Origin of the sequence: Novipirellula herctigrandis (assembly GCA_007859835.1) — a bacterium.
Lineage (GTDB): Bacteria > Planctomycetota > Planctomycetia > Pirellulales > Pirellulaceae > Novipirellula_A > Novipirellula_A herctigrandis.
In genome coordinates this window covers 4,799,762-4,857,432 of the sequence record SJPJ01000001.1, presented here as the reverse complement: position 1 = coordinate 4,857,432, position 57,671 = coordinate 4,799,762, and the positions used below count along the sequence as shown (strand labels likewise).

General features: G+C 52.8%; 31 protein-coding genes (1 of these 31 cut by a window edge). 9 read left to right on the top strand and 22 right to left on the bottom strand.

Going from position 1 to position 57,671, the window contains the following annotated elements:
* The 3 genes from CA13_RS17730 to CA13_RS17720 all read left to right on the top strand — a co-directional run.
* Nucleotides 1-14,832, top strand: partial view of a LamG-like jellyroll fold domain-containing protein gene (locus CA13_RS17730; RefSeq protein ID WP_146398839.1) — the 3' portion only. 11,592 nt of this gene lie to the left of the window's left edge; the window shows 14,832 of its 26,424 coding nt (coding positions 11,593-26,424); its start codon lies beyond the left edge, outside the window; it ends in the stop codon at nt 14,830-14,832.
* A gap of 66 nt (nt 14,833-14,898) precedes the next feature.
* Nucleotides 14,899-15,084, top strand: coding sequence for a hypothetical protein (locus CA13_RS17725; protein WP_146398837.1), 186 nt, complete (start codon nt 14,899-14,901; stop codon nt 15,082-15,084).
* Nucleotides 15,085-15,224: 140 nt separating this feature from the next.
* A complete protein-coding gene (locus CA13_RS17720; RefSeq protein WP_146398835.1) occupies nt 15,225-15,629 on the top strand; it encodes a ribonuclease E inhibitor RraB in 405 nt (134 codons plus the stop codon).
* A 93-nt stretch (nt 15,630-15,722) separates the two neighbouring features.
* On the opposite strand, the gene CA13_RS17715 is transcribed toward CA13_RS17720, so the two are convergent.
* The 6 genes from CA13_RS17715 to CA13_RS17690 form a co-directional block, all read right to left on the bottom strand.
* Nucleotides 15,723-16,718, bottom strand: coding sequence for an alpha/beta hydrolase (locus CA13_RS17715; RefSeq protein ID WP_419194509.1), 996 nt, complete (start codon nt 16,716-16,718; stop codon nt 15,723-15,725).
* A 51-nt stretch (nt 16,719-16,769) separates the two neighbouring features.
* Nucleotides 16,770-18,131, bottom strand: coding sequence for a hypothetical protein (locus CA13_RS17710; protein ID WP_146398833.1), 1,362 nt, complete (start codon nt 18,129-18,131; stop codon nt 16,770-16,772).
* Between the two features lie 131 nt (nt 18,132-18,262).
* Nucleotides 18,263-20,134 carry a sulfatase family protein gene (locus tag CA13_RS17705; protein ID WP_146398831.1) on the bottom strand — a complete coding sequence of 624 codons (1,872 nt, stop codon included), beginning with the start codon at nt 20,132-20,134 and terminating at the stop codon, nt 18,263-18,265.
* An 86-nt stretch (nt 20,135-20,220) separates the two neighbouring features.
* Nucleotides 20,221-21,177 (bottom strand): ThuA domain-containing protein, encoded by a 957-nt coding sequence (locus CA13_RS17700; RefSeq protein WP_146398829.1) that lies wholly within the window; start codon nt 21,175-21,177, stop codon nt 20,221-20,223.
* A 65-nt stretch (nt 21,178-21,242) separates the two neighbouring features.
* A complete protein-coding gene (locus tag CA13_RS17695; RefSeq protein ID WP_146398827.1) occupies nt 21,243-23,444 on the bottom strand; it encodes a glycoside hydrolase family 32 protein in 2,202 nt (733 codons plus the stop codon).
* A 58-nt stretch (nt 23,445-23,502) separates the two neighbouring features.
* Nucleotides 23,503-25,479 carry a right-handed parallel beta-helix repeat-containing protein gene (locus CA13_RS17690; protein ID WP_146398825.1) on the bottom strand — a complete coding sequence of 659 codons (1,977 nt, stop codon included), beginning with the start codon at nt 25,477-25,479 and terminating at the stop codon, nt 23,503-23,505.
* A 529-nt stretch (nt 25,480-26,008) separates the two neighbouring features.
* Between CA13_RS17690 and CA13_RS17685 the strand changes: the two genes are divergently transcribed.
* The 4 genes from CA13_RS17685 to CA13_RS17670 all read left to right on the top strand — a co-directional run bounded on the left by CA13_RS17685 (nt 26,009) and on the right by CA13_RS17670 (nt 31,971).
* Nucleotides 26,009-27,487: a sulfatase family protein gene (locus CA13_RS17685; protein ID WP_146398823.1), complete on the top strand. Its 1,479-nt coding sequence runs from the start codon at nt 26,009-26,011 to the stop codon at nt 27,485-27,487.
* 42 nt (nt 27,488-27,529) lie between these two features.
* Nucleotides 27,530-28,879: a sulfatase-like hydrolase/transferase gene (locus tag CA13_RS17680; RefSeq protein WP_419194508.1), complete on the top strand. Its 1,350-nt coding sequence runs from the start codon at nt 27,530-27,532 to the stop codon at nt 28,877-28,879.
* A 154-nt stretch (nt 28,880-29,033) separates the two neighbouring features.
* Nucleotides 29,034-30,635, top strand: coding sequence for a right-handed parallel beta-helix repeat-containing protein (locus tag CA13_RS17675; protein WP_146398821.1), 1,602 nt, complete (start codon nt 29,034-29,036; stop codon nt 30,633-30,635).
* 190 nt (nt 30,636-30,825) lie between these two features.
* Entirely contained in the window at nt 30,826-31,971 is a 1,146-nt protein-coding gene (locus CA13_RS17670) for an endo-1,4-beta-xylanase (protein WP_146398819.1), read from the top strand.
* Nucleotides 31,972-32,158: 187 nt separating this feature from the next.
* On the opposite strand, the gene CA13_RS35335 is transcribed toward CA13_RS17670, so the two are convergent.
* From CA13_RS35335 to CA13_RS17610, 13 genes are all read right to left on the bottom strand, one after another.
* Nucleotides 32,159-32,308, bottom strand: coding sequence for a hypothetical protein (locus CA13_RS35335; protein WP_419194507.1), 150 nt, complete (start codon nt 32,306-32,308; stop codon nt 32,159-32,161).
* Nucleotides 32,305-33,957 carry an arylsulfatase gene (locus tag CA13_RS17665; protein ID WP_419194506.1) on the bottom strand — a complete coding sequence of 551 codons (1,653 nt, stop codon included), beginning with the start codon at nt 33,955-33,957 and terminating at the stop codon, nt 32,305-32,307. Before CA13_RS17665 ends, CA13_RS35335 begins: the two co-directional genes overlap by 4 nt.
* Before the next feature lie 420 nt (nt 33,958-34,377).
* Entirely contained in the window at nt 34,378-34,818 is a 441-nt protein-coding gene (locus CA13_RS17660) for a hypothetical protein (RefSeq protein WP_146398817.1), read from the bottom strand.
* 285 nt (nt 34,819-35,103) lie between these two features.
* The gene (locus CA13_RS17655) at nt 35,104-36,483 is read right to left on the bottom strand and encodes a hemolysin family protein (RefSeq protein ID WP_146398816.1); all 1,380 of its coding nucleotides are present in this window, start codon (nt 36,481-36,483) and stop codon (nt 35,104-35,106) included.
* A 191-nt stretch (nt 36,484-36,674) separates the two neighbouring features.
* Nucleotides 36,675-37,790: a polysaccharide biosynthesis/export family protein gene (locus CA13_RS17650; protein ID WP_146398814.1), complete on the bottom strand. Its 1,116-nt coding sequence runs from the start codon at nt 37,788-37,790 to the stop codon at nt 36,675-36,677.
* Between the two features lie 139 nt (nt 37,791-37,929).
* Nucleotides 37,930-40,959, bottom strand: coding sequence for an AsmA-like C-terminal region-containing protein (locus CA13_RS17645; RefSeq protein ID WP_146398812.1), 3,030 nt, complete (start codon nt 40,957-40,959; stop codon nt 37,930-37,932).
* Nucleotides 40,960-41,171: 212 nt separating this feature from the next.
* The gene (locus CA13_RS17640) at nt 41,172-41,510 is read right to left on the bottom strand and encodes a hypothetical protein (protein ID WP_146398810.1); all 339 of its coding nucleotides are present in this window, start codon (nt 41,508-41,510) and stop codon (nt 41,172-41,174) included.
* A gap of 69 nt (nt 41,511-41,579) precedes the next feature.
* Nucleotides 41,580-42,029, bottom strand: coding sequence for a hypothetical protein (locus CA13_RS17635; RefSeq protein ID WP_146398808.1), 450 nt, complete (start codon nt 42,027-42,029; stop codon nt 41,580-41,582).
* A 185-nt stretch (nt 42,030-42,214) separates the two neighbouring features.
* Nucleotides 42,215-44,023: an arylsulfatase gene (locus tag CA13_RS17630; RefSeq protein WP_146398806.1), complete on the bottom strand. Its 1,809-nt coding sequence runs from the start codon at nt 44,021-44,023 to the stop codon at nt 42,215-42,217.
* Between the two features lie 228 nt (nt 44,024-44,251).
* Nucleotides 44,252-44,449: a hypothetical protein gene (locus CA13_RS17625; protein ID WP_146398804.1), complete on the bottom strand. Its 198-nt coding sequence runs from the start codon at nt 44,447-44,449 to the stop codon at nt 44,252-44,254.
* A complete protein-coding gene (locus tag CA13_RS17620) occupies nt 44,449-45,876 on the bottom strand; it encodes a purine-cytosine permease family protein (protein WP_146398802.1) in 1,428 nt (475 codons plus the stop codon). The genes CA13_RS17625 and CA13_RS17620 overlap by 1 nt, the downstream gene beginning before the upstream one ends.
* Before the next feature lie 92 nt (nt 45,877-45,968).
* On the bottom strand, nt 45,969-47,258 hold the full coding sequence (locus tag CA13_RS17615; RefSeq protein WP_146398800.1) for an L-rhamnose isomerase: 1,290 nt from the start codon (nt 47,256-47,258) through the stop codon (nt 45,969-45,971).
* A gap of 358 nt (nt 47,259-47,616) precedes the next feature.
* Entirely contained in the window at nt 47,617-52,518 is a 4,902-nt protein-coding gene (locus tag CA13_RS17610) for a vWA domain-containing protein (RefSeq protein WP_146398798.1), read from the bottom strand.
* A gap of 200 nt (nt 52,519-52,718) precedes the next feature.
* Here CA13_RS17610 and CA13_RS35330 point away from each other — a divergent pair, with 200 nt between their 5' ends.
* The gene (locus CA13_RS35330; protein WP_419195122.1) at nt 52,719-54,029 is read left to right on the top strand and encodes an FHA domain-containing protein; all 1,311 of its coding nucleotides are present in this window, start codon (nt 52,719-52,721) and stop codon (nt 54,027-54,029) included.
* A 40-nt stretch (nt 54,030-54,069) separates the two neighbouring features.
* On the opposite strand, the gene CA13_RS17590 is transcribed toward CA13_RS35330, so the two are convergent.
* Nucleotides 54,070-54,909, bottom strand: coding sequence for a hypothetical protein (locus CA13_RS17590; protein ID WP_146398792.1), 840 nt, complete (start codon nt 54,907-54,909; stop codon nt 54,070-54,072).
* A 148-nt stretch (nt 54,910-55,057) separates the two neighbouring features.
* On the opposite strand from CA13_RS17590, the gene CA13_RS17585 reads away from it, so the two are divergent.
* Nucleotides 55,058-55,588, top strand: coding sequence for a class I SAM-dependent methyltransferase (locus CA13_RS17585; protein WP_146398790.1), 531 nt, complete (start codon nt 55,058-55,060; stop codon nt 55,586-55,588).
* A gap of 31 nt (nt 55,589-55,619) precedes the next feature.
* On the opposite strand, the gene CA13_RS17580 is transcribed toward CA13_RS17585, so the two are convergent.
* Entirely contained in the window at nt 55,620-56,456 is an 837-nt protein-coding gene (locus CA13_RS17580) for a hypothetical protein (protein WP_146398788.1), read from the bottom strand.
* Nucleotides 56,457-56,866: 410 nt separating this feature from the next.
* A complete protein-coding gene (locus CA13_RS17575) occupies nt 56,867-57,352 on the bottom strand; it encodes an Hcp family type VI secretion system effector (protein WP_146398786.1) in 486 nt (161 codons plus the stop codon).
* Between the last annotated feature and the right edge of the window lie 319 nt (nt 57,353-57,671).

Below are 57,671 nucleotides of genomic sequence, written 5' to 3'. Positions count from 1 at the left end.
AAGGCGACGGGTCCAAGCATCACGATCAAGGCAACGAAGTCGAACATCGCCGGTGCGAATCAGCAGAAAGAATCGGTCACGATCGAAGACACCGCATCCTATTCGGTGCCCGATCGCTTCCGGGACGTCTCGATTGAAAACCGATCAACCAAGAATCTCGACATCAACGGAATCGACGTCCTGTTTCCGACTTTCACGGTGACCCCGGTCATCACGCCCGCGCCCAACCAAGCACTGAAAGATGACGGAGTTCGCGCGCTAAGCAGTGTCGAGGTTGAGATTCAAAACACGCACGCTACAGCGCTCACCGACGTCTTTTTGGATGGCGCGATCAATAATCCGACGGGACTGACCACGATTGTTGCAACCGAGGGTTCGATTTTGGATCGTGTCTCTGGAGCAACGACGCGGATCAATACAGCCACGTTGAACTTAAACGCAGGAAAAGACACCGGGAAATCGGGCAATGTTATTCAGGCAAATATCCTGCAAACGTCGGGGCTCGATCCGACGCCGACGCTGCAGAGCGAAGCGGGAGGCAATGTCGCGATCGCACTGACGACAAGCAACCAGTCGGTGGAGGTCCTGGGAATCGAAGCGGCCACCGGGGGCATCTCGCTTGATTTTGCTGGCAAGCCCGTGGTGATTGGCGGTCCGATTTCAGTGCTGGATTCGAGTCAAATCACCATAAGCAATGTCGCATCGATCAGCGACGGCAACGATAGGGGTTCTGATATTGTTGCTGGAAAGCTAGCGGTCAGCGGTAGCAATGGCGATCTTGGCGCTGCCGACAATGCGCTGGAAACTCACCTGAATAACGTTGAAATCGCAACGACTGGTGACATATCTATTAGCAATGACCGATCATTGACCATTGGCGGCGTCAATAGCCTCATCGGTTTGACAGCAGGCGGAGCAATCGATGTAACAGCGGTAACTTCGATGTCGATAGCAGAAGACGTTGAGGCGGTCGGTAATGTGCGTCTGGTTGTTCCGGACGAAATTGATCCGACCGCGAATCAAGTGTCACTTGCAGCGAACATCCGTGTTGAGAGCACTGGCGGTGATGTCGCATTATTGGGAGGTGACGTATTTCCTTTGCGACCTGGTCATGTTTTGCGTGCCAACGGTGGAACAGGTCAAGTCACGATCGGAATCGATTGGCTCAGTGCCGACACTGGCACAACCACCTTCACAGTCCCGACAAAGGCGGACGCGATCATATTAGCTGGCGAGTTGCGAGTCGTTGGCAATAGAGACACCGATGTTCTGATCGTTCCCGACCTATTCATGCCGGTCACCTTTGAAGCACAGGGTGGATCGGATTCTATCGATGCGAGGCTAAGCCGCGTTCCTACGGCGGTCACCACGTTGTCGACGATTGACGCTGAGAAAATTGATTTCAAACACAACTTGGCCAGTCCTACCGATTGGATCCTCGATACCAAAGCATCATCGCCCGAAGAAACGCTCTTTAGTGGCACCAAGTTTCAAGTTAGCGAATCGCATCTTAATTCCAACGGAAATCCGATCGTGCGGTTGATGCATTCGCAAGGGGATGCATTCAATGCGATGGATGTCGATTATCGCTTTGGAACCGGCAATACGAAACTGACCATCTTGGCGATGCGGCACGGAGCCCAATTGGACTTCCAGAACGGCGCCGATCAGGTAACCATCGGTGGTTTCCGTGGTACGACTGCGATTGATCCGGGCAAGATTGAACGGCCGATCGTGATCAACGCGGGTGGCGGAACCGATAAGTTTAAATTGGTCGAACCGCGATCGCGTGACAACATTGTCCCGATCGGACGCATCGGGCGCACCGCTGACGGCCTCGGTGGTCTGGTTCAAGATTACAGTGCGAGTTTGAAGGAAGGATCGCCACGACGAGTCGAGTTCTTCGGTTTTGAAACAGCCGATGTGAACTTGGGCTTGGGTGATGTTGCTTCAATCTTTACGGTACTCGATACCGTTATCCCCACGACGATCAATGCGGGGACGAAGAGCGACACGATCAACATTCGCAAACTGACAAAATCGACGACGGTGAATTTGGGATCGGGCGACGACACAGTCAATCTGCAAGGCGGGGGTGTGTCGACGTCGGGCCTACAACCGTTGTTGGTCATCAACGGTGGCGAGACAGGCGAAAAACCAGTCACCGAAGTCGATGGCGGCGATCGAGTGTTGTTAGGGTCGACGCGTACGTTCAATAGCAGCAATGTCAACGTGCTCGATGGAAAGAACGCCATCAAACTATTTGGTACGGGATGGGAACGTGGCGAGCAATTGCTATTTACCTCCGATGCAACGCCACCCACCGGGCTAACGTCGGGCAAGTTCTACTACGCCGTTCCCTTCGGTCGCGACATCATCCGCTTGGCACGAACCCGCCAAGAAGCACTCATTGCGAGTGACAGCGACGAGAATGATCCGAACATCATCATGTTCACCAGCAACGGCAGCGGCAACCATCAACTGACGCTTGCCGTCAATGGCAAACCGCAATGGCCAACCATGGTCGGCAGTCTGACCGGTAGCGATGCCAACCCGCTGCTAACCTACACACAGCCGGGTAACGAAACACTCGTCAACCGAGCTAGCTTCACCGGCATCGAGAAACTGAATGTGCTGCTTGGCCTGGGAGACGACACGTTCACGGTCGACAGCAGTATCAGCGACTTGAGCGTTGAACTGCGCGGCGGTCCCGGCAACGACGAGTTCCTGCTGCACGGGGTTCCCGGTGACAACACGGTCATCCTTGGTGAGAGTGGCACAGACGATTCCATTCGCGTCATCGTGGATGGCGAGCCAGTCCCCGATTCCTTTACCGCGTTGACGGTCAGTGCCGGAATCGAAACTCTGGTGATTGATAATCGTAACCATACCAAGTCGGTCGATTGGGTTGTCTCACAAGGAACGATGTACTTTGTCGATGGACGAGCGGGCGTGACCGTCGACACGGATGACGACGAAGTCACTTTCGCAGGCTTCACCGCGCCGCGGGCATTGCAAAACGGCGACCGTGTCCTGTTAACGGCAACGCTTGCCGATGGCTCGATCGGCACACTTCCCGAACAGCAGCGTAGCGGTTCTCCGGGACAACGGATCGATTTGGATCCGGGCCAGTTCTTCATTGTCCGCGAATTGGACGCAACCGTTGGCACGTTCAAACTTTCGCTACCTGGAGTCAATACCGCGCTCGACCTGACTTCGATCGGCAGTGGGACACTCTCGCTAAGACGGATATCGGCGTTGGTCAATCTGGAAGGTGCAGAGCGATCCGAGTTGATCGCGGCCGAGAATCAAGCGAATACGTTGTCGGTCGTCACTCCGCTGAATGCGACGGTGGATGTGGCGAACAATGCGCTTAGTATCATCGAAGGCGCACGTGTTTTGGATCATGAAAGTAACCTCGCTCGGGACGCTTTCCCCATCGGTCGCGTGGATGGATTGCAGGGTGTGCAGAGCGTCGTCACCAGCACTACCAATCCGTTCGTCTTCGCGGCGGGAACCGACGAGGACAAGATTGCCTTGTTCCTACGGGTCGCGGATCCCGGAATTTCTCAGGGTTCACGGTTGGTCTATGTTGACGCCATCGATGCGAACACTGGCCATGTTCCGAGTAAGCCGAGCAAGCTTGAACTCAGTCCTGATGGCAAGTTTCTCTATGTTTTGGGCGGGTTTTCTTCAGGAACCGGGAATTCCGTTCTGACGGTCTACGAGGTTGGTCAACAAACCAACGGCGATCCGAAGTTGACTTGGAAACAGGATCTCAGCGGCTCATTCTTCACTTCCGTACGTTCCAAGACCGTTGACAATCCCACGAACGTGGACTTGCCAGCTGCCGCAAATTTGTCGTTGAAATTTTTGGGACTCACCGACCTCGTGTTCAGTCCTAATGGCACTCGTGCCTTCGTGACCACAGCGGGAGACGAAGACGGGATCGCGATTTTTGAGCGTGACCCGGCGACAGGGTATCTGACCAAGGTGCTTCAGAAGTTGCGGAGGGAAAACAGTTTTGGGAAATCGATCGACGTCGGTAACGAACCGGTCGATCGGACAAACGCTGGACCGCTGGCGGATGGCAATCGGGTGATCCTGGACGATCCATTCACCCAGCCGATTACTGAAAACGGGACTTATCGCTTCTATGCACTGGGGGCGTCAACGATTACGCCAATTTTGTTCAAGCCGCTCAGCGAAGACGACCACTCGAATCCTGATAACTTGGATCGCTGGGAAATCGTTGCGACGGGTACTCGACGAGACATCCCCGGCGAAGGAGTGTACGAGTTCGAGTTTGGCTTGCAGACCGGGTCCGTTCCCAATACCGCGGGACTGTACTTTGGTTGGCTTGACGGTGGCGCTCAAGGCAACACGACCACCGTCGTGAAGCTGTCAACTGGAACCTCGTCCAATGCGTTCCAAATACGTAGTACTGATGTGTCAAACGTGAGCGGCAAAATCAGGAGTAGCTCGGCGCAATTCCGGCGTGGCGAAGCGTACTCGATGGACGCCAATTTCCAGGCTGCGGCAATCCAAGTTGGCATCGTACCGGCAAGCGGAACAAGCGGCACCAACTTGGCGAATGGTAACGTCATTGTCTTAGACGATCCGTTCACATTGCCGATCAATGATCGTGGAAACTATCGCTTCTACGCTCGCGGCGCATCGCAGATCACTCCCTTGTTGTTGCAACGCAGCGGTGCGAATGGCTGGGAGATTGTCGCCACAGGCACGCAGCGAACGATCACTCAGCCCGGTTTCAATCAATTTGATTTTGGCTGGATCGGCAATAATACGGTGTCGAATCATTCTGACCTCTACTTTGGCTGGTTGGATGGCGGTGCACCCAATGATTTTAATGCAGAGATATGGACGACCGTGAGTGTTAACCTTGCTCAAAGCAACGCGTATCGGTTCCAGAGCAATGATCTGAACAATGGGATTCAGCGCGGATCCACCATTGCATCGGCAGGCCGCATTGGCCTTGCTTTTTCGATGGAGGCCCATTTCACATCCGAAGCTCGCGGCCTCAATGATACCCAAACGATCGCAATCACCAGCGACGGAAAAACGCTTTATACCGGTGACGTTTCGGGCGATATCGCAACCTGGGACCAACAAACCGATGAATCGTTCCGATTGTCAACGAAGCAAGATTGGTTCCGCGAATCAGAGACTCCGGTAACTGGCGTCCGCTCCGTCGATCTCGGTTTCCTGGCCAATCGTGATGTGCGTGTTAGCTCGGCAGCGGATAAGAACGCCTCTATCGTCTCGATTGATACTCCATTCCCGCAAGACAACAACACGTTGTACCGCGTGAATGAAGCTGGCAATGGCATTGAATATCAAACCGAATTCGACAATTCCAATCAGTGGAAGCCTGTCTCGATTGGCCCCAGTTCGACGGGGCTTCCAGTTTTCACGCTCCCGGACATTTACGGCGGATACGACCTCGACGCGGGAATTTCCGCGCTAGCCACCAACGGCGACTTCCTGTTTGTGGGTCTACCGGCGGCAGACCACTTCAATCAGTTCACGACAGTCGATCCGCCAAACGGTGATGACGTTGGTGCAGTGCTGGTGTTGAAAAAAAGCCTCAGTATCGCCAGTTTCGATGCCCACCAAGTGATTACCGACCCCCAGGGACGCGCGGACGCGAGATTCGGTTCGTTCGTCGTCGTGGACGAAGGACGCGCCGCAATCACCCTGAACGATCCCGCAGTCAATCGTTCAAGCACATTGATGTGGAGGCATAACTCCGGCAACGATCTTTGGGAACTAACCGAAGATCGAGATTACTGGGGACCTGTCATCGACATTGACGGCGACACGGTGATTACCAGAGCTGACTTCGCCGCCGTGGGTGGAGGTATTGAAACCAATATCTATCGTACTGATTCAAATGGTAACTTCTCACGTCAAGCCAGCTTTTCAATCAATTCCATCGCCGTGACCGTCGATGGCAATACCGCCACAGCGACCGACACGAGTGGCAACATTCACTTCTTGCGAGAACAAGCGTCGGGCGAGTGGACCGAAATTTCAGCGGTCGACACGCTTGCTACGGAATCGACATTCGATGTGTTCGCGAACAACACAGCGCCTAGCCTGACGCAAGTAAGAGTCACTGGCTACAACGTTACCAACGGCAGCGACGACACGGCGGACGGCGATAACGAAGACCTCTATGTCAACCTGATTGGCCGCTCCTCCGAAAACGCACTTTATTCTTTCCCGCGCAACAACAATAGCAAACAGAACATCACGGATTTCCCTTGGCAGACGGTTTCTGGTACCGCTCCCTTGATCATGTATTTCCGAGAATCGGACGCCAACGGCGAAGATGACTTTGGAGCCATCGAATTCAATGCCTCTCCTGAACTCTACCCCGCGACAGGTTCTATTAAGGAACGTTGGTACAACATCGGTGGAGTCAGCACGAACAACCCCAGCTATGCCTGTAGTTTTGTGAGTGCTGACGTGTCCGAAATCAACAGTAGGGTCAGCACCTACCTGTGCACGATACGGTCCGATGAGGGATTCTCTTTCAACTATAACACAAACCAAGTTGACGTAACGGTCGAGGTCAAGGTTGACCGCGAGAACGACTCGATTGACGTCCACCGCGACCTCGCCGATTCACTGGGTGATCGCGTCGCGATCGGGATCACGAACCAAAACCTGGTCGAAGATTTTGCCGAGTCCGAACAACAAGCCGGTTGGTTCCACGGCGAGGGTGCGATCACCGGAATCGTCGTCAGTCCCGATGGCTCGACCGTCTACGCCACGGATGCCTCTGGGAAGGTGTTTGTATTGAGCGATCCGTCCTCGGTCGACGTGCGAAATATTGGTAAGCTCAAGCGAACGCAGCAGCAGGTTCTCTACACGCTACCAATCACCGATATTGTAGGCCCCGGTGATTCGAATGTTCAAAAACTGAGTGGTGCCAGTTCAATTTCGATAAGCCCCGATGGATCGCGCGTGTACGTGACCGCAGCCGATTCGGACGCCGTGACAACGTTTAAGGTTGACACGAATAAGTCGCTCGGAATAATCACTCCGTTTCCGGATTCGCCCGATGATCTCAACGGTGCCGCCGATTCCGCACTGGAAAAACTGGCGACCGATGGGAACCAGTTCATCGTTGTGGCCAGCGCCGATGCAAATGCTTTAACGACATTCCTGCTGACGAGCCCATCGGGTGGCGGGATCGAGGTCACAGCGGATCAGGGACCAAACCCCAATGGCTTGGGCGGTCTGGGTGATATGGATCCGCTGGACGGGCTGACCCGAGTCCAATCGCTAACGGCGAACTCGATCGCTAGCGCGGTGCCTGGTGTTAAGCAGGCATTCTATGCTGTCTCGCCCATCGACAACGTCCTGTACGTCCTCAACCAACACGCCGACGGAACGACTTCCGTTGTACAGCGATTGAAGGACGACAAGATCGGAGCGTTCGGTACGGCGGATCTATCCTTGTCGGGTGCCACCAACATTGCGGTCAGTGCCTCGGGTGAATACGTTTTCGTTTCATCCGTCAAGGAAACCGCCGCTAATGCGATCGCTGTCTATCAACGAACGACACTCAACGGAACCGCCGACGGATTAAAATTTGTCAGGGCAATTTCGACAGCTGTATTCAATTCAGTTGGCGACAATCCGATCACGGAATTGGCAATTGCTCCGAATGGCAATGTCTATGTCAGCGGTCCCAAGGGACTACAAGTTTTCACTGGCAATGCCGATACGGGATTGCTTGGACCCGCCTTGGCGGTGCAACCCTATACCGTTTCGGACATCAAGTTCTCGAACGACGGCACGACCGTTTATGCGGTGCAGCCATCGACGAATCAGTTGCTGATCTTTAATCGAACGGCAACTGCACTCAACAAGACCAACGAGATCGACACTGGTCTTGACGATCCACGTGGTGTCGAAGTCAGTCCGGCGCTAGCGGACGATGGCCAGGGCACAATTCCGGCGGGACGTTTTGTGTACGTTGCATCCGCTGGCAACAGTTCGATCTCCGTCTTTGACGAGTTCTTGGGCACGGATGACACGGTGATTGACGGCAGCCTGCATCACATCCAGATCATCCGCGAAGGCGTTAACGGCATCCGCGGTTTGGGCGGAGTTGGCGTGATCCAACTCAGCGATCCGGTAAACGATTCCGTCATTCCGTTCGAGAGTTTCAATCTAAACGAACTCACGCATACAATCACTTTCGATCAGCCACACGGGTTGCACACCGGGCAAGAAATTTGGTTCGACAACGCAGCCGAAGCGCCCCGCATTCAAGCCAGCGGTACAGCGCCGCCGTCTGATGGTGCCGTCCACTTCGATGGAGTGGACGATGTTATTGAGATCGCCGATTCGGCCCTGCTGCGCCCCGCTGCTCTCAGTGTCGAAGCATGGATCAAACCTGATCCGTCGATCGGTTCGTTTGACACTGTGTTGATGAAGACAGATAGTGACGCCTGGACCAATGGTTACGGGATGTACTATCAGGGCGGGAATCTATCCTTCTTTGTCAATCACTACTCCATTGCAAGGGTGTCCGCCGCGATACCGCTCGACCAATACTCACATGTCGTGGGCACTTATGACGGCCTCGTGATACGGCTTTACATTGACGGCATAGAGGTCGCCACAAAGAATTACACGACTCCGATCAATCATTCGACCCAGCCTCTGCTTGTCGGTCGAGGTGTTGATGCGAACTACACTTGGCAGGGGGCACTGGACGATGTTGCCCTCTATGGCACGGCATTATCGGCGGCGCAAGTGACAGCGCACTTTACCAGTGGAACCGACCAGGACTCCTATGCATCGGCCGTGCTGGCGGATGCTCCAAACGCCTATTACCAACTCAACGAAACGAGCGGCACAGTCGCCGTCGACGATTCAGGAAACGGACTCAATGGCACTTTCCAAGGTGATCCCGAGTTGGATGTGGTCTCGGCGTTTGAGACCGTGGTTGTTGATCCGATTCAAACTTACTATGTCCGTAAGATCGACGACAATCGCTTCCAATTATTTGCTGACTTGCATCTGACGATCGCGATGGACGAGGTGGATAACCTGACTCATACGATCAACACGGCCTCTCCACATGGTCTGAGTACCGGCCTTGGGGTCGTCTTCCTCGATCCACTGACGACACCGGGCGGCTTGAATGCCGATACCGAGTACTTCGTTCATGTGACCGATACCGATAGTTTTCAGCTGTTCCGCACGCTCGAAGCGGCTCAAGCAGGCGACAATGCGTTTCTGGTCCAGACCATCAAGGGTTCCGGTCCCTACGAGATGAGTGCAACCCTAACGGGTTCCGCGACGGCACTTTCGGGTGACGACGTTTTCTTTGCCAAGATCATCGAAAACCCAAATGTCATCGATAACTACAAACTGCATACCAAGATCCCTGCGGGTGCTTTCTTGTATGCGTTGGGCTATCAAGGAAATTCGATCGCTGTCTTGCAACGAGATCTCGACCCGTCTAGTCCGACAGTTGGACAGCTATCGTTCCTGCAAGTGCTTAATAACAACGTCGGTAACGCGACAGGCGGAGCAAACTTTGGTTTGTACCGGCCCGATTCGATCGTCACATTGGCTCACGATACATCAAGCGTGTTCGTTAGTTCGAGTTTCGATCCAGACATTTCGGGCAACCCCGGCGGTTTTATTACCTTGCACAATAATGCCGACGACAGCCCCATTCTGCCGCCGATCGAAACGCAACTGCAATTTTCCAACATTCGGTCGGTTCAAATTGCAACCGGTGCTGGCGAAGATTTCGTCACGATTGACGAGGCCCCTCGAGTTGACATTGATCTAGGAGTCTCGACGGGCGCCGGCGATGACTTGTTGACATTCAACGATGCCGCGACGGAAGGCACGACCAAGTGGAACACGGGTTCAGGCGACGATACGGTCAACTTCCGCACGGCCATGACGGTCGTTCCTGAGGGTATCGGGGGAGAACACACCGGTGGAGCCCATCTGGAAGGCACGACAGGCGATGGTGCGGACGTCGTTCGCATCACCCAAGTCGCAAATCAATCGGTCGTGATCATCTCAACCGAAGGACCGACGGACGATCCGAGTAACAACTGGGTCGATCAAATTTACGTTAGCGCAAAGAGTCTCGGCAGCGGCAGTGACGTGACGGTCGATGTTGGTAACGGTGGAAGCAACGGCGACCTCGTCAACTATGAGCTCGGTGGCGATGGATCCAACAGCGGCGGTTCGGTGCAGCAGATTCCTGGTTCTGGCGCCTTCACCATGATGGTCGATGGCGTGAAGGCACAGCCTTCGCGAACCCGTTTTCTCACTCCCAATGATTCTCCACTGGCCAAAACCGTGGGGACCATCTCGATCAATGAAGGCGAATCGTTGACATTGGACGCCCGCGGTAGCACACTGCCCGCCGACGGCGCCAATGAGCTCAGTCAAATTACCTATTCCTGGGATCTCAATGGTGACGGAAACTTTACGGAATTGGTCACCGGCCAAGACCTAGTCACTCTCTCGTGGCAAGATCTACGCGACTTTGGCTTTGACGCCGCTGACTTAACCGGCGGCAACGCCCAACGACGAGTCACGCTTCAAGTCGCACGTGTTGTCAACACCATGGATGCGATAGGCAATGTCACTTCGACAGAAACGCAACTCAGTGACGCCGAGTTGCTCATCAACATCAATGACGTTTTACCCGTCGTCAGCGTGACCGGCTTGTCGGTCTTCACGGCCAATTTCAACGATTCCCTCTACACGCTTGGGCTAACCGCCTCGGACGCGGGTGGCGACGAAGTGACACAGTGGCAAGTCGATTGGAAAGATGGAACCGCCGTTGAGACGATCGATGCGGAAATCGTGCCTACTCATTTTTATGAGCGTCCCGGCACCTATGCGATCGCGATCATTGGAATCGACCAGAACGGCGTGCAGACAACGCCGTCAAACAAGACCGTTGAAGTACAGTTTGATGCTTCCTCGTTGGTCACGGGTGGCCCCTACTCGATCGATGAAGGTCAGTCGTTAACACTCAATGCAGACGCCTTTGGATTGCCCAATGCCAATTCCTATCAATGGAGTTTTGGGAAAGCCAACGGCACACCGCAAACAGCGGCTTCAGGCGGATCGATCCAAACCATCGACTGGAATGGTCTGAAAGCACTCGGTGTCACAAATAACGGTGCATTCAACTTGACCTTGACTGTCACCTATGGCTCGACACCAGTCGTTGCGACGACAACGCTAACGGTTCGAAATGTAGCCCCAAACGCACGGATTGAGAACAACGGACCGATTAACCAGGGACAAGTGGCGACCGTCAGCTTTGTGGATGTTGCGGATCCTAATGATTTAGATTTGTTCCAGTTCCAATACAACTTCGGTGATGGATTTGTGACGGGTAGCGCCACACAAATCGTTCCAGCCTCGCTTGGTGCCGGAACGCACGTCATCCCGACGCGATTGAAAGATGGTACAGCAACCGTCGACTACTCGACCACCGTTGTTGTCAACGATTTGCCACCGGAATTGACGATCACTAGTCTCAGGTCCGGATTGATTGAAGTCGAAGAAGGTGAACTGGCAATCGTCACCGGCAGCTTCAGCAATCCCGGCGGTGGTTCCGTCACTTTTAACGCCTCGCTCGGTACCGTTTCGAAAGATGTCACGAACGGTACGTGGAGTTGGACGCATACTGCTGCCGACAATACCGACATCGCGCGACCGGTCACCATCACAGTGACGGACGCCGAGGGCTCAACATCCAACGTAAACTTCAGCTTCGTTGTATCGAACGTCGCACCGAAGGCTAATTTTGTCATTCCCAGTGGCGTTGAAGAGGGTGATACCGGTGTCAACGTTCGGTTCACACAGGTCGCGGACCCGTCATCTGTCGATACGACGTCGGGCTTCACCTATTCGTATGACTTTGGCGACGGCAATGGTTTTGTACCCGGTAGTGCAACACAAGCGGTACCCGCAGCGATCGTTGCCGACAGCGGCGAGTTTCTGATTCGCGGACGAGTGATGGACAAGGACGGCGACTTCAATGAATATTCGCGAGTGCTGGTCGTTGAGAACACGATCGCGCCAATTGATACCGTTGCGATGACTCCCCAGCAGATCGCTTCTGCTGCTCCGGTCACCTTGACGGGAACCTTTGGAGTGGATGCTGGCGTCAATGACACGCACACCGTCGAGATCAACTGGGGCGATGGCCACGTCGATCGTCTCTCTGCTTCGAACTTGCTTGGTATTACGACACGTGGCACTGGATATTCCGATGCTAATGCGGTTGGAGTTACGGGAGGTAGCGGAACAGGTATGGCGATCAATATCAGCACGATCAATGGCGGTATCGTCGACGCCACGATCGCCACTCCTGGCACGGGCTATCAAGCCGGTGACGTGCTGACCGTGAAGCGTGGTACCGCTGCTGGTGACGCAAGAATCACTTTGGGCGCCTTTGACGAAGTCACTCGATCATTCACCGCCGTCCATTCGTATGCCTATGGAAATGGCACGCTGGCGAACCCGATGATCGTCAAGGTCAGCGTGTCGGATGATAACGGCGGCCATTCCGAGCGAACACTTTCAGTGGACGTCGTGGGGGCGCCCACCATCACGAGTCCGTCCAAGATACTTGTGCCAGATCACCAGACCTCGGTGATCGATGTCCAAGCAACCGATCCGGGAACAGACACCGAAGGGAACGGTCTGACCTATCAATTGAGTGGAGGTGCTGACAAGGACCGTTTCGCGATTGTTGCAGCAACGGGCGTGTTGAGCTTTAAGGTTGCTCCCGACGCGAACGCTCTTGCCGACGTTGGCAGTGACAATGTCTATGATGTTCAGGTCAGTGTGACGAACAAAGCGGGTCTCACGGATGTCCTCGATATCGCAGTCACCGTCGTTCCAGCGGATGTAAATGATCCGCCTCTGATTACGAGCGACTTCGAAGTGAGCGTTGCAGAAAACGAAACGTTTGTGATTGACGTCGAGTCATTTGATTTGGATGGCGAGACCGAAGGCGCAGGTTTGACCTATAGCCTGACAGGCGGTACTGATCAGAATCGCTTCTCGATCGTTCCCGCAACGGGCGTACTGACGTTCTTGGATGCTCCCGACTTTGAGACTCCTCAGGATACCGGCACCGACAATGTCTACGATGTCCAAGTCACGGTAAGCAGTTCCGGTGGGCTGACGGATGTTCAGGACTTTGCGATTACCGTGACGAATGTCGTTGAATTACCAACTTTCGACTTTGGAGACGCTTTCGATTCGGCTGCTTCACCACGGTATCCAACCCTGCTAATTCACGATGGTGCTCGTCACACCGTTGGTTCCCTTTTCCTAGGTAGCGGGGTGGATTCGGAATTCGATGGTCAACCAAGGTTCGACGCGAGTGGCGACAACGATGACGGCGTGCTTGCGATCACCAGCTTGATTGGCAGCGACGTCGCCACCCGTTCGAGCGTCTTCTTCACGGCTTCCGAAGCTGGAAAACTGGATGCTTGGATCGATTTCAATGGTGATGGTGACTGGCTCGATGCAGGCGAACAAATTGCCATTAGCCAACCGGTCGAAGCGGGTTCGAACGTGCTTGGTTTCAGTGTTCCGGTCACTTCCGTCCCAGGTGCCACCGCAGCTCGTTTCCGTCTTAGCACCGAGGGCGGTCTGTTACCGACAGGCTCCGCAGTGGACGGGGAAGTCGAAGATTACATCGCGACTATTTTGGATGGTGATGCACCAACGAAAAACGATGTGGAATTCCATCCGTTGGTTTCGGATACCTTCGAAATCATCATCGGTGGCAGTGACGTCGTCGTCAAACTCGGTACGACCGAGTTGTTCCGCGCACCCGGCAACTCGTTGAAAGCGATCCGAATCGCTGGGACCGATGGCGATGACACACTGAGCGTCGCCAAACTTGACGCAGTCTTTGGCGGCCTGATCGGTGGAGACTTCGGTAACGGCAACGATACGTTGCGACTGACCGGCAGTGGTCAATCGCTTGATTTGACAACCATCGCGGATGACGTCATTCGTGATCTTGAATCGATCGATATTCGTGGGAATGGAAAAAATCGTCTGATATTGAAAACGAGCGATGTCCTCGCGTTAACCGGTACCAGCAACGAACTGAATCTGTTCATGGACGCGAAGGATACTCTCGACACGCAAAATGACGGATTCATCATCATCGGGACCGAAGTGGTTGATGGACAATTCCAAGTGATCGCTCAATCGGGCACTGCGAGGCTCCACATTCGTGGTGCGGGATGGACGAACCCGCTCGCTGCACTTGATGTGAATGGTTCACAGTCGATTACCGCGCTTGATGCCCTGAAAATTTTCAATCAACTGAGCCAGCCTCAGTTCGTAGTGGGAACAACATCCAAGTTGGTCGATCCGGCCACGCTGCCTGACTTCTCGACGAATTTCTTTGATGTGACCGGCGACGGAAACTTAACTGCCCTTGACGCACTCATCGTGATCAATGCGTTATCCAACAAACCGTCGGCCAACGCTCCTGCGGGTGAATCGATCGTGGTTCTTAGTTACCCGCAATCGTTCACACTTTCTTCCCAAGCGGAACCATTCCTCGAAGAGGAAAGGTCAACCATCCTGCTCGAATCCACCGATCGACTCGGAACGTCCGAAGTATGGGGAATGCAGAGCGTCGAGCGACAGGCAGCCGAGAGGGTCGAAATTGCCCAGGATGAGCTCGATACCGATGCAACCGCATTGGACACAAGTTTGATCGACCAAGTGTTTGAGGAACTAGCGATCCCTACCGACGGATGAATCCAAGAAACCATTCCACAGTGATCCGATGACCTGTTAATGCACAAACGGAATGGAATTTGATTGATGATGATCGAGTGTGACTCTCGCTTGGGTAAGTGTGATTCACTTGCCCATTATCGAGTGTTGCAGTTTGGCTTTTGGGGAGCGATGCCCCGTAGCGTCTTTCCAGTTGCTGGAACCTTGCAGCGGTCACGCTCGGAGGGCTACAATCGGCGACAAGTCGAGATGGTGGAAGTTATTGCTTCTTGAAAACGGGAGCGGAGCCGCGAAGACGGCAAAGTTCAATCCCGATCGATGAGGGGCCATCCGTGAACCCGAATAGTTCGCAATTTGTTTGCGATAGCATCAGACAAGAAAATGGCACGGCAATTGATCTTCAGGAGCAACACATGACAATTTACCCAGATGACGCTGACGGCAATGTACTGACTGATCTCGCAGGCCGAGGCGTTGACATGTCGCAACCCCTCGATTTCGAGTTTCCAGTTGTAGCGCCGGATCAAGAGGCGGCAAATGCAATCGCCAAAGCGCTCTTTGTGGCTGGATACGATACGCATATCGAGCATGACGAAGGAGAACCGAACGAGGAGGGCGAAATCGATCCCGATGACGAAGAGTTTGGCCCCTGTTGGGATGTTTTTGCGAATATTCGGATGGTTCCCGACTATGACGAGATTATGCGCATCCAAGAGGTTCTCAATAACATCGCCGATCCATTCGGCGGTAAGTCAGACGGTTGGGGAGTGATGCTCGATGCTGACCCCGAGCACGACCCCGAACAAGAAATCAAATAACCATGCCCATAAATAACCATGCCCATACAGGTGTGGACTGGACAGGAGGGTTTTGCGAGTACGCAGAAACCAACTGGTTGATATCTGCCTCCGCTAGTTCGATTCACCGCGTTCCTTGAGTTTCTCGATCAGGTAATCCGAGGGCGCTCGGTGCTTCACGTTAGGTGCACCGGGATAAACGAGTTTGCAGGTGACACCTGTGGCAGTGCAGTATTCCTGCAACTTCACGCCAAAGTTGGACGTGTGTGTCGGATCTCGTTGGTCTTTGCCTAATGCGGGTGGAGCCGAATAGATCAGATAGACCGGGGGATCATCGGGGGTGACCAAAGCGTAAGGCGAATACTCCTCGATCCATGGCAAGATGGTTTCACGCTCGGCAAGGAATTTTGGAAAACCTTGCAAACCAAATGCATGCGCACCGTATTTACTGTTGGGTGTCCAATCTTTCATCTGTTGGGGATCGAGAGTTGTTTGAGCACCGGTCACTGCCGCACACCAAAGGCGAGTCGATTCATGGGCAACCGGATCATCGCTTTTCGGGTCGGCCAAATCATCGTGAAAAGCCAACCACAAGCTCGAGCACGCGCCAGCGGAACCACCAGCGGCACCGATGCGATCCTTGTCGATATTCCACTGTGCAGCCTGACTTCGAACGAATTGCAGCGCTCGCGCGGCGTCATGTAGCGGAACCTTCACCGGTGGATCCACCTTTGCTTCATTGGCGTGTTTGATCAGGCGGTAATTGATTGCCACAACGGAGATACCCTCTTCCAAGAGTTGCTCGACATTAACAAACCGACTGACTAGCTCCTTTGTCCCACCCTGCCAACCACCGCCGTGAATGACGAAGACAAGTGGCGTTGGATTTGTCGATTCGGCTTTCCAGAAATCGAGGACGTGCCGTTCATGTTCACCATAACGCACCTCGGCAAAAGTAGGCGTCGGAACAGCGGGGGCTGCTGTCGCTTTCTTCTTTGCTCGTTGAGGTTGCTTTGGTTCGTCGGCCATTATCCTTGCACCGAAAATCAGGGACGCAATCAAGCCGATCAGAAAGTACTTTAGCATTGGATTGGGATTGAGCACGTTCATGCGGAGTTTCCTATCTTGTTAGATTCAAGGTAGTGAGAAATACAAATAGCTTTATTTAGATTCGATCCCGACTGTGTTCACAGCGATCACTCGATATTGATGTTCTTTGCCCGCTATTTGGTTTTTGTCGGTGAATCGCATCTCGACGAGTGGCTGCGTGGGTGTGTCACTGTATTGGAGGTTTTGAAAAATAGGACGACCGAAGGGGTTCCTACCCTGCTTGGGAACATTGGCAAGAAACTTCCCGTCACGTTGGATGATGAAACGGGCGAGCCCACTTTCGAGATCAGCCTCGGCTTCCCATGTCAGCTCATTTTCATGTACGCAAATGTTCGTGGGCGATGGCGGCGGCGTGTGATCCGACACGGCGGTGTCGGTGACATACTGAGCCCAAGCAGTGGCGATTGTCTCGCTCGGCAGCCATACGGATTCTGCGATGATGGCCTTTTCTGTGATGGTTGCCTTGTACTCTGGTGCAGGAACCGGTGCGACCACTTTGACAGCACCAATATTCAGTGGTGCGAGCCATCCGTTTTCTCTTGGAATTGTATTTAAAGAATCGCCATCTTGGCTAGGCAATCGAACCGATAGGCAGGCATCCAACCAAGGAATCGCGAGGTAGCGTTGATTACCACATTCATGTGCGGTTAACGGATCAACCGCTACGCCAATGAGTCCACCTTTGACGCGAACTTCTCGAAAGAAAGCTTCGTTCGCGGGCCAGACATTTGTGAACCGACCCGTTTTGACGGAAACGCCTTCCTTCGTACCCAGATTACACATCATCGGAACATTAAGTGCAGCGTCGGGCAATGTATGAGGCTTGATCGAGGGGCGATCGGGATTCGTTTCAAACAGAGGTACGCCCGAGCGAAGCCACGCCGCAGCGACCCGCTGTGGATGCAGCATCACCATTCCGCCGGCCCAGTGACCTCCGCCACTGTGTCCCCACAATGCCCAAGGCACGGTGGCTAATTCAGGATGCTTCGACTTCACGCCAAGATCAACTAGGCAATTTTGAAACGCTGCGCTAGAGCCATTTCGCGGATCACACCACATCTGGCAATCTGCCTGATCCGGTTGCTCATAGGACGGCGCTAACAGCGCGCAATCGTGCTTCTTGGCTAATGCCTGCCAATGCAGATCATAAGCGCCTGTCAGACCCGATTTGCACGAGCCCACACCACAGCCATGTTGGTGAACGATGACCCCACGCAACGTTTTTACATTGCTTGGAATCCAGACGGTGTAGTTGACCGGATAGGTCAGTTCACTCGGCTGTGTGGAAGCTTCATAACGCACCCGATAGTAAGGAGGCTCGGCCGGTGGGAAGACTTCATAGGGTTGCTGTGCCGACACGATCGTTGCAAAAGCGACGAGAACAACAGCAATGATCAACAGGAATTTTGACATGGACTGGATCACCGGCTTGGTATTTTATCGACGAAAACAGGTCTGCACTTCGCGTCACTCATTTAAAAAATTGTGGTGGGAGACTACAAAATTCTAGCGACAAACTACGGTTGCCCATCATTAGGGGAACCCTATTCCACAGTACGAATCCAATCGATGGTTACCGTCGTCCCTTTCTTTCCCACCAGATCAATTTTCAAATTGTTGATCACTCCCTTCCATGTGTCTCCTGCCAAGGGAAGCCGATACTCGGTAAACGAGTCACTTGCAGTGACGTCGATTGAGCCCAAACTTTTGCCGTTTGCTGAAACGAAAAGGGAAGTGTCATCTTTGCATCGCATACGGATCTGCATTGCACCTTGGTTCTTTGCCGTGTCTAGATTCAATCCATGGCGTAGCAGTGATGCTTTACTCGCCAGCAGCTCGAAATTCAGAAACCCCTGATCGCCGGCAATATTTGTCACGTCCCCGTTGGATTTCCAGCCCTCGGTTTGCCAACCGCCGCAATCAAAAGCAAACAACAGCTTGCCGTCTTGAGGGTCTCGATCGTTCTGTTCTTCCCATGTGTCGGAAAGACCATCGCCATCGCTGTCTGACCGAATGCGTTCATATTCTGCGTTGACACCGATGCCCCATTTCGTATTTTCACCATTCCTTCGTAGTTCTTCATCGGGTTCGTTACCCGCGCCCAGGTCACCAAGGGCAAGCCACTTATCGAGGATGCCACGGTGCTCTTTGAGTACATCTGCAAGGCTAGGGTCGTTCACTAAGTTATTGACTTGCGCGGGGTCCTCGATCACATCGTATAGTTCTTCTGCGGGTCGCTCGCCGAAGTAGATTTCAGCTAACTTCGGAGCAAGAGTGCCATCGGCGTAAGCCGCGCGCAACGATTTGAGATACGGTTTACTATCACGGTATTGTGGCTGAAGAAAAACTCGATCTAGAAAGTAGTTGCGTGTGTATCGATAGCGATCGGTGCGAATCGTCCGAACACGGTCGATGGTGTGGTCGAGTCGATCTTTGGCGCCAGCCACAAAGGTGCGAGATTGGAAGTCATTCGCAAACAGATCACGACCTTCTAACCATGATGGCAGATCGATGCCGGCCCAAGCTAATGATGTGGCGGTTAGGTCAATCATGTTGACAAGATCATCACGAACGATACCACGTTGAGGCACCCAGGGCTCTGGTCCTTGAATGATGAACGGCACATGCAAGCCACCTTCGGTAGGCATCTGCTTGTGACGCACAAGGTTATTGGCACCATGGTCTGAGAAGTAGACAACGATCGTCGATTGAAGCATTCCGTCTGCTTTGAGGCGTTCAAGAATCCCGCCGATGACTTCGTCCTCTGAACGGATGGTGTCATAGTGCTGTGCAACCACTTCGCGGTAAAGCTCATTCTGAGGATAATCCGCAGGCACGGTCACGGCGGCTGGGTCTGTCTTTTTCGCTTGCGGGAATTTTGTCGTATTGGACTTCCCACCTTTCAGTTGGATTTGGCCAAAGAACGCTTGCCCGTCGGGACAATCACGCCACGGTGTTTTTACGTTCGCTTTTGAAATGGGTGAGTAGATGCCGTCGCCCGCTTCTGCAAAGTTGTAGTCGGTCTTGCCAACGTTGAAGGTGAAGTAGTTTGCTTCACGCATTAGTTCAGCAATGGTCTTTAGTCCTTCCGGCAAGTAAGTCTTCTGTGGACCTCGGCGTGATCTGTGTTCGTGGGCGCCAAAGCGAATCGCATTGGCCCCCACCGCGATCGAAGAACGACAGGCAGAGCAAACTGGAAACGGCACAAAGGCGCGAGAGAAACGTACACCACGGTTGGCCATCGCGTCGATGTTCGGCGTCCAATCTTCATTGATCGGGTCGCCATAGCAGCCGATCCAAGGCGATGTGTCTTCTTGGAAAAGCCACAAAATGTTCGGTTTGTCAGCTGCATTACAGACACTAGCAAGAAGGATGTTGAGTGCCGCAATCGCTAGCAGATGGGTTTTTATATGCATGTTGGTTTCTTTTTTGCAGTATCGTAATGCGTTGACTGACTTGTGGGGATCTTCTCTTGCGTCCCCATGAATTGGATGGCTAGTTTCTATAGGTTCATCGATTTGATTTTTTCTCGTACCGCCTTCGCATTGAAGTTCTCCGGCCGCGGCATGCCAAGCTCCGATTCGAGTTCTTCAAGTGTTGGTGTTTTGGACGGTACACCTCCGTCAGGCACCTCGGCGCCAGCGATCCATACCAATGCATTGAGCACCGATTTGCGGTACATGTCCTGCGCCCAATTCCAGTGCGCATGCATCCCCGTAAATCCGAATCCGCGGCCTCCGTCCGGTCGTTTATAGACCCATCCGACTACTTCGGCCATTCCCTTGCGGGCGCGGACGTGCGGATTTCCGCTATGGGGACCGTCGGGACGTTGACGGGTTTTTTCGGGCGGTACAGCGGAAAGGATCGGCGTAACTCCCTTCATTTCAGGGGGGAAACGCATGTGATAATACCACTCGTCGTCGGCCTTAAATGGTTTCAGCCCCCGAGCAACAGGGTGTTCGGGGAATGTCTTAAAGTTGGCTTCCCAGTGAGGATTGACTGACCAGTGGTGTTCGTACGCGCCGCCGATCCACGAGACCAACCGTTCCACCGCTTTGGGATCCGTTGGGTCCACGGTGTAATGAACGCACGCCAATCCGACACCTTGTTTCATCAATGGTTCGAGCTGATCACCAAGAGTTTTTACCAGTCGCCCGCCATCGCTGCCGAGAACGATCGCATCGGCCGTTTCCAAAATCGAAAGATCCCCATCGTTCTGGATAACCTCCGCAGTCACGGAAGGAACATTTTCATTCAGAGCCCGGGCAAGCATGCGGAAGGCTGCACCGTACGCATGACCGCCGTAGCCGTGGCTCGCCTTGCCATGAACGAAAACGATTTTCTTTTTCGCCTCGTTGGGCTTTAATTCGGCAGCCGACGCTGGGGCCGACACCGGGGCAATCATCGCCAGGACAACGACCGAAAGACCGATTCGAAACGCAACACGATTTTGAATCATCTAAAAGGTTCCTATCAACAAAAGTGCAAACGTAAGCAAGGCTCACCGATGGAAAACAGTGTCTCCTACTTTTTCCAGGCTGATGCCATTTCATGGACTTCGAGCGATTCAATGGTCAACGATCCACCTTCGGCAGCGATCGAGATGTTGCCGAGGGGTTGTCCCATGTCGCGACGACCACTGGTTTTGAAGCATGCACCGCCGCCTCCGATCAACTCGTACATCGGTCGGTCCACAAGAACGCGGAAAGTGACTCTGCCATCTTTCAACTTCAGCGGCATTTCATCAAGCGTTTGAGCATTGAAATCATACGTCACTTTGTTTTCGCCGAATTGAAGAACCGCTTTCGAAGCGTTGCCCTTTTTCAACGTCACAACCACATCGAATAGTTGATCAGTCGCATCGACTTGGATCATTGGAGTTTGGGACGTCAGTTCCACATTCTCGGCCGTTTCAGGGTTCGGTTTGCGAAGCAGTTCGAGTTCCTTGATCGGGTTGGCGAACATTCGAACGCCGTCTTCTGTGGTATGCAAGGTTAGATTCGTTGGCACGGTGAACGATTGGTTGAACGGCATATCGGGAATGTCGATCTGCGCCCAACCGATCTGAACGACACGGCCATCGGGATGGTTGCTGAAGCATTGTGAGGCATAGTTGGAACCCCAATGAACTTGGTGCTTTCCTTCATGCTCGGGAGTGAATGTTTTGCCGTCAAAGTGACCAAACGCATACCGTGCGTCTGCGGCAAAGATTACCCACTTGGTCTTTGTGGCGTCACCGTCAACTGGCAATTCAAAGATTTCGGCACACTCAAAGTAGCCGGGAATATTGCTTTGGTGTTCCCAATTTTTGAGATCCTTGCTTGTATAGATCGCGATGTTTTGGCCATGCTCAGGAGCCTCGTCGTAGACAGCGATCACCCAGTGCTGGCCCGGTTCATACCAGATTAACTTTGGATCGCGTCCCTTGTGCTCGATGATGGGATTGCCTTCGTAATATTGCCAGGTCTTTCCACGGTCATTCGAATAGGCGAGACATTCGCCACATCCGGTATCGGTGAATGCGAGAACGATGGTTTTCTCGTCGCCAATTTGGAGGCCAGCGGAATTATTGAAATCGATATTCCCGCTTCCAGAGAAGCAATTTTTGTCCGCCATCGCTGGATGGCGGCTCTCAACATCGCCTCCGAACGGACGCAGTGCTCGGTCGTGTTCCGTCCAATGAATCATGTCAGGGCTGGTTGCATAGCCCCAGTACATATTGGCCCACTTCCGTCCCGCCGGATTGCATTGCCAAAAGAAATGGTATTTGCCGTCGTGGTAGACCATTCCGTTTGGGTCGTTGCACCAACCACGCATCTGGCTGAAATGAAATTGCGGACGTCGCACTTCGTCGTAGAGTGGTTGGAGGTTACGGATTTCGTCACTCGATTCAAGCATCTCGCAAATTTCAGGGGCTGTTCGAGCAACGACCTTCGCCGTCTTGCCAACGTATTCGGACATATTGATGTAGGTCCACCAATCGATTGCATTCGCATTCGCTGGGAAATCGCAATCCAAATTGTGTACAAGTTGGTCGCCTACGTAGACAGTCATCCGTCCACGTTGTCCCGTATTCGAGACAGGAACAAGTATGTACTTGCCCGTAATTTTTAGTTCTTGAGTGTTTTCCGCATGAGGATTTTTATCGGAACTCTGCGTTGGCGCGGGATCTGGCTTCTTATCGGCCTTTGTGTCGCTTTGTGAGACCTGATCGAAGTTGATGTGGCCCCAACCGCCGGACTCATTGTCAACGATTTGGATTACAGCTTTTTCACCCTTGTACTCTCGAACGTCCCAGTTTTCCCAGTTCAGAAACTCGTTGCCACCCGGTTGATGGTTTGGACCTGTGGCGGACAGGACGACCTCACCACCGATGATCAAATTAGCGCAGGTCTTTTCCTTGTGTCCGCCGCCTCCGATCAGAAACGTGATGTAATCTCGCTCGATCGTGAATGTTGGCGAGGTCAGTTTTCCGGTCGACTTGTCGCCGCCCAGAAACGAATTGACGAGTCCCTTGCCTTCGAAACCTGTTAGCTGCATCTGACCGGCAAGTGTGCCTTGCGCTGGACCTGTCCCGAAAGCGTCGCCTTCGACTTTCCAGCCGCCGTAGTCAGCCGCTTCGAAATCGTTGATGAGGATATTGTCGTCGGCGCGTAGAAGCGTTGGTATCGCTATTGCCAATAGAAGCAGCAGGTTGCAGGTCATTGAACGCAATGGTTTATTCACTGAGTATTCTCTTTTACGCAAAAATCAAATGATCAAAGCTGGATTGTTTTGCCACGGTTCAATCGCCGACAAAACTTTTTGGACGGTAGCCGAGCACTTGCTCGGGGTCCCAGCGGATACCGGGAACCCAACGTTCGCCACCGTACTCGTAGGCGCCGATGTCGGGGGCTTTTCCTTGAAAGCCTTCGGTAAAACCAGGTAGGATTGTACCTCCGTCGATCACAGACGCCCCACTTTTCGGCCAAAACTTTAGAGTGTTTCTATCTTCCAAAAGCGGTTGCTTACCCATGAAGTTGGTAGACAGATTTTCCGCAAATGGATAGGGGTGTCCCTTCGGGTCGCCACTAATCGTCAAAGCGATATTGTTAGCAATTCGGCTGTTGCGGTTCTGCTGCAACAGCAATGGATGTTGCTCTCGCCAAAACTTTTCCGGTTCAGCCATCGAATGGAGGCTAATATAATTGCCGGGTGATGTCGGTGTACCGATTTCGAAGACCGTGTTGTTATAAACGCGATTGTGGTCACCTTTGACGATGATCCCGTCACGTCCGCAATTCCAAACAACGTTGTGATGGACGGTCAAAGATCGCGTTTGGTCATCGCCACGGATACCAAGTCCACCCGGCACGACACCGCTTTCGGTTTTGAATTGGTGTTCAGTGAAACAGCCGTGAACCCAGTTGTATCGGACGACGCTTCCGGCGCAACTCGGCTGGCCCGTGTACACCAATGCGACGTCTTTGCAGCATAGTCCGCCGTCGTAGATGTGATTGTACTCAACAATGTGCCCCGGCAATCCACGGTAGTTAAGGATCGCATTGCCGCAGTTGAAAAGAGTGCAATGGCGAACGAGGCAGCGATCTTCCGCGGCCTCTTTCCCGTTGGATGCAATGGAAAGCATAGGAGTTCTTAGAGAACCGTCCCAGCAGAAGTCGTGCATCAGGCAGTCCTCAACCAAGTTGCGCCGGCCGACCATTCGCAAGGCGCTACCCGGTCCCCATGCAAAGCTGCAACGAGTCACGCGGTTATCGTCTCCGACAATCTTTGTCTCGGCCTTGTCGAATTCATCCATCTCAGGATCGTCGATCCGCCTCATGACATTAGGAAAGCGAACATGACACTGATCGATTTCGAGATCATGGCACTTGTTGAATCCGAATGTGCATGCTTCCAAGAAAATGCCTTGTAGAGTGACATGGTTGATGTTGTGGCCCTGAAAGGCATACGCACGCGTTTTGATTTCAACCGAATACTGATCGGGATCTTGGCCATCGGGAACCCAAAGATAAAGCAGTTTGGCATCCTGGTCGTGAAACCACTCGCCCGGCGAGTCCAATGCTTCGAGTTTGCCGGTCAAGTAGTAACGATCGTCCTCCCAAGGACGCGTCTTGTCAGCATAGTGCGTGATCGAACCCAAGTCCTTGTCGTATTCGAAGGTTTCGCTGTTCGCATCGTGATGCTTGATGGTGCGCGTCCATGTAAAGAATTGGTGGGCGACGTTCAGCGTCGCCACTGCACCGGTCCAGTCAATTTGTGTCTTGGCCAATTCGGGATCGACCATCTTTCCGTAACGGCTGCCTTTGCCGGCTGCGGACCATCGGTCACGGTTCCATAATCGATCCATGAACAAGTTCGGCCACCGTGCTTCGATCATCAAGTCTCCCTCAACAAACAACTGCCGAACGGGCCCCTGTACACTCGACTTGTAGACATTGTTGGCATGAGGGGACCAATTCGAGTTTGTCAGATCCGCACCGCTGATCACCACTTTTTCGTTCGGGGCTGCTGCAAAGCGGATTGGCTTGGTCGCGGTACCACTCTGTTTCAGCTGGATCGACTCGCGATAAACACCTGCATGGATCAGGACCGTATCGCCAGGTCGTACAGCGCGCGCGGCTTGCTGAATCGTGCGAAAGGGTTGCTCAGGCGTTCCGGCACTTGTCGCCAAACCGTTTGGTGATACATGGAATTCGGCGGCATTCAGAACTTGCGCAAGTAGCAGTAGGGAAGACAACGCCGCGACAAATCGCTTCATTGGGTGACTCGGAGTGAATCGTAGGTGGGATCGTAAGTGAGGATACCAATTGTACTCGATCTTAGACGAATAGGCTCACGGTAATCGGATCAGACCGGATTTTGATTGTGAATTTGATCGGACTTTCTCAACCGGCACAATGTCGCTGGTGAGGGAAGCGAACCGGAACTGGCAATACTTGATTATTTTTGTCAACTTTCGATTGCCTTGCACGGGCCTCTCCGATTACGGGCCTCTCCGACTACGGGCCTCTCCGACTACGGGCCTCTCCGATTCAACGTCGGTTCGATAAGCCGTCCATTCGGTGCAAACAAATTCGCCGTTGGCCTTGGTGTTAGCGAGCGAGAATGCACACCGAAACCATCGGCTATCGATCTGTTTCGCGAACCCTGTATGAAGACACCAGCCGAAAATCGCTTGAGAGTTTTTGGTATGCTACTGACTATAGACGGATCCGCGGGAATTCGAGTCATTCGATACCACTCACTTTACGCACCATCACCGAAATTATCCCTGGAAGCGTACTCCCATGAAAAAGTTCTTCATTGGCATCATCCTTGCATGTAACACCATCAGTCTAGCGGCAGCAGATCGGCCCAACATTTTGCTATTCACCGCGGATGATTTGCATGCCGAGTCGCTGGGCGTTTACGGTGGTAAACCAACGGACCTGACACCGAATCTTGATGCATTTGCAGCGGAGAGTTTGTTGTTTGGCAAAGCCCATGTGAACGTGGCAATCTGCGCTCCCTGTCGAGCGGTGATTGCCACAGGACGTTACAGCCATCGCTCAGGTGCCATGGGTTTTATGCCAGCCCGAGAAGATGTGCCGGACATCGTGACGACTTTGAAAGCAGCCGGATATCACACCGGAATCCTTGGCAAAGTGGGCCATTCCACTCCAAAGAAATCGATGCAGTGGGACTACGCGTTCGACCAAAGAGATCTTGGCAACGGGCGCAATCCTGAGCTGTATTATCAACGGAGTCAGGTGTTTCTGAAAGAATGCCAAGCTGCAAAAAAGCCGTTCTATTTCATGGTGAATTCGCACGACCCTCATCGACCTTATTGCGACCCCGACAAACTCACCAAAGGCGCCGCGATGCCGTCGAGAATCTACAAGCCCGAAGAAGTCGAAGTGCCGGGATTTCTTCCCGACCTGCCGGGAGTCCGAGCGGAGTTGGCAACCTATCTGAATTCCACACGACGCCTTGATGACACTTTTGGAAAAGTCATGCAAGCACTAGATGAGTCGGGTCATGCCAAAAATACGCTGGTGCTGTTCATCACCGACAACGGTATCGCCGTGCCGTTTGCCAAGTGCAACACGTGGTTTCACAGTTCACATAGTCCACTGTTAGTTCGTTGGCCGGGAGTTATCAAACCTGGTACCCGCGACGACAAACACTTTGTCTCGGTCGTTGATTTCTTTCCCACATTTATGGAAGCCACTCAGGTGAATGGTCCCAAAGGTTTAGACGGAAGATCGTTTTTCTCGTTATTAAAGGGCCAATCTCAACAGGCGCGTAATCATGTCTTCACTCAAATTGATTCGAAGGCTGGTGGAGCCGCCGTGCCGATGCGTTGTGTGCAAAACGAAAACTTTGGCTACATCTATAATCCGTTCAGCGACGGCAAATATTGGTATCGCAACAACAATGAAGGCAAAACGATGGAGGCGATGAACGAGGCCGCTAAGACCGACCCATCGATTCAGGCAAGGGTTGATTTGTTTCGATATCGAGTGCCCGAAGAATTCTATGATCTAAAGAACGATCCAAATTGTCTTCACAACCTGATCGATGAAGCTGGTTATGCCGAGACGCTGCAGACGTTACAGAGCAAATTGGTCGCCCACATGAAAAAGACCAAAGACCCGATGCTCTCCGCATTCCAATCTCGGAACGATCGAGCCAAGGTCGACGAAGTCCTCGAAGCTACTTACGGACCAAGGAAGATGGATCGCAGAAAACCAAAAACGGTCGTTAAAAAAAAGAACAAGAAGTAGGACTTGTTGCTGTTTTTGAATCAATGACCTTGCATCAAAAAGATGCCGAAAAAATCACTTTGGATTTTTCTAAACATGATGACTCAGCGAATTGTCTTTTGCCTCACACTGATGCTGTTAACGGTCACTGGGGCTGCTGCGGAGCAGCCAAATATTCTCATCATCTTCACGGATGATCAGGGGTATGCTGATCTGGGCTGTTATGGCAATGAGAAAAATCAAACGCCGCGGCTCGACCAGTTGGCAAAAGAGGGGACGCGGTTTACTTGTTTCTACGCTCAAACGGTGTGTGGACCCTCACGTTCGGCTTTACTCACCGGACGCTACCCAATTCGCAGCAAAGGTTGGGGCATGCCTGCTTCGGAGATCACGTTTGCAGAATTGATGCGCGAGTCTGGATACCAGACCGCTTGCATCGGTAAGTGGGATGTTTCTAATCGCAAGCCGATCGTGGACCGCATGCCCAATGCACAGGGTTTTGATTACTATTTCGGAACCCTGGGAGCGAACGATTCCGGAGGTGTCAGCTTTCATGAGAACAACGAGGAAGCTGGCTCGACCCGTGATATGGGGAGCCTGACCACTCTCTACACCGACAAGGCAATTGCGTATCTGAAGGAGCGACGCGATCCGGAAAGGCCGTTCCTACTTTATCTGGCCCATACGATGATGCATACGGTCATCGATGCGTCGGAACGATTTCGCGGCAAGTCGGCGGGTGGTTTGTACGGCGATGTGGTCGAGGAATTCGACTTCGAAACCGGTCGTCTACTCGATACCCTCGACGAGTTGGACCTAAACAGGGACACTCTCGTGATCTACACAAGCGACAACGGGCCTTGGAACCAGCCAAAATACACTGAGAAAAAGAAGGGTCACCCAGAGGGTTCAATATTCTGGGGCGAAGCTGGACCACTGCGAAATGGCAAGGGTTCTTGTTACGAAGCTGGTTACCGTGTGCCTTGTATTGTTCGATGGCCCGACAGGGTGCCTGGGAATCGCGTGTCGGATGCAATCTTTGCGACCATCGACTTCCTGCCGACGTTTGCAACCTTGTGTGGATTCGAAGTGCCAAAGGACCGCCGCATCGATGGGATCGATCAGAGAGATTTGCTCCTTGGCAATCGAGAAACGGGGCGGAAAAACTTCTATTTTCATGAAGCGGGTGTACGCCAAGGGAAGTGGAAATACCTCATCTCCGATGCATTTTTCCATGGCTATGCAGTGGAGCGCGATCGCAAGAAGGTGGATGAATTGTACGATCTCCAGACCGATATCGGCGAACAGGCGAATTTAGCAGGAAAGTATCCAGAGAAAGTTTCCAATTTAAGGGCTCTGATGCAAGTCATAGAAGCAGGCGACAAGCTGGATCCGACAGCAAACCGGCGATAACAGCAACAACGAACCTGTTGCTGACAATAACCGACGATTGCTGACGGAATATGGGTTCGATGGAACCTGTTTCGTAAAAGCAAAAACCCTGAGCTGTCAAACGAGTTGACGCTTATCAACATCCAATCACATCCTCTGATGAAAGAAGAAACCAATGAGGACGGTCGCACGACGATGGCTGACGCTTAGCATTTGCGTTGGAGCAATGGTGCTATGCATCCCCTCGGCGCATGCTGGTGCCACTTACTATGTCGATTCCTTAACGGGCGACGACGCCAACAACGGGCGTGATCCCACCAAAGCGTGGCAGTCGTTAGCCAAGGTAAATAGCATCGAGTTCCATCCTGGGGACCGGATTCTTTTTAAGTCCGGCACGCAATACAGTGGTCAACTCTCGCCCCGCGGCTCGGGCAAATTGGTCGACGGGAAACCCAATCCAATCGTTATCGATCGCTTTGGCCAGGGCAGGCGACCTCGTCTCGATGGAGATGGTGTCGTCCAAAGCACGTTGTATCTTTTCAATGTGGAGTATTGGGAAGTCAGTGGATTGGAAATTACGAACCAAGGCCCGCAACGCGAGTCGGGACGCAGGGGCGTTCATGTGCACATCAAGGACTTCGGCACGGCACACCACATTCAGTTGAAGGACCTCTACATCCACGATGTGAATGGCAGCATCTACAAAAAGAAAGGCGGTGGCAGCGCCATCCTGTGGCAGAACGAAGGTAGAAGGAAACGATCGCGATTCGATGGATTGCTAATTGAGAATTGTCATTTGAAACGCTGCACACGAAACGGCATCAATGCGCGTGGCTATTCCAATCGAAGACAATGGTATCCAAGTTTGAATGTGGTCGTCCGCCATTGTCTGCTTGAGGAGATTCCCGGCGACGGGATAGTACCGATCGCTTGCGACGGTGCGCTGATCGAGCATAACGTGATGCGAAACTGCCCGCGTTTGTTGGAGCCGGGTGATGCAGCAGCCGGCATTTGGCCGTGGAGCTGTGACAACACGGTGATTCAATTCAACGAAGTCAGCGACCACAAGGCTCCTTGGGACGCGCAGGGTTTCGATTCCGACTGGAATTGTCGCAACACGCTAATCCAGTACAACTACAGCCACGACAATGAGGGCGGATTCCTACTGGTATGTAACAACGGCGGCGCAACGCCACCGAGCAATATTGGGAATCGCGGAACCGTAATTCGCTATAACATCAGTATCAACGATGGGTTGCGCGCCACGCCCACGCACCAAGGCGTCTTCTCTCCGGTCTTCCACATAACGGGTCCATGCAAGAACACCAAAATCTACAACAACGTGATCTACATTAACCGTAAACCTGATGACAAAATCGATCGCACGATCGTCAAGATGGATAATTGGGGCGGAACCTGGCCTGAGGACACCTTGTTTGCCAACAACATTTTCTACGTTGAGGACGAAGCGTCATTCCAATTTGGCGAAGATCAAAAGACGATGTTCAAGAACAACGTCTTTTACGGCAAAATCCGCCACGAACCGGGGGGCACTCAAGCGAAAAATCAAGACCCAATGTTCCAACGCCTACCTAGCGGAACCGGCGGAAGCTTCCCGGCCCTGAAGGCATTCATGCTGCAAAAAGGATCGCCGTGCGTCGCAGCCGCGCATCCCATTCACGACAACGGTGGCCGAGACTTCTTTGGCAATCCAGTGCCACAGGACGGGCCGAAATGCATTGGCATACATGAGGCAAATGCGGAGCGGCGTCCATGATTTGGTGCCGATGAATAAACGTTAACTGAACCATCAGCAGGCGGGTGGCTGCCGCGTCGGTGAGCACAATGAATCCGAGTCGACGCTCCGCGGTTCAGTAACGTTGGACCGTACGCCAAACGATGAATGCAACTTACGATAGAATCTCCACACGACATTGAAAACCCAATAGCAACGGATCAATTATTATATGTTTTTCAAATCAATTGCCGCTGTCCTGTGTTCTCTTATCCTCGGTAATTATGTTGCCGCCAAAGAGCCTTTGTCGTTGATTGATGCTGTTGATGGCCGCTTTGATATGGGTGTTGGAATCGGATCGCAGGCTTTTCGGTTGCCAGAGAATCGCGAATTAGTGTTGAAGCATTTCAACTATGTAACGCCTGAGAACTGCATGAAGTTTGCGGCGACACAGCCCGTCGAAGGCAACTTTCAATTTGAGAAAGCTGACGAGTTTGTTGAGTTGGCTCATCGCCACGGATTGAAGGTACTGGGGCATTGTCTGATTTGGGCCAAAGACGACCGAACGCCCGAGTGGTTTTACCGCGACGGCGACAAGCAGGTCGAACCGGAAGTCCTGATGCAACGCATGAAGACTCATATAGAAACCGTGGTCCAGCGTTACAAGGGACGGGTGCAATCGTGGGACGTTGTGAACGAAGCGATTGGGGATCGCAATGACGAGTATCTGCGTGATTCGGTGTGGGCGAAACTACTGGGTGATGATTTCATCGTCGAAGCGTTTCGATACACGCACGAGTTGGATCCCGAAGCGTTGTTGATTTACAACGATTATCATTGTCACGAGCAATGGAGACGTGACAGGATGGAGCGTCTGGTGAAAAAAATTCAGCAAGAGAATGTGCACATTGATGCGATCGGAATCCAGGGGCACTACAACCTTGACGACGTTCCGTATCAGTCGCTCGAAGAGCTTCTAATCTTACTACGAAAGCTCAATGTCAAAATTGCAATATCGGAATTGGATATCGATATGATTCCCCGCAATGGTTGGTGGGCCGAGGGAGGGAAGAATCGCGATCAGTTGGCAAAGTTCAATCCGTATCCGGATGGTTGCCCGCCGGAGCTACTCGATCGACAGGCCGAACAATTCGCGAAGCTGTTCGATCTGTTCGAAAAGTATGAGGATGTGATCCTGCGAGTTTCGTTTTGGAACATCCACGATGGCGAAAGCTGGCTAAACACCTTCCCATGGAAGCGAGACAACTATCCAACGCTCTTCGATCGGAATCGACAACCCAAGCCAGCCTATCATGCAGTGATCAAATCACTGACACGATCAATCCCGTGTTGCGAATACTCAAAGATGGCCGCGTAGTGGCACTGGTAACTTCGGTGCCGCAACGCAAACCTTGGCGTCTTTTCTAGTGAAGGTTAGCTCCTGCATGTCGGGAACCAATAAGGCTTGGGTAATTTTCTCCGTGCCAGGATTCGCTCACGTTGATGGGGACCAGTTTCTGACGCGCGGCGTTTGGACTCTCAACGCGATGCCAATCCTTCACAACTTAAATGGCAAGAGTGCTCGCATTGCGAATCGCATCCATATCGAACAGTTGGTCCGATGCAGAAGCGGAAATCGTCAACGGTGTGACGACCACCAAGAAAATAAATTCAATGACAATGCGACGGCTAGGAGACTTGCTTGCGGTCATCATGGTTGCTCGGCTTGTTTTTTGAGTCGCCTCGACTCTGTTTCCCAAATGAGTTCGAGGGCCTTCACTTTTTCTGGCATTTCTTGCGCGAGATTATTCGATTCGGTAGGGTCACGACTCAGGTCGTATAGCTCCCAGGGTTTCTTGTTTTCGGCAACAAGCTTCCAGTCACCGTAACGAATCGCTCGCCCCTTGGCGTGATGAAAAAACAATATTTCATGGCCCGCAATCGCTTCTCCTTCAAAACTGCCCGCCATTGACTGCCCGTCCATCTTGATCGGCTCGTGACCGTTGTACTCATTGGGCACAGACACACCAATTACATCCAAAACGGTAGGCATGATATCGATTAAATGAGATACCGAACGAACCAAGTCGCCTTTGCTGGCGATTCCTTTTGGCCAGTGGGCAATCATGGGTGTGCGAATTCCGCCTTCGTGGTCAAATTGTTTGAATTGCCGATACGGCGTATTGGAAGCGTTAGCCCAACCGTAGCCATAGCTCTGGTAAGTGTCCTCGGGGCCCGGCATGATTTCTGGCAAGTTGCCCGGCCGCATCGGACGTCCATCTCGTGTTTGTTTGGGCAGAAAGTCACCGGTGCGATCGGGTAGATATTCCACGTGGCATCCACCGTTATCGATGGTGAAGAAGATCAACGTGTTTTCAAACCGGTCTGTTTCTTTAAGAGTTTGGACGATTTGACCAATGCCGCGGTCCATTGACGTGACCTGTGCCGCGTAGACTTCCATTCTTCGTTGTTGCCAAGCTTGGTTCGGTTCGTCCTTCCATGCTGGCACGTTTGAATGGCGAGTCGAAAGCAGAACGTCCTGGGAAATGATGCCTAGCTTTTTCATGGTTGCCAAGCGCTGCGCACGTAATCGATCCCATCCGATTGCATACTTTCCCTCATAGGCCTTCATGTCTGACGGTTTTGCATGCAGTGGCCAGTGCGCGGCCGTGTAGGCGACACTAAGGAACAAGGGTTTTTTGGCGTCGGCGGAACGAATCATTCGACTCGCTTCGCTGCTGATCGCATCGGTAAAATAGTAGTCGGGATTGTTATTGGCTTCCGATTCAACATTGGTCCGGTCGCGTGACAAGAACGCCGGTGCATAGAAGCTCGCGGCTCCGCCGAGGATGCCGTAGAACTCGTCAAACCCACGGTCATTTGGAAAGACGCGGTAAGGCGCACCGGCGAGATGCCACTTTCCAGACATCCGCGTCTGGTATCCATGGTCGTGAAGCACTTCGGGCAACGCCACACACCGTGGATGAATCGCATTTTCAAACATTGAGGTCTTGTGATAAATGCCGGTCAGCAGGGCTGCTCGCGACACCCAGCACATGTTTTCACTGTAAAAATTAGTGAATCGCAATCCGTTACTTGCCAAACCATCTAGATTGGGTGTTTCGATTTCACTACCGAAACAGCCGAGGTCTGAGTACCCGATATCGTCAGCCATAATCAAGACGATGTTTGGACGGTTGCCTGACTCGGCTCTTAGTGGTGCTAGAAAATTGGATTGCGTGATGAGTGCTACACACACCATGAAGGTGAGTGAAATGATTCGACGTTGCGAATGAAATGGGGGTCTTTGCTCGCCACTGCGTGTATCGAAATCATGTGTCGAACTGGCAAGGAACGGAATCATGTTGGACCTCATTCTTTGGATGGTGTCTGTTTTGCATTCGTTTCGATTTCACATGCTACCAGGTCAATTGGTTTGAGCTGTACATTAAAAACCGGATGACCCGGGGGGTGGCAAACAATATGTTGACCCCACAACGGCAAGGAAGTGATCTTGGTTCCCAACCATAGTATGCTCTTTTGAGTGAATCGGTAGAGTCTTGGCGCGGACCGCTGTAGCTAGACCGGGGCATTTCAGAATAGCATGGAACCGAAACCGCGGGGCCGGAACCATGTTTTAAGCGGCACAGCGGAGAAAACGGAATGCTGGTACCTTATCCGTCGGGACCGAAGCAATCCCAAGCTGTCGTCGACGCAAATATCGAGCGGATTCGTGTTTTGGACGACAAAAATCCGGCTCATTCGTCACCACCGGGAACAAGCCTTAACGTTGCCTGGGACTGATCACCAAACCATCAGGTTCATGGTAGTGAGCGATTAACCGGATGATGCGTCGCCAAGGCGTCTGTTCGAGGGTTTCACGGGCGGTCAGAAGGCTATTTTCCAAGGACTCGCGTTTTGCTTTGTCGGCTGCGATCGCGTCACGCAATTGATCGAGCATCCGGATCGAGTACGGCGGACCATTGTCGAGTTGCTTGTCGGCCAATCGCCCGAGTTCGGTTTCCAACTCAACTTGCTTGCTCTGTGTGTCTTGCAGCGTCGAAGTCGTGTTCTTCTGTTGAGCGATAACGACATCGATTTGTTTCAGAAGATCGATGTGCGACTCGTCACTACGCTCGGCTTGTTCGGTCGGATCGTGATTTGCCGCTTCTTGCAGCATCGCGATTCGCAATTCCAATGCGACATTTTGCTGTTTCGCGCCCATCGACGTCGGCGGCTGGGCTTATGCAATGCAACCGGTAACGATAAGAATAACGAAGTGTAAAGCTCCCCGAGCGGCGCAAGAACGTGGGCGGTCTTTCACGGTATGGAGCCCTGTCTGCTTTTAGATGTTCCCTTGCGGATGCGTCGCGTCGGTTGAGTTTGTATTAATCCTAAGCTTAGCGATGCCGAGCGACCAAGACGCAACCCCAATGAGGTTCACGCCTTTAAATAGGATGAACTAGAGATCAAAATCAACTGCGGCGTGCTTCCCTATTGGTGTCGTCGGTTACTCTGTGTCGTCCGAGTTGTCGATTGTGAACCGAACGGATGTTGCACTTTCCTGCTTCATTTCCAGCACCTCGGCGACGGCTCCTTCCAACTCGATCACGTCGCCTTGGTTCAGAATGGATTGTCGAAATTCGGTCAGCAAGCCGCTGATGGTATCGGCTTCGACAGCTTCTTCCAGCGGGATGTTCAATCTTCGCCGTGCTTCGTTCAGTAGCGTCGTTCCAGCAACTAGAAACTTGCCTGGGCCCTCGGGGACGATGTTCGGTTCAGAGATATCAAACTCGTCATCCACCTCGCCGACGATCTTTTCCAGTACGTTTTCAAGGGTCACCATACCTGTGATCGTTCCATATTCGTCGATGACAAACGCCATGAGTTGGTGAGTTGCCTGAAAGTGCCTCAGTACACGACTGATCGGCATCGTTTCGGGAAGCTTCTTAGGTGGACGCATAATCGTACGGACATCGAACGCTTCATCATCCGGCGGAACATTCAATAAGTCCTTTATGTGAACCACGCCCAACACCTTGTCTAGCGAACGGTCACAAACTGGATAACGTGTATGCATTGTCTGACGGACGAGTTCTCGAAGCTTTGACACGGGCTCATTAATGTCAAAGAAAGCGACTTCGCCACGTGGTAGCATGACTCGCCGAACGATCATGTCGTCAAACTCAAAGACGTTATTGATGAGCGAATGCTCATTGCGAGACAGATTCCCATGGACGTGGGCTTCCCGGAGCAATGCTCGGATCTCTTCTTCTGTGTTGACGCCAGCGTGATCCGACGCACCGCGAATGCCAACCAACCGCAGCAGAAAAGTTGTAACGATATTGAGGACCGTCAAGAACGGATAGAGCAGCACGTAGAAAAACTTTAGCGGTAATGCACACCACAAAAGCATTGGCTCAGGTCGTCGAATAGCAAAGATTTTTGGGAACTGCTCACCAACAACCAAATGCAAACCAGTGATTGCAGTGAAGGCGGCGACAAATCCCAAACCGTGAATCACTCTTGGGTCGGTGATGCCGGCCCAACCAAGGAGAGGTTCGACCAGTCTGGCAAATGCAGGCTCGCCCACCCAACCGAGCGCCAGCGACGCCATCGTGATCCCCAATTGGCACGCGGAAAGCGACTCATCGAGTCGTTTGGCGAGCCATTTTGCCGTTTCTGCAAACGCTTTGCCGTCCCGTGCGAGGCGTTCGATTCGCGAGATACGGACTTTGACCAGTGCAAACTCCGCGGCCACAAAGAAGCCGTTGAGAATAATCAGAATAATCGCTAGTCCCAAATAGAAGAGCGTTTGTCGAAGCGAGCCATCGCTGGCATCCGCGACAGGCGATTCAGTGGCAGCGATCAACAAATCTGACAATATCATGGGTGATGTCCAAAGAAGCCGGGGGGAAGAAAAAGCGGCCAGTCGATTCCGACAACTCTTTCAGCGGGTGTATCGTAACCCGCAAGACGCATTCACGCGACAGGATAATCCGCCGTCAATCCATCCGGCACGGAAATACATCCGTCGGTGCCTTTCCCTATGTCGCTCAACCCTGTCACCGGTTTCGTCGGTCATTCCGATCGTGGTGCAAAATCCAATTCGCCATCAACGTCCGCTTCGCGAACAGGCCTTTCGACTGCCGCTTTCTGTAACGGTTGGCTGAGAAAGTGACTCAGGGACGGTGTCGCGTTGGGGGTGTCAAACCCACTATTCTCAACAAGATCATTGTGACGCAGTGGGTCGTTCGCCAATCGCATCCAACCAACACTTCCGGGCGGTATCATCGTGTTTGTAACCGCCGCCATCGGCTGAGCGGTTGTCACGGATGGGTTTTTGCATGCTCGATTGCATCCCAAACATCGCTCACATGGACGACTTGCACGCCAAAACATCAGTTCGTCCATGCAAGATCGCGTAGATACAAAAACACGATCACCCGGTTGAAGTTGATAGTTCGATGCGGTGTTGCCCATTTGAACGATCTCTCGATAACACACTGGCAGCGTCACGCGACAGTCGCAGGGATCGGTTGGCCGAGCGAGCAGAATTTTGCATGGGTTTGCACTACTCGTTAGGCCTCCGGCGGCGACGATTGCATCCAAAACCGTTTCGTATCCCGACAATGGATAAGATCCTGGCGCATTGACTTCGCCAAGGACATAAAAGCGATGCACAGGGTCAAGCATCCGGACATTTACCGCGATCGCGTCACAATCATCGGGCAAAGGGGGCGAATCGATCGTCTGGTGATCATCTCCAATGGCGAACTGTTTACACGACTCACGTTGTTGACGAATTTGAAACCCGATTTGTTGCTCGATCAGAGATTCGGCCTGTTCTAAACCTTGTCCCGCGACGACGATTCGCCCGTAAGGTCCAAGGTCGACCGTGCCGTCCGCTAGGACAACCTGATCAGCGGGTAAGCGAAGGTCGAGGTTGACCGGTTCGATCAACAACGAATCGCCCGGCTCAAGTGCATGTGGTGGTAAAACGGTCTTTGAGTTCTCTCGCGGTATTCCGCTTGGAATGCGAGACGCATCAAGGACCGATTTGGCTTCCGTCGTCAGGGTCGCCCCTGAGGGGTACAGCGATAAACCCAGTGTGCTGCACCCGCTGAGGAGGCCACAACACAACAAGAGTAGCGGTCCCGAAATAGCAGTTTGAACGTGGTAACGCGTCCGATTCATCGTTTCACCTGTTAGTGTGGAATCCATCCAACAGGAATAATCGGCTCAAGTAGCATGACGCACGCGATTCAAAACACGGACGCCGTTCAGTTGGAAGAATCCGCACAACCGGACATCGAGTGAAACTCGATGTAACTCGCTATTTGATGTTAAACCCAGTAACGGCTTCCGCAGCCACGCCAGTCAGAATCAGCCGTTGGCCTTCGCGCAGCAGGAAACGGGCTGTCTCTTCGCGGAATGTCTCAACGGGGCGGAGCCGTACGATTGGGGCTTGCATTGTCCCCGTCACTCCGACCACCAGCGTGCGATCACGCAGTAGTTCTGAAATGTCCAGGATCGCGGATGTTGGAAGCACTGACCGAAGGGCGTATTGCTGTGCCAGTTGGGCAAAGTTTGCAACAATGTCCCGGTAGTCGCCTGTCGCTATCATAGCGTTCAAGTCCATCCTTCCACTGCGGATGAATATTTTTCCATCCGCTTGGACGAGTGCAGTATCCGACCCCATCCAGAATTCATCAATGACCACTGCGCCACCGCCAATCATGCCATTGGCGGCGCCAACGTCGAACGTTTGTGTTGCCAGTGAGGCTGGTCCGAGGAATCGTGACACTCCAATCAGTCCCGGTATGGCCGCACCGCGCGTTTGCCCGAGCTTGAAATCGAACCTGCCGGCCAAATCGTCGATGGAACGAATGGATTTTCCGCGAAGAGCCAAATCACCCGTAATTTCACCGTGGGCTAGGGAATTGGATTTTCCCAACTGTGTTGTCAAGCGGAAGAAGTCAACTCTCCGCGTTCGCCATCGGCTAATGAAATCGACGCCACGCCCACCACTTCGGGGCGACCCGAGCGATAGTTCACCTTCGACCTGTCCGCCACCCAGGCTCGATCGAACCGAAGGAAAACGAAGTTTCCAGCTCTGGTGACCGATGTCCGCGTCTGCGGCAATCCCACTATGTGCGGAACCGAGGCGGAGCCCATAAAACACCAATTCTCGGCCATCCACACTGCCGCGAACACGGATGGATTCACCATAGCCGGCGACGGTTGCGGTTACGGATGCTCGCCCTTGGTAATCGTTGGCTAGATCACCAAGAAACCAGAGTCCACGATCGAGAGTGACGCGACTTGCCGACAAACGCAGGTCAGCCTTCGGGCGTAATGTACTCTTAGGATCAACCAAGTAGACTCGCCCTTCCACCCTGGCCGTGCCGCCGGCGTAATCGCCGACGAAGGAGTCGATACTGAAAATTCCTCGCTCCAATTTCCCGCGTAATCGCAACGCCCGAGAGATTAATCGCGAACGATGGCTGACGCTGCTCAGTTCGAAAGTGATATCCGCATTGGGAATCGCAGCCATGGACGTGACGTTCCCATTGAAACCGCTGACTACCACTTCGCCGGACGCCAGCCCCATCAAGTTCGCTCTGTTTCCGGTGGCCAAAGTGAGCAGAGAACCAATTGACACATCCCCAAAATTCAGCATGGTTTTGGTCAACCGTCGACGGATGTTTGACCAGTGATCGTTGGCCTGCATTGCCGCGTTGGTTTCGACCTTGACGGTACCATCAAAAACTTTGCCATCTGCTGTCAGCGAGACTTCTCCCGCTTGTGCTGCAACCCTTAGCTCCAGATTCCCGATGTCAGTACTGCCGAGTGTGATGTTCTGCAAGGAAATTTTTGCTCTTCCCTGATGCTCAACGGGCTGGTCAACGGCATCGATGGGAACTGTCCAATCAAGATCACCGGAAAACACGGTGGTCAGTGTCATTGTCGAGCGAGAAGCGATAGGCAATGCGATCGAGCGTCGAATCTTGTCAAGGTTCAGTTTAACGACGAGGTCACCGGTTGATCCCAGTGGAACATTCGCCGACCCCATCAATCGACCGTCAAATAACGATGCGTCAATTCCATTGATGACCAATGATTCATCGGTGATGGAGTAGTTCGAGTGAAATTGTTTGAGGCGGAATGTGGTGGGTAGATTTTCGGGCTTCCGTTTCGGAGTGAGGTTGAATTCAGTTGGCGTCAAATGGATGTTGTGCTCTAACGTGCCCAGATCGAAACCAGCAATGGCTAGTCCCGGCGACGCCACGGCGCCACGAAGATCCCAAGTTGAATTTTGAAGATTCTCACGGAGTCGCCCCTTGCCGGTAAGATGCAAGTCAAGTTTGCCCTCGGCGACGTGGTTCGTGCTTGTTGCTTGGGGCTGCGTGAGCATTCGGGCCACGGTTCCAACGGGTAAATTGTCACCGGCTAGCTCAAACTGAAATTCGCCTTTGTCCGTCAGAGGCACAGAGGCCTTTGCCAGGATTTGAATCGAATCTTTCGTTTCCTCGCCGCGACGTGCCATCATCGAGAACGCATCAAGCAACAGTTTTCCATTTGTAATCTGTACTCGTCCAGTGTCGAAGTCAGCTGGCGGCAGGTCCGATAGTTTCAGACCTTTACCAGTTACGTTTCCGTCGAGTTGGTAAGTCTCGATCCTGTCCACGCTAGAGAGCGGGACACGCAATTTGACTTTGCCTGACAACTCACCTCCCTGGAGCAGCCGTTCATCGTGTTGCTGAGTGAACTTGTTGACCAAGGCAGCAATCGGTGCCAAAGAGATTCCCTTCACTTCCAAATCGGCCGTCACATCACCTGCCGGGACCAATAGCACTGTGGCACGACCACTAATCTGTCCAGGCGGTTGACTCATTCCTTTGCGGTCAACGACTAACGAGTTCAGGTTTTCAAGAGTCGCCACCCCATCTCGGTAAACAATGGATGTGTTCAGGTCTTTCAACTGCACGCCATCAACGATCAACGATGGGCTACTCAGTGTGCCGTCGAAGCGGTACGCCGCTCCATCTCCAATTGCCGTCATCGGGATACCGACGTCAAACTGAACGGTCACTTTGCCTTGCAGGGTCAATCCGGTATCAATGCCGATTGACTCAAGCTGTTTCGCTAGCTTGGCAACATTCATCTCTTTGAACGACCACTGTGTCGTCCAGTACCGTACTTTTGGCAAAGGTGGTTTCGCTATGGGGGTGTTCTTCGCTTCACGTTGTGGTCGCGCAGCTGGTTCCTGTGCTGTTGCGCCCGCCGTCCAAGCCATCATCACGATCGCTGCCAATACCAAATGCACATATGAAATCGGTACGGCTAATCGACGATGGCGCATTGGATAGAGTCTTCTTTGCTTTCAAGCACGGTTGGTCGCAAAGGTCCCGTGAAACTGGTGTTCGAACCAGAACCTTGTCCTGAGGCTACCAAATTAGACACGATTGCCGCCAATCGAATTCCGCGTTTTGGTTGAAACTCAGCCCGCCATTTCCCTCAATTGCACCCGATTGGCGCGGGGAATCTCCGAAATTTCGTGATTCCGCAGCCGAATCACACGATCATCCGATCCAACCTTTTCGCCAACGGAACCGATCCTTCGGCAGCAGCTTCACGTTCGGCGTTGATTCGCTCGTGAATCAGTGAGACTAGCTTCTCGATGAAGGTCGTGTTGCACGCAGCCAAGTCCATTCGCAGACGGACCAAGTCCGCCGCATCTTCCGCGTCAAACTTCGTTAGTGCGGCCTTTAACGCAGGTTTTTCCTTTTCAAGCGTAAGGCGACGCGAAGCGAGTCGGGCGGCTGATGATTGGCTTGGTGGAGTCAATTCGATGGTGGCTAGTGAGCGAAGTTGTGCCAGCACGTTGGAGATTTTCTCTTGAATCGCCACCATGCGTTCGCGGATTTCTTTTCGCCGTGGCGAACGTGCTTGAAGTTCAGTCTCTGCGTCCTGCCTCGCTTCTTAAAATGGCGATAGCTGCAATTCTACCTGCGTTAAGAGTTGCTCAAGTTCTTGGAGTGAGAGTTTCGCATCGACAGTTGGCTTTTGATCCTTCAGCTCACTTCGCTGTTTTCTGAATTGTTCGGTACGCTGAGCTATCGACTCGGTCTCGGTCCTCAATCGATTCAATCGAGCATCGCTGGCTTCCGCTGATTGTAGGTTCTTTATTGCGGCTTTGTAATTGTCGGTGGCCTGTAGTTTGACGTCGACGGTGATCTCACTGCTCTGTTCCAGCTCCGCAAGTGATCGTTCGACGTGTTCGGTTGAAAGCGGCGCAGCAGAGGACGTATTGGCAGCCTTCAATTGCATCTTGGCGGCATCGTCCGCGACAACGACGCGGATGCTCGGATACGCAACAAACACTGGTATAAAACGACTGCCGCCGTTCGTGAAAGTATCCGGAAACCCCATTTCGGCCTCTTGCCATTCCTCCATATTGCGTGTTGTTTCGCCCGCTCCGCAGGCGAATTACGGATATTCCGAGGACGTCCACGGCGTGGCAATCCAAGTTCCGCGGCACCCTGAGAGGAATTCTGTCAATTGGGGGATTGCTAGCTTCTTAGTGTGACGACATCGCGTACACGTAGATGCGAAGCTCAGGGAAGCAACGTCAGCGTGACCCGACGCACGTCCATGACCGATTCTCCGGGAATGTCGACCGCACGCAGTGTCAAAGGTCCCACTCCGGCGGGAAGGCTGAATTCGCCGAGTTTCAATGTGCGGAATTCCTTCATCTGACTCTCTGCCTTTGGCCGCGGAAGGGTGTCTTGATTCGTGTTTAGAGGTGGATCCCATCCAGGTGTCACTTTGCCTGTGAGTCGCGCGTCGTCAAAACTTAACTCGATCGTTGATCCGGCATCAGGCACTTTGCAGGTGTAATCGATCGTGACGTCATATCGTCCCGCGGTGTGCACATCGAGCAGCCAAACCATGGTGTCTTCTTTGCTGGTCCAATCAACGAAATAGGAACAGTTTGGGGCGCCGCCACTGCGTTGGACGCCACCGTGAGGTTCACCGTCACGGGCCGGCAACATGGTGACCGGAAATTCGTGGTAGCCAACCGTCAGCGGCCGCGGATCCACCGCGTTGCGTTTTCCCTTTTTCTTGTCGCCTTTGACCTTCGCCGGTGCTGTCGTGGCGCCAAACATTTCTTGACGCCAAGATTGAACCGCCTCAGTGAGTTCGGCGGCAATCGCGGGCTGCTGATGATTGATCGGTTTGGTTTGACCGGGATCAGCGATCATGTCAAAGAGATTGCCCTGATGGTCCAGGCGGTACGTCTGTGTTCGCACGCTCACCTTTCCCGCCCATGTGGAAAAGTGTCGATGCCCTGACCAGTCGGCACCTTGTCGCATAAGCAGCGGTGTTAGGTCACGTCCATCAAGGGGTTTATCCCCAACGCGGTTCACGCCTGCGAGTGTGGTGAGTGTCGGTAGCAAATCGATGGCGCCACTGATCTGCGTGACCGTGTGTCCGGCAGCAATTTTGGCTGGCCAGCGAATGTAACAAACCGACCGTAAGCCACCTTCGTCCGTGCTGCCTTTGCGGCCCTTCATACCACCAGTCCAGCGGTGACTGTTCGGCCCGTTGTCAGAGAAGTAGACGACAATGGTGTTGTCATCGACGCCATGTTCTTTAAGCTTGGTGAGCACACGCCCCACGTTCCAATCTTGATTCTCAACCATCGCTAGCGCGCATCGTGTGTAGTCATCGACTTCAGCCTTTGCGTCGGTGGCGCGCTGCGTGATCGGTTTGTCTTTGAAACGTTTCCAATCTTTCTCAGGCGCCGCCCACGGAGAATGTGGCGTGGTGAAGGGCACGTAGCACAGGAAAGGTTTCTCCTTGTTTCTATCGATAAAGTTCAACACGCGATCCGAGCAGACATCCACGATGAAGCCCTTGGTACGGACCATGTGGCCGTTCTCTTCGAGTGGTGGATCAAAATACTCACCCCAGTGGCCAGCGGTGTGGCCAAAGTACTCATCGAATCCTCGCGCCATAGGATGGTAGGGCCATTGGCTGCCGTTGTGCCATTTACCGAAAGCCCCCGTGGCGTATCCGGCCGATTTGAAAGCATCCGCGATCGTCTTTTCATCGATGTTGAGACGTTCTTGACCTGTGGAAACTCCTCGCACGCCGCTGCGTGGGTGATAGCGGCCCGTCAGAAACTCAGCGCGCGTGGGTGAACAAACTGAACAGACGTAGAAGCGATCGAGCGATACGCCACCCGATGCGATCGAGTCGATGTTCGGCGTGGAAACCTGCTCATTGCCCGAATGGCTATAGTCTCCCCATCCCGCATCATCGGCTAGGAAAATGACCAAATTTGGCTGCGTCGCAAAGGCAGCCAAAGGCATCGCGAAAATAGAAATCAGTAACGAAGCGAATGTAGATATGGACTTCATCTAGAGTTCCCGGGATTGATTTTGACTTCAATCATACCAGTCATCGCTGCCGCTTGGTTGTTCGGCGCCTTCTCTTTTTCGTCTCCTGATCGACCGGAGCAATTCTTTCTAGGTCGTTGTTACGAACTGCTTCAATTTCGCGCCGAACGTTGCCTTGGAACCATCCACAACGCTGCGACTTCTTGTTACGCAGCGAGGTGTGTTGCCTGCGGCAATCGCTGAAGCTATCTAGATCTCGACCTCCGTTGCATCCTTCGGCAATTCGCGACTCATCCACATCGGGGTCGCGATGAACCAAACGATGGTTCCAACGAGTGCCGCCCACTTCACAGCGTCTATGCCAATCGCACCAACGAAGTACAGCAAACACGGAATGATCACCGTGCCAAGTGCAACCAAGGAAACAAGTTTTGCAGGCATGTTCATTAGATATTCCCTTCGGTTGTTGCGACTGAGTTTTGGGTGAATTTGCTGAGCACAAGGTAGATCGCTCCGCAAGCAACCCAACAAGGTACTACTGCGTACGCAGCGAACAATCCCTGCGCAAAAATCAGATAAAGGCCAACGGCAACTGGTAAAAGCCAAGCGACCATCACGGCAATGCTGATCGACGATCCACTATGGAGCGCGTACTCCTCTCGCATGCCAAACTTTTTCATCAAGTAAAAATCAACAAAAATCACTGCGCCCATCGGACCGAGAACCGTTCCGTAGGTGCCGACGAAATCGAGTAATTGCGCCGATAGATTTGGAAATGCTCCAGCGATCGTTGCTACCGTACCAGCCACTAGTGTCATGGCGGTCCGCGAACTCTTTGGCAGCACTCCTTGGAATGCCAATCCGGCTCGATAAATGGTTGGGTTGGCGGTCGTCCATCCGGCAATCACCACACAGATAATGCCCGTCCAACCGAGGGACTGGAAAGCAAGCAGTCCTGGATTCGCCGCGACCTTCCCATCGGACCCTAACGCAAGATCAGGAGTAAGCTTGATCAATGCTGCCAGCAGCAGCGCGGCTGCGATCCAAGCCATGTAGTGCCCCAGGAACATGCCGATCGAAGGTGCCCATCCCGAAGACTTACTGCGAGCGAAACGAAAAATCGATAGGTCGGCCATCCCAAAATGCATGGCTCCATTACACAACCACGCGAAGACCACAATTTGCCAGAAACCGAAAGTTTGAGGTCCATTCTTTTCTTGCACAAACGCAATCGCGTCTGTCCAAAACTTGCCTTCCGTCAAAGCAGCCATGTTGGTGGCCTCCATTTGAGCCAGCGATACAATTCCGCACGCGGCGAACACTGCGATCATCCATGGTGCTGCGATGTTGGCGACATGGGCGACACGTTGGTAACCCCCCGCAGCGACCAGGGCGATCACGACGCCAACAATCGCTACCAAAGCGGTAAACGATGCATTGCTCAAGCCAAACATCGACTCAGGCACATCGAACGTGATGCCGAATGGAACGCCAACCGCCGATGCGGACACCGTAACCATCGCTCCCGCAAGGAAGCAGAATAACAATCCGTTGACAAGGTTGTAGAACTTTACCAGTGAGCCACCGGCGATCCGTTCGAGTTGGTAATACAACGTCATCCGCTTGGCCATCGCGATCGGTGTGACAAGGAAACGCCAAGTCAGCACGGCAAGAATATTACCGAGCAATAATCCAAGGATCAGATCCTGGAAACTCGCCCCGGCGGCCAAGAACAAGGGACCGATCATGAACTCGGTTCCGGCGGCATGTTCGCCAGCATACATTCCCCAAAACTTGCCGGATCCAAGTAACGCCGAATCGGGAACCGGTTCGCGTTCGAACTCACCGCCCGAATTTGACTTGTCTTCACTCATGGATATTCCGTTGGTTAAAAATTTGTGTGAGTCGATAGAGGGAGTGCGCTCAAAGCGCGTTCATTTATAGCAGCGCGTTCATGCAAATGGGCTTAGGCGTTCGCGGTGCCCAATTCAGAGCTGCGCAATGACTGGACGCTCGTTTCATACTCGCGAACTTTCTCGAGCCATGCTGCTCCAACGGGTACTCCCGAAGTTTGGCAGTAGTAGTCCCAGACGGCGCCCAACGGCATCATCTTTTGCTCTTCCATCAAAGCAAGTCGAGCAGTGTAGTCACCACTTTGTTCGAGTTGTTCCAGTTGCTCGGTGGGCTCTAGTAACCCAGCTAAGACTGCTTTCAATGCGTTCCGCGTCCCGATCGCCCACGCGGCAACACGATTGATACTGGCATCAAAAAAATCGAGTCCGATATGAACACGTTCAAGAAATTCGCCACGCACGATTTCCTGCATGATCGCTTGAAGCTCGTCGGTATACGTCACCACGTGGTCACTATCCCATCGCACTCCGCGGCTAACATGCAAAAGCAACTCCGGAACATACATCATTACCGATGAAATCTTGTCTGAAATTACCTCCGTTGGATGGAAGTGACCGGCATCCAAACACAGCACTTTGTTTCGCGAAATCGCGTATCCCAGATAAAATTCATGAGAGCCCACCACGTAGCTTTCACTACCAATGCCAAACAACTTGCACTCCACGGCGTCGAGCGTGTGCGCCGCAGGAAGAGCTTCTGCAAAGATTTGATCAAGCGACGCGGCCAAACGTTCTCGAGGAGCCTTTCGGGAAGCGGGGGTGTCTTTGAATCCGTCCGGTACCCAGAAATTGTTGATGCACGGGTTGCCCTGAGCGGCGCCCATGGCTGCCGCGATTTTGCGAGTTGCGATTCCATGATCAATCCAAAATTGGCGGATGCCACTATCGGCATTCGACAATGTGAAACCATCGCTTGCTTTTTCATGCGAGAAGTAACTAGGGTTGAAATCCAATTTAACGCCTTGGCTTGCTGCCCAATCCATCCAACCGGCAAAGTGTTCGACGCCAATTTCGTTTCGATCCACGGGACCGTTGAATTCACCGTACAAAGCATGCAGATTCAATCGGTGATTTCCAGGGATCAACGAATACGCCAGCTCCAAATCGCTGCGTAGTTCATCGGGTGTGCGTGCCCGTCCAAGGTAGTTTCCTGTAACAGCTAACCCATTGCCCAGTGCGCCGTCGTTGCCTTCAAAGCCAACAACATCGTCACCCTGCCAGCACTGTACCGAAATCGCGACCTCCCGTAGCCGCTCCAACGCGCGAGTTACGTTCACTCCGAGCGATTCATACTGCTCGGTCGCTAGCTCAAAGGCTTTTTCGGTGTTTGTTGAGTTCGTCATCTTGCTTGTCTATTGCCAAAGGATTTTAGTACGGTTCACTGCAATCGCTGCGTTCACTATCAACGCCAATAATAGGTGAGGCGAAAATGCAATACCTTGACGATCGTATTTGCGAATAGCACAATAGTGCCACAATGGGCTTCGGCTGCAATTGCGTCAGCCCGTGCGTTTTAGCATTGTACAGGCATCTTGAGTCACGTTGTGGCGTGCGATCCCAATACCAATCAGGGGAAAACAGCACGGATATTACAGAGACGGTTTTCCTGTCTTCCTTATATGTCGCGAGCGCAATCACCAAGCCAGTGAGTGACTTTTGCCTGAGCTGAGTTTGTCGCCAATGGGGTGTTGGGCCACGGGTTCAACGACCGCTAATTGCAATACTGCCGCGGCCATGGAGTGGTGCTAAATCGGTGATCTCACTGCGTTTCGTAACAAACACACGTAAATTCTCGGGTGGTTGTTCGTATTGGAAAACGCGTTGTACGACTCCTTCTTTTTGATAGGACCTCGTGACTTGTTGGTCGGGAAGTGGGTCCGCCAATAACCGCAGTCCGCCTTCGGGTGCGCTGTCTGTGTAGGTTTCCGTTACAGTCAATTCGAACTTTGGGTCACGCGTTCGTTCGATACGAAAACTCACTCCGGGAATCGACTCTAATTTGACACTGTCTTGACTTTGTAACGGAAGTGATTTGCGAACCGCCTCGGGGTCACCGAACCGAAACCATGCCTCGATCTGGACATTGCTCGCCCAGTCCGGCCAATCATCGACGTTACAAATCAACATCGGGACACCGCGAGACGATTCATACTGTGGTTGGCTGATCGAGTAGTGGATCTTTCGTCTCCGCTGAGCATCAAAACCTACCAAGTCAATCCACGCGTCACTTGGTCGCGGTGTAAACATTTGTGGCGATTGGTTTTCGACGACCAATTTTAATGTCAGTTCTCGATTGTTGTTTACATTGGGTGGTAATGCGATCACGGAGTAGCGATTTTGGTCGGCACCGTCGAGGTCCAACTCACTAAACACATGCAGCCGGCGAGGGAACGGGGCGTGTAGTAATTTTCCATCACGAAGTTGCAACTCGAACGCTTCTCCGCCTTCGACATGGACCACGGTAGAGGCGGTTTCATCTTCGCTGCGTCCCCGCGCTTCGATTTCGTATCGTTCCGCCGGACGCACCGGTTGTCCGGCAATGTGCCCCTGACCGGTTGGAGGCCAACGATCGAGGACTACGGTCGAGCCGAATTCAACTTCGTCACTTTGAATTTTCCCATCACGCTTCCACGCGACGCGTGGCCGATAACTGGTATCTTGAAGCAGGTTGGTCAATTCGGCTGCGTCTTTTGCGTTGCTGACACAACCTGGGAAGGCAAGCTTCAAATCGGCCTGCGGATCCTGATTGGCAAAGTTCACAATGCTCAACGAAATGTCTTTTGATCTTGCGAAGTTTGCCATTGCTTGTTGCCGAAAAGGAGTTGTATCAAAACCTCCGGACAGTTGTGGTTTCCCATCCGTTAAGACGATGATTCGACCTTCTAAACCGCCGAACATTTCATAGGCTTTATTGATCCCTTGATAAGTCGGGGTAACCCCGACAGCGGACAGATCGTCCAATTCGGCGATCAGTCGTTGTAGGTGCCCTTGATTCAGCGGGCCGAGGTCGACTTTTGCTTCGACATCAAAGTTGGGATTATGATTGGCAACACGATCATCGACTCTTAGCGAGGCTAACCCCACCTTCTGTCCACCGCGAACCGTAAAGACTTTCCATTTGTTGCTGTCCCGGCTATCTTTCACCATATACTCGCCGTTCTGGACCCACCCGTACCGATGACCAAAGAGCACCAATCCAATGCTGTAGTCATTCGGTAAACTCAGCAAAAATTTCTTAACTGCGGCAAGTGCCTCGTTGAGTCGGCTTCCCTTCATTGAACCGGAGCAATCAAAAACTAAGACGATCTTTTCCGCATGCTTTTCATCTGCTTGGACGATCGCCAACGGAGGGCCGTAGTTGGGCAATTGGAACAGCACGGTTCGAGGATTCCTTGGAATGCGAACGGTCAGTCCACCACGTCGTCGCAGGCCGCGAAAGAACGATTGCACGGGAAATGTATTGTCAAGCGTGGACAGCTCTTTCGCGATCATGAACGGAGTATTCAAAGGTTTGTCTATCGAATCGTTCAACGACAACAACTTTGAATCCTGATCAGTCCACACAGAAACCTGGCCCGATGGCAGGACTTGGGGACGGGCAAGTTGGAATGCAACCGAGCGACCGGCGACTTGCTGCAGCAGGGGGCGTTGCTCGGTTTGCTGGGCTGGTCGCGCCGTTAGGGTGGAGAGATCCTTGACGGCCGATTTCGACTCCGTTAACTGTGCCAATAAATCCACTTTTTCGAGTTTGGTAGAGAATGGTTTGAACGACTGTACCCGAAGCAACCGTTCGCTAGCCTGTGCAAAAAACGGCTGTTCGTTGGCTCTTGCTTCACACCAAAACTCGCGAAGCGTGCGGGCCGCTTGCTCCATGACGAACAACTGCATGTCTAGCGAGAACCGCTGCTCAACCGCATCTTCCATCGCTTTGGGACGATGACTTAGCATCACCGTCTGGCATCGTAGATTTGTTTCCAATTCCTCAACGTCGTTGCGGACTAATGACAGCCGAACGCCTTGTTTGCTGAGTTTATCAGGCTGGAGAGTGACGTCGCCAAAGTCGCGGGCAACAAGATCGACAATCGATTTGCGAAGCGTGGTTCCTTGCGAGTCGAACGACTCCGAGAGCGGTGGTTGTTCGCCATCGGCTAAAGCCACAGTGCCAGAGGGAGCACAGGTCAGTTCTTTGGTTTGTGTAAGCCAGTAGACCCAAGGATGCTGGTCTTGAATCCGTATCGATCGATTCAGATTCTCGATCCATTGGTCGTCCGGTTCGGATGGAACAGATCCGCCAGTCGCGTTTTGAGAAATCGTCAAGTCGGCTTGATCTTGGCCAATCAATTCAACCAAACGTTGATGGATGCGTCTTCGTTGTGCCGCGATCGAGACCCCTGAACCTTGCAAGAGTGATACTGCTTGACGCAAACCGCTCTCGTCACTTGCTTTCGTTCCGCTTACAACATCCACCCGTTCGCTCAATCGTAAATTCAGTCGCTGCATTGCGGCTTCCGCGTCGGCTTTTGCACGAGAGATTTCGTTGATTGGACTATTGCTAATGAAACCCACATTGTCCTCCGCATCAACGAGTCGCAAACGAGCTGCCAAACATCGGACGGCATCGGTGGCGGCGAGGATCAGCGCGGCCGAGTTCCCGCCTTTTTCTTTGTCTTCAAATGCACCGACATCGGCAAGCAATGTTTCCGCCATTCTCGGGATATCGTGAAACATTTGGTCTCGCAATCGATACGCATCCGAGATTTTCTGTCCTCGGTCGCGAAGCTCTGGGTAGTCATCCATGCTGAGAACGGAAAGTTTTGTTTCGGCACCACCTGATTCCGCGTGGGCCAATGCAGCGTCACAAAACATCATTCGCTGACGATCTAAATTGGACATCGCATTGCGAGTCCAGAACGACGCTCGAAGATCCTTGGTGAATGCTGCTTCACGACTGGCACGATGCGATTGAAGAATTGCGACGGCTCGGTCGCCGCGAATGTTCGAAATGTCGGGCGCAGTCAATAAGCGAATCAAGTGTGTTTCGACAAACCGCGCCGGTTGGTTTGGGTTCACCATGACACGATCAAGCAACGAGGCGGCGGCGGCAAGCGATCCCGGTTCGAATTGTTTGTCGATTAACCACGTCCAAAGCATGCGAGTGACTTGCTCTTCACCAAGTTCCGGCCCAAGTTCGTTGGTTTCTGGAGTGGGATCTTTCGCCCACGCGGCTGCCAACTCCGTCAAAGCTTGGTTTGTCGGCTGTTCAAACGAATCGGGTTCTGGCTCGCTGTAAAAGTAGTCGACCAATCGCAACTCAGGCAAAGCCGATTTGTTCGGTATTCGTGGCGATCCACTCTTGAACTCGCCAAGCAATTTATTGCAATTCGCTTGCAACGTCTTGCGCTCTTCCTCGTAAGCTTGACCGGCCAAAGCCAATTGATCGAGTCGTGTGAGCTGTTTTTCCAACACAGACCATGCTAACGGATTGGTGGCCAACGGCGGATGTGGAGTTTTGGCAATTGCATTATGTTGGTCCCAAAGTTCATCGATCTCGTCAAACACACCACTCAACCGATCCGCGTCCACGACCGCAAAGTTGGGGCTCGGCATCTTGTCTGGCTTCTGGATCAAACGCCAATCGGCAGCCTGCTTACTCAATAGGACAGGATGTTGGCGAGCATCCCATATTGCTTGAGCGTCGGTTGAAACTTGGCGACGAATATCTGCGGCAACCTCACCCACGGTGATATAGCCGTCTTCGTTTGTATCACCGCTGCCCGTTAAAGATTGAATAATTGCTTTGGCAAACAAGCTGCGTCCACGTCGCGGGTCCCACCAACTCCGTTGCCCTTCGCTGCTAGAAACGATCACCGCAATTCGGCCTTCGCTCTCTCGCGTGACAACTTTGTCGACTCGGTCGGTAAACGAATCATCAAGTTTTCCCCAATCCCAAATCGTTCCGCCGCGCGTGGCATCGAGAAACAAGACAACTCGATTGTCCTTCTTCAGTTTGCCAATGATGCTTTTCAACAACGATTCAACCGAAACCCATGTGCTGGCATCTCCCGGTTGGCTGTCGCCGACGATCAAGTAGGGTTCGCCTTCATGAACCAAGCCTTGAGCGGTGACAAACACGGTGATCATATCGCCTCGGGGGCCTCCGGCGACCGCGGATGCCAAATGTGTGGTGATCGATTTAATCAACTGATCACCCGCTTTCTCCATCGGGCCGGTCTGTTCGTCGACGGTACTAAGAAACTCTACATGCTGGTTTGCCTCGCGGTTGAACCACGCTCTAAACCACCGAGCGTCTTCTTTTCCAAACGGATTTGGCGGAATCGAAAGCGGGTCGGATCCCAAACGAGGTGCCGATTGAGAGACGGCCGCGACGATTAACGGCACATCACGGTCAGGCCGTAGCCGTAGCACCCAGGCTAAGATGATGGTCATGCCGATCGCAAGCGTCACCAGCGCGCTGACGCGAAACAGCAAGTGTCTACGTTGGCGGCCTCGGCTACCGAATTCACCCGCCTCGGCTGCTGGTGTTACCGAACGTGCTGATTTTCTCCAACTGGCACGTGGTGTCGGTGAATGGCTATCCCGCATCGAATCCTGCCCTTCTCGTGACGATTGACCTTTGGGTCGTCAGAGCACCGTTGCTGCGATCCCATCTCCAGTATACTGTTTTCAATCCCCCCAGAAAATCACTTCGGTTTTTTGCTACGCTGGGTTTTCGATGAATTCGGTTATGATTGACGTCGTCACGTCATTCACCATCAAACTAACGGAGAATCAGTTTGCGAGTTGTGATCGCGATAGAATCGGGCCCGCGAACCGGTGCCAGGTGGCTGCTGCGCAGCGGTGAAAAGCTGTCTTTTGGACGGAGCGAACGGGCGGACATTATTCTTGCCGATGATCCAATGTTGTCGTCATTGCACTTTCGAGTCTCTGTCGAAAACGATAGCTGCACCATTGAAGATCTGCAAAGTACCAATGGCACGCGAGTGAACGATGTTCAGGTCGTGCAGCGGAGCTTGACCGATGGCGATCACATTCGGGCAGGAAAAACGACCTTTGTGTTCCATCTGGAGTCTTCTTTTTCCACCGATGCAAAGACCAAGGAGGATAAGGAAGATACAGCCGAACATGACGAGCCAACGGACGTTGAACCCTCGCCCGCACGACAGGATCACGTGGCGGATTCTCCGGTGTTCGGTCCGCAGGCCCCCGATGACATCCGCTCGGCAGAAGTGGCTACGGAACAGGAGTCGTTTTTTGATTCGATGCCGACTTCGACTCCGGTGCCCAGTCCGGTGCCCAGTCCGGTGCCCAGTCCGGTGCCCAGTCCGGTGCCGACGTCAGTGCCTAGTCCGAGGCCACGCTCGGCAGTCGTAGAACCCAAACCATTGACTCCGGTGGATTCGCCACCGAAAGCGGTTCCGCAAAAAGCCGTGCCGAAGCGACCCGTCCCGCAAAAGGATGTCCCTCAGCGAGAAGTGGAACCGCTGCGATTGCCAGCGGATCTGAGCTTAACGATTCAGCAGTGCAATTCGGGGCTATTTCGTGCGACTCAATCAGATGAGATCGCGGATGTGTCGCAAATGGCGCGTCGTTTATCGAGTCATTGTCCACTGACGTTGATCATTGACTTTGCCAGGACGGGTCTTTATCCGCCAGAGCTTGCGGATGATCGTCCCTCCGACTACTTGATGGGGAATTTACCGCGCCAGGTTGCTGCGTCGGTGTCGCCAAGAATGATTCGATCGACTGATGTCGATCAGCAGGATCAATGGCTCAAGCAAGGTTGGAACCAGGACGGGATCATTGTGCTGTGCTCCTATGTCGACGTGCCACCCTTGCTTGAGTATATGCAGGGGTTAATGCGTGCGAGTGACAGTGATCACGACAACTCTCGCGGCATGTTGGGACTTTGTTGGCCGAGTATTCTCGAAGCGGTGCTCAGCGATGGCAAGAAGGGATTAGCGAGCATGGTCGTCGAACCATGCGAATCGATCTTAGTCGAATCGGCGGATGCGGCGGGAGGATGGGCGTTGTTTGGTGATGAACGACTGCCACAACTCCTCGCCGCCTGCGAAATTCCCGTAAGCGAATCTTAGCGAGATTCAGCCCGATTTGAATCACTCAGTGCGATTCAGTTCAGTTGGATTGGCACGAGCATGCTTGCTGCTCAGGTACCATGCATGTCACTTGAACGGGAACCTCCCGAACGACCGTGTAAGGTACCTTGACCGTGCAAATTTCGGTCTTCTCTTCGTGGACGGTTTCCGGCACAAACGCGGTAACCATCTTGGTTCGCTTGCGAGGTTCGAGCGTTGTGTAAGGATTCTTGACGGTCTTCTTTTCGACCTTTGTAAAATACTCTTTTACTCGGCGTGTTTTTTCAATCGGCACGCAAATGTCGACTTCGCAAGTGTAAGGTTCCTCAATCGTAACCGGCTTCATGACGGTCTTCTCTTTCAGAACTTCGACCGGACAAGGGCACCAAACTTTCTTTTCCGTGCAGAGACAACCGCCACAGGTTTTGGTAGCGACCATTTTGGTTTCATAGTATCCATGGTCCTCGGTCACCGTGCATATTTCCGTCGTCGGAACCATTTCGGTGCGTTTGCGAGTCTTGGTGACCGTGTCTTTACCAGGAACGGTGATGGTGTATTTCTGGTCAACCCAGCGAAATTTTGGCGTTTTGATTTCAAGTTCCTGTGGATCCTCTTTCTTCACGCGAACCCAAGCTGTGTACTCATAAGGAACGAGCTGTTCTACTTGAATTACCTTGGGCACCAGAACCGTCTTGACTTGCTGTTCTTCTCGATAGCAGGTCTCTTCCACCATTTTCATTTTTGTCACGGTAACAGGGACCATTTTTTCGCAGTGTCCCGTGCCGCCGCAATGCGAGCAGAGTCCACCGGCCCATGCAGCAGGTCCAGTTAGCAGGATTGAAAGGAAAACACCACCGATTTGCATTCGAAAACTCGACATCACCACGCAAACTCCAACATTGTTTGATCTATATACGCCACCCCCAACTTGGAGATGACCCCTGAAACGTAGGTCGCGAATAGTGCACGTCAAATCAGAACTGGTAAGCTATTTCCTTTTATCCTCCTTTTTGTTTCGGGTGCCCCAGATGACTCGAGAATCGAATCGACCAATTGACGATGAAGATGCACTTTGCGAAGTGGACCTAGAAGGTACCGGGCGAGAACTCACGCCGCTTGCACAGCAGTTCATCGAGGCAGGTCGAGCGAGTTTCAAAACCGTTGATGAGTTTGGGTTCGTACCGAGTAACTACGAAATGCTCTGGAGCAAATTGGATGCATTGCCCCGCGGCAAGTTTTGTGAACTGGGCAGTGGTTTCGGAATTGCCACCGGATTGGCGGAGATACTCGGTTTCGAAGCGCAGGGCGTTGAAATCTCGCCTGAGTTGGTTCAAGCGTCCCAAACGCTGCTTGCCAAATTTGGCCTATTGGCTCGAATCAAATGTGGCGACTTGCTGCAGTGGAGGGAACAAGCCGATGTGTTCTTCGTCTATAGCTGGCCAGGCCAAGTCGCAGACATCGAACGAATGTTTGCCGCCATTGCTTCGCCCCAAACGAGACTATTGATCTGCTACGGTCAAGACGACATGCGATGTAAAATGCTACGGCCTAACGCTTAGCGCGGCTGTAGCAGAGCGACTTCGAGCACCTCTAATTTGCTGCGGCGTTGCGGAGCGACAACGTCGTTGGTTCTGCGGCCTCTAAATCCACTTCGAGTCCTGTCCAGACAATATTTTTTGTGACCCCATTAATGGTTCCTCGAAATTCAAGACCGTATTCCCCTTCGGGAACATCGGAAAAACTGAATTGCGGGTTGGTCGATCCCACTGCAATTCCGCTTTGCGGTTGGACAGACTCTGGCGATGGAGAAAGCACGAGTGTTCCTCGCATCGTGCTGGCGGTCTCAATGCGTCCGGCGATTTTGCCTTTCTTAGGTTCCACTTTCTCTTTTGCGTCGAGTGTCTTTGATTCGGCGTCTGTCGCGTCAGCCATTTGCTCGTCTTCCTCCGAGTCATTCGTTAGTGCCTTTTCAGCACCTTGTTTGGTGTAGGTGCAGCTGACAAGCCGATTGTTCGAAGGAGCATTGTCTACGATCTTCACACTTTCCAGCCCCAATACACCCTCTTGAAGTATCAGGAAAAAGTGAATCTCGCCATTACTGCCTTCATAGGTTGTAAACGCAATGGCGTCCTCCGCCTGACCTTCACCGTAACGCGATACGATGTGCAGAGTTTGTGCGGGACCAAACGATTTGTCTGCCTTGGAAGCTTTTCCCCAAAACTGAAATTGGAGCTCATCTTCTACCTGAGTCACTTTCAACTTCGGGACCCAGTTCTCCGGTCCGCCCGATCGTTCCCATGTACCAACGAGAGCCTTCACCGCACCGGACACAGGTTTGGTTTTCGTTTCTTGAGCCCTCGCTGCTGGTAGGAACATTGAACACAGTAGCAGCGGTATCACCAATCGGGCCAATCTTCGTTTTTGCATCTTGGTTCTCAGCAGGTTTTGAAGTCAATCGAAGGTGAGTGGAATGACTCCCCCCACACAAGCTGTGAACTAAGTCTAAACGCTGCCCCTACCGCTGTCGATCATTCGAAGGAACATTTTTACAGCGGAACGAAAACCAATTCCTGCTAACCTTCGTCGACGCGACTACTCCGAATCCTGCGCGAGATAGGCAACCCGCTGGGTGATCCGGCACGCCGAAACCACCTCATTGGTAACAGCAATCCTTGCCAAGCGATTGTCGTTCCAAATGTTACATCAAAATGAACCAACTCTGTGGTTGCACCTCATTGCAGAAGATCAACCAACGACATACGAATCAAGTCGCGCACCCAGTTTCGAAAGATAAAAAGTCCGCCGACATTGCCAGCGGACGACTTGTGTGAATAGGCTTAGAAAGTTTCGCCTTCTTCGACCTTCCATCCGTACTCGACGTTGCCCTTGACTTTGCCAGCCGTGTCGGCTTCGGCGTAAGTAACTTTGATTTCCTCAAAGTTCAACGAGAAAGTCTCGGTCGGAACGTCTTCAGCCTGCCCGGAACCACCGACATCGTAACCCGTCACCGATACATTCATCAGTTCATACCGAAAATAAGTCACGCGTCCACCGTCGGTGTAAGATGCGGTGAGATCAATTTCCACTTTGGGGAACACCTTGCCGTTGCAAACGGCTTCCGCAGTCTTTGGGCTCGCCTTGTCCAATTCCTTGGTGCACTGAATGTCATCCATGATGGTGTCGCCACGGCGTCGAGTTGCGCCGGTAGCACTTCCACCCGGCTTGTGAATGGTTTGCGAAAATGTCAGCAAATCACTCCAATCCTTGTGGTCTTTGTCTCGACTTTCTCCGTTAACGCCATCAAATTTAATGTAAGCAGCCATTTGTGTTCTCCTTTTGGAAAAACGGGAAACGGAAGCGCAAACGTCGATTTTTTGGCGGCCTGATTACCGCATCTCTCATACAACTATTTTCGTTTCATCGCACAAGGAGTTGCGGAAAAATGGAAAAAAAGGTGGCCAACTTCGCAAACAAAACTGCAGTCACTTTCAGCCGTCCGAAACTTCCTCGCGAGCGGCTTCGGCGACCTCTGTGATGTCTGCGGCACGCTGTCGCAGAGTACCCGCGTCCGCTGGATCATCGTCGCCGATTCGCGGTTGTGATCGGACAATTCGCTGCGATGGACTTCCAATAACGATTGCT

What these genes read in the sequence shown, in the direction of transcription:
- CA13_RS17725 (WP_146398837.1), top strand. Translation starts at nt 14,899, where the DNA reads ATGATGATCGAGTGTGACTCTCGCTTGGGTAAGTGTGATTCACTTGCC.
- CA13_RS17720 (WP_146398835.1), top strand. Translation starts at nt 15,225, where the DNA reads ATGACAATTTACCCAGATGACGCTGACGGCAATGTACTGACTGATCTC.
- CA13_RS17715 (WP_419194509.1), bottom strand. Translation starts at nt 16,718, where the DNA reads ATGAACGTGCTCAATCCCAATCCAATGCTAAAGTACTTTCTGATCGGC.
- CA13_RS17710 (WP_146398833.1), bottom strand. Translation starts at nt 18,131, where the DNA reads ATGTCAAAATTCCTGTTGATCATTGCTGTTGTTCTCGTCGCTTTTGCA.
- CA13_RS17705 (WP_146398831.1), bottom strand. Translation starts at nt 20,134, where the DNA reads ATGCATATAAAAACCCATCTGCTAGCGATTGCGGCACTCAACATCCTT.
- CA13_RS17700 (WP_146398829.1), bottom strand. Translation starts at nt 21,177, where the DNA reads ATGATTCAAAATCGTGTTGCGTTTCGAATCGGTCTTTCGGTCGTTGTC.
- CA13_RS17690 (WP_146398825.1), bottom strand. Translation starts at nt 25,479, where the DNA reads ATGAAGCGATTTGTCGCGGCGTTGTCTTCCCTACTGCTACTTGCGCAA.
- CA13_RS17685 (WP_146398823.1), top strand. Translation starts at nt 26,009, where the DNA reads ATGAAAAAGTTCTTCATTGGCATCATCCTTGCATGTAACACCATCAGT.
- CA13_RS17680 (WP_419194508.1), top strand. Translation starts at nt 27,530, where the DNA reads ATGCCGAAAAAATCACTTTGGATTTTTCTAAACATGATGACTCAGCGA.
- CA13_RS17675 (WP_146398821.1), top strand. Translation starts at nt 29,034, where the DNA reads ATGAGGACGGTCGCACGACGATGGCTGACGCTTAGCATTTGCGTTGGA.
- CA13_RS17670 (WP_146398819.1), top strand. Translation starts at nt 30,826, where the DNA reads ATGTTTTTCAAATCAATTGCCGCTGTCCTGTGTTCTCTTATCCTCGGT.
- CA13_RS35335 (WP_419194507.1), bottom strand. Translation starts at nt 32,308, where the DNA reads ATGATGACCGCAAGCAAGTCTCCTAGCCGTCGCATTGTCATTGAATTT.
- CA13_RS17665 (WP_419194506.1), bottom strand. Translation starts at nt 33,957, where the DNA reads ATGATTCCGTTCCTTGCCAGTTCGACACATGATTTCGATACACGCAGT.
- CA13_RS17660 (WP_146398817.1), bottom strand. Translation starts at nt 34,818, where the DNA reads ATGGGCGCGAAACAGCAAAATGTCGCATTGGAATTGCGAATCGCGATG.
- CA13_RS17655 (WP_146398816.1), bottom strand. Translation starts at nt 36,483, where the DNA reads ATGATATTGTCAGATTTGTTGATCGCTGCCACTGAATCGCCTGTCGCG.
- CA13_RS17650 (WP_146398814.1), bottom strand. Translation starts at nt 37,790, where the DNA reads ATGAATCGGACGCGTTACCACGTTCAAACTGCTATTTCGGGACCGCTA.
- CA13_RS17645 (WP_146398812.1), bottom strand. Translation starts at nt 40,959, where the DNA reads ATGCGCCATCGTCGATTAGCCGTACCGATTTCATATGTGCATTTGGTA.
- CA13_RS17640 (WP_146398810.1), bottom strand. Translation starts at nt 41,510, where the DNA reads ATGGTGGCGATTCAAGAGAAAATCTCCAACGTGCTGGCACAACTTCGC.
- CA13_RS17635 (WP_146398808.1), bottom strand. Translation starts at nt 42,029, where the DNA reads ATGGGGTTTCCGGATACTTTCACGAACGGCGGCAGTCGTTTTATACCA.
- CA13_RS17630 (WP_146398806.1), bottom strand. Translation starts at nt 44,023, where the DNA reads ATGAAGTCCATATCTACATTCGCTTCGTTACTGATTTCTATTTTCGCG.
- CA13_RS17625 (WP_146398804.1), bottom strand. Translation starts at nt 44,449, where the DNA reads ATGAACATGCCTGCAAAACTTGTTTCCTTGGTTGCACTTGGCACGGTG.
- CA13_RS17620 (WP_146398802.1), bottom strand. Translation starts at nt 45,876, where the DNA reads ATGAGTGAAGACAAGTCAAATTCGGGCGGTGAGTTCGAACGCGAACCG.
- CA13_RS17615 (WP_146398800.1), bottom strand. Translation starts at nt 47,258, where the DNA reads ATGACGAACTCAACAAACACCGAAAAAGCCTTTGAGCTAGCGACCGAG.
- CA13_RS17610 (WP_146398798.1), bottom strand. Translation starts at nt 52,518, where the DNA reads ATGCGGGATAGCCATTCACCGACACCACGTGCCAGTTGGAGAAAATCA.
- CA13_RS17590 (WP_146398792.1), bottom strand. Translation starts at nt 54,909, where the DNA reads ATGTCGAGTTTTCGAATGCAAATCGGTGGTGTTTTCCTTTCAATCCTG.
- CA13_RS17585 (WP_146398790.1), top strand. Translation starts at nt 55,058, where the DNA reads ATGACTCGAGAATCGAATCGACCAATTGACGATGAAGATGCACTTTGC.
- CA13_RS17580 (WP_146398788.1), bottom strand. Translation starts at nt 56,456, where the DNA reads ATGCAAAAACGAAGATTGGCCCGATTGGTGATACCGCTGCTACTGTGT.
- CA13_RS17575 (WP_146398786.1), bottom strand. Translation starts at nt 57,352, where the DNA reads ATGGCTGCTTACATTAAATTTGATGGCGTTAACGGAGAAAGTCGAGAC.